The sequence below is a fragment of the Kitasatospora sp. NPDC092286 genome, from assembly GCF_044755565.1.
GTDB lineage: Bacteria > Actinomycetota > Actinomycetes > Streptomycetales > Streptomycetaceae > Kitasatospora.
The window spans coordinates 1-57,671 of sequence record NZ_JBIVRD010000042.1 but is presented as its reverse complement, the minus strand read 5'-3'; the positions used below and the strand labels follow the sequence as shown (position 1 = coordinate 57,671).

Sequence of the window (57,671 nt, the reverse complement as noted above, 5' to 3'; positions counted from 1 at the left end):
GGCCGGCGATTTCCTTGACGACGGTGGCGGTCATGGTGAACACGAACGCGCCCCGGTCCCCGGCGGTGAAGGCGTCGTCAAGTCTGGCCTTGAGATCGGCGTTGGTGAGCCAGGACGTGTACAGCCGGTGGACCTGGTCGCGGCCGTGGAGGTCGCAGTTGATCCCGGGCTCCGCGTAGTGCACGTCTTCGCTGTAGCAGTTGGCCGCGCCGTCGATGTCCTTGTCGTTGACGGCGTCCATCAGCCGTCCGAAGATCTCGGTGCCGGTCATCGGGGGCTCCTCCGGGGAGGGGGCGGGGGTCAGATCCACTGGGCGGTGAGGTCCGCGGCGTCGGCCGCGTGGGCGACCATGATCGAGTAGTGGTCGGCCGCCACGTCGGCGCTCTTCAGACTGTCGGGCCAGCGGTTGTTCAGCCGGACGCCGTCGGTGTACGGGAGGGGCTCGGTGGCCCGGATGGAGAAGACGGGGGTGGTGACCGCGGGGAGCGGGTGGCCCCGGAGCATGCTGTAGTGCCAGCCGAAGGCCGTGAGTGCCGGGGTCGCCAGCGAGATGACGTCCGGCCAGGAGGCCAGCAGGGACTTCGTCCCGCCGTTGAAGACCTCGTCGGAGAGGTCCTCGGGGACGGGGGTGTCGATCAGCACGATCGCCTCCGGCCCGGCGCCGCGGGATTCGAGTTCGGCGGCCACCAGCAGGGAGGCCCAGCCGCCGGAGCAGTACCCGACGAGCACGAACGGGGCGCCGTCGGCGCAGCGCTCCACCGCGGGGGCCATGGCCTTGCCCAGGGCGGCGGGCGACTCGGGCACCGGGTCCGACCCCGCGTAACCGGGGTAGCGGAGCGCGTAGAGGTCGTGCGTGCCGAGGAAGCGTTTGGCGAAGCGCCCGTAGGTGAAGTTGCCGACGAACGGGCCCAGCGAGTCCAGGCAGATGATCTTCTTGCTCTCGATGCCGCGGGAGAGGCGGGCCGGGGGTGGCGGGGGCCCCGCGTCGTCGGCGCCGGTGTACCGGGGGCGCAGCCGGGCGGCGGCGGCCAGGAAGTCGAGCGCCTCGACCGCTCGGCCCGCGTCGACGGTCTGCCGGAAGAGCTCGCCGATGCCGTCGGCCTGCGGTGGCGGGGCGGCCGGCTCGGGCTGCTCGCGCCGGGCGAGGGCCGCGCAGAGGAAGGCGGCGAGGTCGGCCGGGGTGGGGTTCTCGCTGACCACGCCGAGTTCGAGGGTGAGCCCGGTGCTCTGTTCGAGGCTGTTGACCAGCCGGACCGTCATCAGGGAGTCGAAGCCGAGTTCCGGGAAGAGCTGGTGGCTGTCGATCTGCTCGACCGGGAGGTCGGAGATGGCGGAGGCGTGCGTCTTCACCAGGGAGATCATCAGGCCCAGTTGCATGGGCGCGGACGTGGCGGCGGATTCCTGGTTCATGGTCTGCCTTCTATGCGGTCGGGGGCGGTGGCACGGTTGCGTTCAGGTGGCGGGGGGCTCCGGGGGTCAGCCAGTAGGCGTGGTGCTGGAACGGGTAGGTGGGGAGGTCCGCCGGGAGGACGGAGCCGCCGGGGAGCGCCGGGGTCCAGTCGACCGGGGCGCCGGCCGCCCAGAGGGTGGCCAGGGCCAGCAGGAACTCGGCGGGTTCGTCGCCCTCGCGGCGCAGCGTGCCGGTGACGGTGACCGGATCGCCGCGCCCCGTCGCGGAGTGGGCGGCGCGGTAGGCGTGGTAGGTCTCGGTGACGGCCGGGACGAGGATGGGCTGGGGGCCGAGGTCGACGAAGTAGCGGTAGCCCGCGGTCAGCAGGGCGCGGATGCTCTCGTCGAACCGGACCGGCTCGCGCATGTTGGCGTACCAGTAGGCGGCGTCCAGGAGTTGGTGGTCGATCGGCTCGGCGGTGATGGTCGAGTGCAGGGGGACGGTGCCCTTGCGGGGGTGCAGGCCGGCCGCGGCGGCCAGCAGTTCGGGCCGGACGGCCTCGATGGCCGAGGTGTGCACGGCGACGGTGACGAGGAGGCGCTGGGCACCGATCCGTTCGGTCCGGCAGTGGTCGAGGAGTTGCTCCAGGTCGTCGTCGGGGCCCGCGACGACCACCGAGGCGGGGCTGTTGACCGCGGCGACGGACAGCGAGGAGCGCCACGACGCGAGCAGGGCCTCGGTCCGGTCGAGGGACAGCGGGAGCGTCACCATGCCGCCGGTGCCCGCGATCCGGCCGAGCGCCCGGCTGCGCAGGGCGACCAGCGCGGCCGCGTCGTCGAGGGTGAGGGCGCCGGCGGTGTACGCGGCGGCGATCTCGCCCTGGGAGTGCCCGATCACGAGGTCCGGCTCGACGCCGTGGCCGCGCCAGAGTGCCGCCAGCGCGACCATGGTGGCGAACAGCAGTGGCTGGACGATGTCGGGTTGCGCGAGGTCCACCGTGGGCGGGTCGGTGCCGAACAGGTCGCTCAGGCTCCACCCGATGTGCGGGCGCAGGGCCCGGTCGCAGGCCTCGAACTGCTCCCGGAAGACGGCCGAGCTGTGGAACAACTGCCGCCCCCCGGTGGAGGACTGGGCACCCTGGCCGGGGAAGACGAAGACCGTGCCGCCGGGTTTGCGGCCGGCCGTGCCGGTCACCAGGCGCCGGTGCGGGTGGCCCTCGGCGAGTGCGCGCAGGGCGCCGAGGAGCTGGGTGCGGTCCGTGGCGACGACGGCCGCCCGGTGCCGCAGCAGGGCGCGGGTGGTGGCGAGGTCGGTGGCGGCGTCCGCGGGCCGCAGCCCCGGGTGGGCCTCGGCGTAGTCGGCCAGGCGTGCGCCCTGGGCGTGCAGGGCGGCGGTGTTCCTGGCGGAGATCAGCCAGGGTACGGGGCCGTCGTGGTCGTGCGTCCGGGCGGCCGGGGCCCCGGCGGGCGGGGTCTCGACCGGGGGAGCCTCTTCGATGATGAGGTGGGCGTTGGTGCCGCTGATGCCGAAGGAGGACACCGCCGCCCGCGCGGGGTGGCCGCTGTCGGGCCAGGGCCTGGCGGCGGTGACGAGTTCCACGGCGCCGGCGGACCAGTCGATGTAGGCGCTCGGCCGGTCGGCGTGCAGGGTGCGGGGGACGGTCCGCCGCTGGATGGCCAGGACCATCTTGATGACGGAGGCGACCCCGGCGGCGGCCTGGGCGTGGCCGATGTTGGACTTGAGCGAGCCGAGCAGCAGCGGGCGGTCGGGCGGGCGGCCCTGCCCGTAGGTGGCGAGGACGGCCTGCGCCTCGATCGGGTCGCCCAGCTTGGTTCCCGTCCCGTGCGCCTCCAGGACGTCGACCTCCGCGGGGGTCAGCCCGGCGTCCGCCAACGCCCGCCGGATGACCCGCTGTTGGGCCGGTCCGTTGGGGGCGGTGAGGCCGTTGCTGGCGCCGTCCTGGTTGAGGGCGGAGCCCCGGAGCAGGGCGAGCACGGGGTGGCCGTGGCGCCGGGCGTCGGAGAGCCGCTCCAGGACCAGCAGGCCCGCGCCCTCGGCCATGCCCATGCCGTCGGCGGCGTCGGAGAACGCCTTGCAGCGGCCGTCGGCGGCCAGGCCGCGCTGGCGGGAGAAGCCGATGAAGGGGCGCGGGGTGGCCATCACGGTGACGCCGCCGGCGAGGGCGAGGGAGCACTCGCCCTCGCGCAGGGCCTGGCGGGCGAGGTGGATGGCGACCAGCGAGGAGGAGCAGGCGGTGTCGACGGAGAGGGTGGGGCCCTCCAGCCCGAGCAGGTAGGCGATCCGGCCGGAGACGACGCTGACGGCGCTTCCGGTGACGAGGTGTCCTTCGACGCGGCTGTCGCTCCAGGAGCCCTCCCCGTAGTCCTGCCAGGACACCCCGGCGTAGACGCCGGTGTTGCTGCCGCGCAGTGAGGCCGGGTCGATGCGGGCGTGTTCGAGGGACTCCCAGGCCACTTCGAGCAGGATGCGCTGCTGTGGGTCCATGGCGAGGGCCTCGCGCGGGGTGATGCCGAAGAAGCTCCCGTCGAAGTCCTGCGGGCGGGAGAGGAAGCCGCCGTGCCCGGTGGAGGAGGTGCCGGAGTGGTCCGGGTCGGGGGAGAACAGCGTGTCGAGAGGCCAGCCCCGGTTGTCGGGGAACGGGGTGACGGCGTCGCGGCCGTCGACGACCAGCTGCCAGAGGTCGGCCGGTGAGGCGACCCCGCCGGGGAGCCGACAGCCGAAACCGATGACGGCCACCGGGTCGTCGCGGCCCGCCTCGGCGGCGCTCAGACGCTCGCGGAGCCGTTCGATCTCGGCGACGGCGCGTTTGAGGTAGGTGCGGATTTCCTCCTGCTCCGCCATGGTTCGGTCCTTTCCGGTCGCCGGGTGTCGGTGGGCGGCTGCTGGTGCGGTCAGCCGCCGTCGTGCGGGTCGCTCCGGGCGGTGGGCCGCCCGTCCGGTGCCGCCTCGGCCACGGTCAGCACGGGGGCGTCGGTGTGGCGGGCGGTGTCGTAGAGGGAGGTGAGGACGGTGGGCCGGGCGCCTTCGGGCGGCAGCACGACCAGGGTGGCGGCCAGGCCCAGCGAATGGCGGTGCCGGACCAGGGACTCCAGCCCGGTGTGGCCGCGGGTGGGGTCGCCCGGGTCGTGGCCCCGGCTGCCGGACCGCGCGGTGGCGATCAGCAGGAAGGTGTCCAGCGGAAGCTCCCCGGTCAGCCGGTGCAGCAGCTCGGCGGCCGCGTCGGACCCGTCTGGCTTGTCGGCGGCCGGGGCCGGGCGGGCGTCGGCGGCGGCGTGGACGACGGCGGTCAGCGGAGCCTCGGCCGGCACGGCCTCGACGGCCCGCCGCAGCGCTTCGGGGTCGGCGGGGTCGGCGTCCACCGGGTGGAGCTCGACGGGCAGGCCCTCCAGCTGGGACCGGAGCCGCGCGAGGGCGCGGCCGTCCCCGTCCGGCGGCCCGACCAGCCAGAGGTGCCGGGCACCCTGTCCGGCGGCGATGTGCCGGGCCAGCGGTGCGGTGTGGGCGAGCGGGCCGGCGAGCAGGACGCTGCCCTGCCCGCCGTCGGGCGGCGGAATGCGCAGGACGAGCTTGCCGGTGTGCCGGGCCCGGCTCATGTGGTGGAACGCGGCCGCGGCGTCCTGGACGTCGAAGACGTGGACGGTGGGCGGGTGGAGCACCCGGGTGGCGAAGAGCCGTTGGAGGTCGCGCAGGATCCCGGCCAGCCGCTGCGGGCCGGCCGCCTCCCTGAGGTCGAAGGCGAGGTAGGCGACGCCCGGGTGGTCCCGGGCGATGTCGGCCGGGTCGCGCGGGTCGGTCTTGCCCATCTCCACGAACCGGCCGCCCGGGCCGAGCAGGCGCAGGGAGGCGTCGGTGGCCTCGTGGGCCAGGGCGTTGAGGACGACGTCGACGCCCTGCCCGGAGGTGGCGTCCCGGAACTCCCGCTCGAAGTCCGTGGTGCGGGAGGACGCGATGTGGTCGTCGTCCAGGCCCAGCCGCCGCAGCTCCGGCTGCTTGGGCGGGCTCGCCGTGCCGAACACCTCGGCGCCCGCGTGCCGGGCGAGCTGGACGGCGGCGCTGCCGACCCCGCCGGTGGCGCAGTGGACGAGGACGCGTTCGCCGGCCGTCAGCCGGCCGAGGTCGAACAGCCCGTAGGAGGCGGTGGCGAAGGCCGCCGGGACGGCGGCGGCCCGGGCGGCCGGCCAGCCCGGGGGAACGGGGACCAGCAGGTGTTCGTCGGTCACGGCGACGGGGCCGAAGGCGCCGGTCAGCAGGCCCGTCACGTGGTCCCCGGGCTTCAGGACGGTGGCGTCCGGGCCGGTGTCGAGCACGGTGCCGGTGCCCTCGGCGCCCAGCGGTCCCGGGTCGCCGGGGTAGAGCCCGAGGGTGTCCAGGACGTCCCGGAAGTTGACCCCGGCGGCCTGCACGGCCAGCCGGACCTGGCTGCCCACCAGCGGTTCGGCGACCTCGTCGCAGAGGTCCAGGGCGAGGTTCTCCAGCGTCCCCTTGCCGATCAGGGTGAGCCGCCAGGGCGGTGGGCCCGGCAGGGCGAGCCGGACGTGGCCGGCGGGCAGGGGCAGCAGGGCGGCCGGGGCGCTCTCCGGTGCGAGGACGGTGCCCGTCCTGATCGCCAGCTGTGAGCGGGTGGAGCCGAGGGCCGCGGCGACGGCCGTGAGGGAGGCCGGGTCCGCGTCGAGGTCGATCAGGGTGAACCGGCCGGGCCGTTCGGCGGCCGCGGCCAGCACCAGCCGCCGCAGCGCCTCCTGTTCCGGATCCGTCGCCGGGTCGGTGTCACGGGCGGACACCGCGCCCCGGGTGAGCAGGGCCAGCCGGGCGCCCGGCCGGTCCGGTGCGGCGAGCGCGGCCCGGACCAGGGCGAGGGCCTGCTCGGGCGCCTCGTCGGCCGGCACCGCCAGGACGGCCGGTGCGGCCGGTCCGGCGGGTGCGCCGGAGGCCGACAGGGGGATGCCCGGGTGGGCCGCGCGCAGTTCCTCGGTCAGGGCCGAGGGCGCGGCCGTCGGGGTGAGAACGGACCAGGCGGGTGGTGGTCCGGTGACCGGGACGGGTTCCCAGCGGACCTGGAGCAGCGGCGGCCCGGACAGCACGGGGTCTGCCGTGCCGACGGCGCCGGCGGTGGTGCCGAAGGGGCGGGCGCGGGGCGTGGTGGTGGTCATTCCTGGATCCCATCGATGGCGGCGAACAGCTCGGCGTCCTCGGCGGTGTCGGCCCAGTGGGCCGCCGGTTCGGGCTCCGGTTCGGGGACGGGCGGCTCCGGCTCGGCGGCGTCGGGCAGCAGGTCCGCCAGGAGACGGGCGGCGAGCGCCGCGGGTGTCGGATGGTCGAAGACGGCGGTGACCGGCAGGGTCGCCCCGGTGGCCCGGTTGATCCGGTTGCGCAGCTCGACGGCGGTGAGCGAGTCGAAGCCGAGGTCGGCGAAGGCGGCGTCGGGGTCGATGTCGTCCACCGAGGAGTGGCCGAGCACCTGGACGACCTCGCCGCGCACCAGGTCGGTGAGGATCGTCCGGGCCTCCTGCGGCCCGGCCTCGGCGAGCCGGCCGGGGAGCTGCCGCTCGTCGGCCTCGGTGACCGCCGCGGACCGCTCGGACTGCTGCCTGGGCCGGATCAGGTCGCGCAGCAGCGGCGATGTGTCGTTGCCGTGCAGGGCGGCCCCGCTCAGCCGCAGCGGCAGCAGGACGGCCTCGTCGAGGCGCTGGGCCTCGTCGAGCAGCGCGAGGTTGTGTGCGGCGGGCAGTTCGGCGATGCCCAGGTGCTCCAGGCGGCGCAGCGCGGTGGCGTCCAGGTGGCCGGTCATGGCGCTGCGTTCGGCCCACAGGCCCCAGGGCAGCGAGAGCGCGGGGAGGTGCCGGGCACGCCGGTACTCGGCGAAGGCGTCGAGGAAGCAGTTGGCCGCCGCGTAGTGGGCCTGTCCCGGTGTCCCGAAGGTGCCGGCGGCGCCCGAGAAGAGGAGGAAGACGGCCGGGTTCCGGGCCAGCGTGGCCAGATGGAGGTTGAGCGCGCCGTCGGCCTTGGGCCGCAGCACCGCGTCGACCTGACGGTCCGTCAAGGTGGTGACGGTGCTGTCGTCCAGGGTGCCGGCGGCATGGACGACGGCGCTGAGCGGCCGGTCGCCGAGGTGGGTGGCGAGGACGGCGTCCAGGGCGGCGCGGTCGGCGGTGTCGCAGGCGGCGACGGTGCACTGCGCGCCGAGCGCGGCGAGCTCGTCCCGGAGGGTGTCGGCGCCGGGGGCGGCCGCACCGCCCCGGCTGAGCAGCAGCAGGTGCCGGACGCCGTGCTCGGTGACGAGGTGGCGGGCGAGCAGCCGGCCGATGGTACCGGTGCCGCCGGAGATCAGGACGGTGCCGTCCGGGTCGTAGGGGAGTGGCGCGGGCGGCGGGGTGGCGGCCCGGGTGAGCCTGGGCGCGTACAGCAGGCCTTCGCGCAGGGCGAGTTGGGGTTCGATGCCGAGCGGGAGCGCGGCCAGGGCCGGTGCGTCGGGTTGTTCGGGGCCGGGGTCGGCGATGTCGAGGAGGGTGAACTGGCCCGGGTTCTCGCTCTGTGCGGAGCGGACCAGCCCCCAGAGCGCGGCGCCGACCGGGTCGGGGGTCTCGCCGGGAAGCGCCGCGACGGCCCGGTGGGTGAGCAGGACCAGCCGGGTGGTGGCCAGTTTCTCCTGGGCGAGCCAGCTCTGCAGCAGGGCCAGGGTGCGCTGGACGGCGGCGTGCACGGCCGGGGCGAGGTCGTCCGGGCCGGGGGCCGGGTCCTCGGCCGGGGTCAGGGTGTGCAGCACGAGGTCGGGGGCGGGCCGGTCGGGGCCGAGGCTCTCGGCGAGCGCGGCCGGGTCGGCGTACAGCGGCCACGGCCGGTCGCCGTTCGGCGGCTGGGCGGGACCGGTGCCGAGGCCGGCCGGGCGGAGCGGCCGGGCGGGTGCGGGGCCGGGGGCGACGGGCTTCCAGGAGAGGCGGTAGAGGCCCTCGCCGCCGAGCAGGTGACGCGGCGCCTGGGTGCCGGCCGACCGCATGGTGAGGGTCTCGATCCGGGCCACCGGGCGGCCGCCCCCGTCGGTGATGTCGACGGTGACGCTCTGCTGGTCCAGCGGCCGGATGCGGGTGCGCAGGGTGGTCGCGCCGCTGCCGTGGAACTGGACACCGCCCCAGTGGAAGGGCAGTTCGACGGTGGTGGGGCGGCGGATCAGCAGGCCCTGGAGGGCCGCGTCGAGCAGCGCGGGGTGGAGGTCGAAGGCCGGGTCCTGGTGGTCCAGCCCCTCGGGCATCCTGGCCTCGGTGAAGATGTCCTGGCCGCGCCGCCAGATGCCGGTCAGCCCCTGGAAGGCCGGGCCGTAGCCGTAACCGCGCACGCCCGCACCGGCGTAGAACTCGTCGACGTCCACCGGGACGCTGTGCTCGGGCGGCCAGGGGGCGGCCGCCGGGGTGTCGGTCGCCGGGGTGTCGGCCGACGGGGCGGAGGGGGCGGACGGGGAGAGCAGGCCGCGCGCGTGCAGGGCCCACGGCTCCCCGGTGAGGGCGGTGTGCGGGCGCGAACGGATGGTGACGTTCCGCCGGCCCGCCGGGTCGGGGCCGCCGACGGTGAGGTGCAGCTGGGTGCCGTCCTCCTCGCCCAGGTGGAGCGGGGCGAGCAGGGTCAGCTCGGCCAGGTGCGGGCAGCCGGTCTCGCGGCCCGCGCGCAGGGCGAGGTCGACGAACGCGGTGCCGGGCAGCAGGAGGTCTCCGCCGACGGCGTGGTCGCGCAGCCAGGGGTGGGTGCGCGGGCTCGCCCGGCCGGTCAGGACGATGCCGTCGTTCTCGGGGTCGGGCAGGCCGATGTCGAGGATCGGATGGTCGGCGGAGGTCGCGCCCAGGGTGGCGGCCAGCTCCTGCCGGGTGCCGCCGCGGGAGGTGTCGACCCAGTAGCGCTGGCGCTGGAAGGCGTAGGTGGGCAGGGCCGACGGCTCCTCCCCGGGGCGGTGGGGGTTGAGCGCGCCGGTGTCGACGGGGACGCCCTCGACGTGGGCCCTGGCGAGGGCGGCCGTGAAGTGGCGCAGCCCGCCCTCGTCGCGGTGCAGGGTGGGCAGGGCGGCGGCGGGCCGGGCCTCGGCGTCCGCGGTCTCCAGCACGGCGCCGCACAGCAGCGGGTGGACGCTGGGTTCGACGAAGAACCGGTGGCCGTCCTGGAGGAGGGCCCGGGTGGCCAGATCGAACCGGACGGGCTCGCGCAGGTTCCGGAACCAGTAGGCGGCGTCCAGCGTGCTGGTGTCGACGGCGGCTCCGGTCACCGAGGAGTAGAACTCCTGCTCCCCGGCCCTGGGGGCCACCGGGGCCAGCGACTCCAGCAGGGCGGTGCGCAGTTCGTCGACCTGCGGCGAGTGGGCGGCGTAGCTGACCCGGATCCGGCGGGCTCTGACCTGCTCGGCCTTGCACTCCCCGTACAGGGCGTCGAGCGCGGCCGCCGGACCGGCGACCACCACGGCCCGGGGGCTGTTGACGGTGGCGACGGTGAGCGCGGGGTACCGGTCGAGCCGCCGCAGCACCTCCTCGTGGGAGAGCTGGAGGGCGAGCAGACCGTGATCGCCCTCCAGCCTGGTCAGCACCTTGCTGCGCAGCGCGACGACGCGGCAGGCGTCCTCCAGGGAGAGCGCCCCGGCGAAGCAGGCGGCGGCGATCTCGCCCTGGGAGTGGCCGACCACGGCGGCCGGCCGGACCCCGGCCGCGGACCAGAGCCGGGCCAGTGACAGCTGGACGGCGAAGAGCGCGGGCTGGACCACGTCGACGCGGTCCAGCGCCTCGGCACCGGCCCCGGGCCGCAGGACGTCGTCCAGCGACCAGTCGGTGTGCGGGGCCAGGGCGCGGGCGCAGTCGGCGATGCCGGCGGCGAAGACCGGGCTCTCCTCGATCAGCCGGGCCGCCATGCCGGGCCACTGGGAGCCCTGCCCGGCGAAGACGAACGCCGTCCGGCCCTCGGCGGCCCGGCCGGTGATCAGGTCCGGGTCACCGGCTCCGTCGGCCAGCGCGCGCAGCGCCCGCAGGCAGCCGTCCAGGTCGGGTGCGGTGATGGCGGCCCGGTGGGTCAGCTGGGCGCGGGTGGTCGCCAGGGCGTGGCCGACGGCCTCGGCGGAGGGCGGCGGCGAGGCCGTCAGGTGGGCGTACAGGCGCTGTGCCTGGGCGCCCAGGGCGGCTTCGGTGTGCCCGCTGAGGAGCCAGACGGGCGGCGCCACGACGGGCCGTCCGGCGGCCGGTTCGGAGGCGGACCCGGGTGCGGGTTCGGGGGTCTCCGGGACCTCTGCGGCCTTGGGGGCCTCGGGGGCCTGCTCCATGATCACGTGGGCGTTGGTGCCACTCACCCCGAAGGCGGAGACGGCGGCCCGGCGCGGCCGGCCGGTGTCCGGCCAGGGGGTGGTGGCCGAGAGGATCCGGACGGCGCCGGTGCCCCAGTCGACGTGCGGCGTGGGGGTGGCGGCATGCAGGGTCATCGGCATCGTGGCGTGCTGGAGCGCGAGGACGGTCTTGATCAGCCCGGCCACCCCGGCGGCGGCCTGGGTGTGGCCGATGTTGGACTTGAGCGAGCCGAGGTGGACCGGCCGGTCGGCGGCGCGGTCGCGGCCGTAGGTGGCCAGCAGGGCCTCGGCCTCGATCGGGTCGCCCAGGGTGGTGCCGGTGCCGTGGGCCTCGATCAGGTCGACGTCGCCGCCGCCCAGCCCGGCCCGGCCCAGCGCCTGGCGGATGACCCGCTGCTGGGACTCGCCGTTGGGGGCGGTCAGGCCGTTGCTCGCGCCGTCCTGGTTGATCGCGCTGGCCCGGATCACCGCGAGCACCGGGTGGCCGTGGCGGCGGGCGTCGGAGAGCCGCTCCAGGACGACCATCCCCGCGCCCTCGGCGAACCCGGTGCCGTCGGCCTCGGCCGCGAAGGACCGGCAGCGGCCGTCGGGGGAGAGCGCCCGCTGCCGGGAGAACTCGATGAACAGGCCCGGGGAGGCGATCACGGTGACCCCGCCGGCCAGTGCCAGGGCGCTGTCGCCCTGGAGCAGCGACTGGCAGGCCAGGTGGACGGCGACCAGGGAGGACGAGCAGGCGGTGTCGACGGAGACGGCCGGACCCTGCAGCCCGAGGACGTAGGCGACGCGCCCGGAGATGACGCTCAGCGGCTTCCCGGTGGTGAGGTAGCCCTGCATCTCCGTGGGTGCCTCGTGCGAGCGTGCGCCGTAGTCCTGGTAGACCGCCCCGGCGAAGACGCCGGTGCTGCTGCCGCGCAGCGAACCCGGGTCGATCCCGGCCCGCTCCAGCGCCTCCCAGGACGTCTCCAGCAGCAGCCGCTGCTGCGGGTCCATGGAGAGCGCCTCGCGGGGCGAGATGCCGAAGAACTCGGCGTCGAAGTCGGCGGCGGCGTCCAGGAACCCGCCCGTGGTGGCATAGCTCTTGCCGGGCGCGGCGGGGTCGGCGTCGTACAGCTCGGTGAGGTTCCAGCCGCGGTCCTCCGGGAACGGCGAGATGGCGTCGGTGCCGGCCGCCAGCAGGTCCCACAGCTCCTGCGGGGTGTCGGCGCCGCCGGGCAGCCGGCAGGCCATGCCGAGGACGGCGATCGGTTCGTCGGCGGGCCGGGCCGTGGCGGCCGCCCGCGGGCCCTGCTCCGCCGGCTGCTCGGACCGGCCGGCGGCGGCCAGCCGGGTGTGCAGATGGGCGGCCAGGTCGGTGGGGGTCGGATGGCTGAACGCCAGGCCGGTCGGCAGATGGAGGCCGGTCGCGTGGGCCAGCCGGTTGCGCAGCTGGACGGCGGCCAGCGAGTCGAGGCCGAGCTCCTTGAACGGCCGGTTCGGGGCGACCGAGTCGGGCGCGTGGTGGCCGAGGACGGCCGCGGCGGTGGAGCGGACCAGCTCGGCGAGGACCTGCCGCTGCCGGGCGGCCGGCAGCTGCGGGAAGTCGGACGGCAGGCCGGCCGCGGTCCGGGCGGTGCCGCCCGCCCGCTCCTGCTGGTCCTGCCGGGCCTGCTGGACGGGCGGGAGGTCGTTCAGGAAGGGGCTGGGGCGGTCGGCCGCCCGGCCGGACAGGAAGACCGGCCAGTCGAAGCGGGCCAGGACGATCCGGGGTTCGCGGCCGGCGGCCAGCGCGGGCAGCTCGGCGACGGCCCGGTCGCTGTCCAGCGCGAGCAGTCCGTGCTCGGCCGTCCAGTCGCCGCCGCCGGCACCGAGGCCGCCGGGGAAGTAGCCCCAGGAGACGGAGGTGGCGGGCAGGCCGCGGGCGCGGCGCCGGTCGGCGAGGCCGTCGAGGTAGGTGTTGGCCGCGCAGTAGGCGGTGTGGCCGCCCATACCGACGGTGGCGAGGACGGAGGAGTAGAGGACGAAGGCGTCGAGGTCGGCCCCCTCGGTGAGGTCGTGCAGATGGCGGGCGCCCAGCGTCTTGACGGCCAGCACCCGCTCCAGGTGGTCCGGCGTCAGGTTGTCGATGGTGGCCGTCTCCAGCACACCGGCGGTGTGCACCACGCCGGTCAGCGGCTCGTCCGGGGGGACGGCGGCGAGCACGGCGGCGAGCGCGTCCCGGTCGCGGATGTCGCAGGCGGCGAAGGTCACCCGGGCTCCCCGGCCGGTGAGTTCGGCCGCCAGCTCGGCCGCGCCCTCGGCGTCCGCGCCGTGCCGGCTGAGCAGCAGCAGGTGCGGTGCCCCGGCGGCGGCCAGGGTCCGCGCCGCGTGGGCCCCGAGGAAGCCGGTGCCACCGGTGACGAGGACCGTCCCGCGCGGCCGCCAGCCGGGCCCGGGCGGCACGGCGGCCTCCCGCAGACGGCAGGCGTACGTGCCCCGGGCCCGGACCGCGAGCTGGTCCTCGGCACCCGGCAGGGTCAGGGCGGCGCAGGCCCGGCGCAGGCTCTCGGGGTCGGGCTCGGCGGGCAGGTCGAGCAGCCCGGCCCAGCGGTCGGGATACTCCTGGGCGGCGGTGCGGCCGAGACCCCAGAGCGCGGCCTGCGCCGGATCGGTGTCGGTGTCGTGCGCGTCGACGCGCACGGCGTCCCGGGTGACGCACCAGAGGGAGGTCTCCCAGTCCAGGTCGTCCAGCGCCTGGAGCAGCGCGGCGGTGTCGGCGAGGGAAGGCTCCGGCTGTCCGTCGCCGTCGGTGTCCGGCCGGTGGGAGAGGAGCGAGACGATGCCGTCCGGTCGCCGGCCGTCGTCGCCGCCGACCAGCCGGGCGGTCCCGGCGCGGTCCGTCCCCGGTGGCACGGCCACCGTGCGGACCTCGGCGCCGAGGGCGGCCAGGGCGGTGGCCAGGGCCTGCGGCCACGGCCCGGTTCCGGTTCCGGCTTCGGTTTCGGGGGTGACCAGCAGCCAGTCGGCCCGGGTGGTCGGCGCGCTGTGCTCGACCAGCGGCGTCCAGGCGGTGGTGAAGCAGAGGCCGGTCAGCCGGGCGCGGCTGCGCCGGGCACTGCGCCAGGCCGCCAGCGCCGGGAGCACCTCGCGGACCGGCGCCTCGTCGGCCAGGCCCAGCGTGGCGGCCACGGCGGCGGTGTCCTGCCGTTCGACGGCCTCCCAGAGCGGGCGCTCGGCCTGGTCCTCCTGACGCCGGGCGCCGTCGCCACCGGGCTGGGGCGAGGCGGACAGCCAGTAGCGGCTGCGCTGGAAGGCGTAGGTGGGCAGCGCGACCGGCCGGGCTCCGCCGAGCACCGGCGCCCAGTCGACGGCCAGGCCGTGGCACCAGGCCCGGGCCAGTGCGAACAGCAGGTCGGCCGGCTCCCCGGTGTCCCGGTGGAGCGAGGGGAGCACGGTGATCTCCCGGGGCGGCTCCTCGCTGTCGGCGGTCTCCTGGATCCCGAGGGTCAGCAGCGGGTGCGGGCTCATCTCGACGAAGGTGTCGTGCCCGGTGGCGAGCAGGGCCCGGACGGTCGGCTCGAAGCGGACCGGGCTGCGCAGGTTGGTGAACCAGTACGCACCGTCCAGCAGCCGCGCCGGGTCCGTGTCGGCGGTGACGGTCGAGTAGAACGGGATCCGGGCCGGCCGCGGGGCGAGGCCGGCCAGGGCCTCGGCCAGCGGCTCGCGCAGGACGTCGACGTCGGCGCAGTGCGAGGCGTAGTTGACGGCGATCCGGGCGGTGCGCACGCCGTCCTTCTCGCACCGGGCGAGCAGCCGCTCCAGTTCGTCCCGCGGCCCGGAGACCACGGTGGCCGAGGGGCCGTTGAACACGGCCACGCCGAGACCGGGGTAGCCGTCCCGCAGCAGGCGCTCGACCTCGGCCGCGGGCAGCCGGAAGGAGGCCATCGCGCCGTCCGTGGCCAGCGTGCCGACCAGACGGCTGCGGGTCACGGTGGCGAGGACGGCGTCCTCCAGGGTGAGGGCCCCGGCGGCCCAGGCGGCGGCGAGTTCGCCCTGGGAGTGCCCGACCACCGCGTCGGGCGTCACCCCGTGCGCGCGCCAGACCTCGGCGAGCCCGGTCATGACGGCGAACAGGGCGGGCTGCACCACGTCGTCCCGGTCCAGCGAGGGTGCCTGCGGCTCCTGGGCCAGCACCGACCGCAGCGACCAGCCGCAGTGCGCGGACAGGGCACGGTCGCAGGCCTCGATGTGCGCGCGGAAGACCGGGGAGGCGGCCAGCAGGCCGCGGGCCATGCCGGGCCACTGGGAGCCCTGCCCGGGGAAGACGAACACCGTCCGGTGGCCCGGGCGGGCCTCGGCCCGGATGGCCGTCCCGGTCTCGGGGTGGTCGGTCGGGGCCGAGCGGGCCAGGGCGTCCAGGCTGTCCAGCAGCGCCTCCCGGGTGTCGCCGACCACGGCCGCGCGGTGGTCCAGCGCGGTCCGGGTGGTGGCCAGCGACCAGCCGACGTCCCGGGGGTCGAGGGCCGGACCGTCCCGCAGGGCCCGGGCCAGCCGCTCCGCCTGGGCCGGCAGTGCCTGCGGGCTCCCGGCGCTGAGCGTCCACGGCACGGCGGGCGCGTCCCAGGCCCGGGCGGGGGGCTCGGCGGCGTGCTCGGCGGGGTGGCCGTCCGGTCGGTCGGTGGAGTCGTCCGGGGCCTCTTCGTCGTCCGGGGCCTCTTCGAGGACGAGGTGGACGTTGGTGCCGCTGATGCCGAAGGAGGAGATGCCGGCCCGGCGGGCGGCCGGCCCGCGCGGCCAGCGGACGCTCCCGGTCAGCAGCCGCAGGCGCGCCGCGTCCCAGTCGATCCGCGTCGAGGGCGCGTCGATGTTCAGGCTGGCGGGCAGCTCCTCGTGCTGGAGCGCGAGCACCATCTTCACCAGGCCCGCGGCTCCGGCGGCCGCCTGGGCGTGGCCGATGTTCGACTTGAGCGAGCCCAGCAGCAGCGGGCGGTCCGCGTCCCGGCCCTCCCCGTAGGCCCGGCCCAGCGCCTGGGCCTCGATCGGGTCCCCGAGCGTGGTGCCGGTGCCGTGGGCCTCGACCACGTCCACCGAGGCGGCGCTCACGCCCGCCTCTGCGAGGGCGCGCCGGATCACCCGTTCCTGCGCCGGTCCGTTGGGGGCGCTGAGGCCGCTGCTCGCGCCGTCCTGGTTGACGGCGCTGCCCCGGATCACGGCCAGCACCGGGTGGCCGTGGCGGCGGGCGTCGGAGAGCCGCTCCAGCAGGACCAGGGCGGCGCCCTCGCTCCACGCCGTCCCGTCGGCCGCGGCGGCGAACGGCTTGCACCGCCCGTCGGGGGCCAGCCCGCGCTGGCGGGAGAACTCCACCCACATGCCCGGCGAGGACAGCACCGCCACACCGCCGGCCAGCGCCAGTCCGCACTCGCCCGCGGCGAGCGACCGGCAGGCCAGGTGCACGGCCGCGAGCGAGGAGGAACAGGCGGTGTCGACGGTCAGGGCCGGCCCGGTCAGGCCGAAGGTGTAGGCCAGCCGGCCGGAGGCGACGCTGGTGGTGGTCCCGGTCAGGGCGTAGCCGCCGGACTCGGCGGGCGCCTGGTGCATCCGCGGGCCGTACTCCTGGGCGGTCGCCCCGATGAACACACCGGTGGCGCTGCCCCGCAGCGAGTCGGCGGGGATGCCGGCGCGCTCCAGGGTCTCCCAGGCGATCTCCAGCAGCAGGCGCTGCTGGGGGTCCATCGCGCGCGCCTCGCGCGGGGAGATGCCGAACAGGTCGGCGTCGAACTGCGCGGCGTCGTAGAGGAAGCAGCCCTGGCGTACGTACGTCTTGCCGGGTGCGTCGGGGTCGGTGGCGAACAGTTCGTCGATGTCCCAGCCCCGGTCGCGGGGGAAGTCGCCGACGGCGTCCCGGCCGGCCTGGAGCAGCGACCACAGCTGCTGCGGGGAGGTGATGCCGCCGGGCAGCCGGCAGCCCAGCGCGACGACCGCGACCGGGTCCTGGCGCAGGTCCGGTGGAGTGGCGAACTCGCCGTCATCGGTGGGGAGTTGTTCGCTCCTGGCGGTGAGGAGCCCGGCCACCTCGGCGGCTGCCGCGCGCGGGGTCGGGTGGTCGTAGGTCAGTGTGTCCGGCAGCGGCCGTCCGACGGCCGCACCGAGGGCGGTGGACAGCTGGACGGCGGTGAGGGAGTTCACCCCGAGGTCCTCGAAGGAGCGGCGCGGGTCGATCCGGTCCTCCGCCTCGTAGCCGAGGAGCGCGGCGGCGTGGCTGAGGAGCAGCTCCAGGACGGTCCGCTCCAGCTCCGGGCCGGAGAGGCCGGCGAGGTCGGAGGGGCCGGAGGGGCCGGAGGGGCCGGCGAGGTCCGGTGACGGCTGCGGTTCGGGCCGCGGCGCTTCGGGCTGCCGCGGTTCGGGGCGCGGTTCGGCCTGCGGCCCGGGGACGGGCTCGGACCGGGTCCCGGGCCCGGTGCCGGCGGCGCCCGCGACCGGTGGCGTCAGCCAGTGGGCCCGGCGCTGGAAGGCGTACGTCGGCAGCGCGGTCCGCCGGGCGGGCAGCTGCTCGAACACCTTCGGCCAGTCCACCGGGACCCCGTGGACGAACAGTTCGGCCAGCGCGCCCGACAGCGCGGCCGGCTCCGGGACGGTGTCGCTGAGCAGCGCCAGCGTGCTCCGGTGCGGCTCGTCCTCCGGGGGCAGGCAGCGCCCCGCCATCGTGGTCAGGGTGGCGTCCGGGCCGAGCTCCACCAGGTGGGCGGCCCCGCCCTCGGCGGCGGTGCGGACCGCGTCGAGGAAGCGCACGGTGCCCCGCAGCTGCTCGACCCAGTAGTCGGCCGTGCACAGCTCCTCGGGGCGCGCCCGGACGCCGGTCAGGGTGGAGATCATCGGCACCTCGGGCGGCCGGTAGGAGACCGACCGGGCGACCTCGGCGAAGTCCGGCAGCACCGCGTCCACCTGGGGGGAGTGGAAGCCCCGGCTCACCCGGAGGATCCGGGTACGGGCGCCGCGCCGCCTGAACTCCGCGGCCACCGCCCGCACACCGTCCGGCTCCCCCGAGACCACCACGGCCCGCGGGCCGTTCACGGCGGCGAGCGAGACCAGCCCGCCCTGCTCCGCCAGCAGGGGGGCGACCTCCTCCTCGGTCGCCTCGATCGCGGCCATCGCCCCCGTCGGGAGGCCGCTCATCAGCTGCCCGCGCCGCGCCACCAGCAGCGCCGCGTCCGGCAGGGACAGCACACCCGCCGTGTGCGCCGCCGCCAGCTCGCCGATCGAGTGGCCGAGCAGGACGTCCGGGCGGATCCCCCACGTGGTCAGCAGCCGGTGGAGCGCGACCTCCAGCGCGAACAGGGCCGGCTGGGTGTAGGCGGTGTCGTCCAGCAGCGCGGCCCCGGCGCTGCCCGCGTCGGCGAACACCACGGACTTCAGCGGGCGCGGGAGGTGGCGGTCCAGGGCCGCGGCCACCTCGTCGAAGGCCGCCGCGAAGACCGGCTGGTGCCGGTGGAGCTCCCGGCCCATGCCGGGCCGCTGGGTGCCCTGTCCGGCGAAGAGGAAGGCGGTGCCCGCCCGGTCGCACACCTCTCCCTGGTGCACGCGGGGGGACGAGGTCCCCTCGGCGAGGTGCGACAGCCCTTCGCGGAGCGCGTCGCGGTCCCCGGCGACCACGCCCGCCCGCCGGCCGAACCGCGTCCGGGTGGTCGCCAGCGAGTACGCCAGGTCGAGTGGCTCGGGCGGCCCATCGTTCGAGCCGTCGGGCCCGTTCGAGCCGTCGGGCCCGGGGTCGGCCCGGTCCGTGGTGCCGGTCCCGTCCGTGACCCGGGCCGCCGAGGTGAGCCGGCCGAGCAGGGCGCGGGCCTGTGCCTGCAGCGCCTCCCGGGTGCGCCCCGAGACCACATGGACGTGCTCGTCGTGGATCCACTCCGCCCGGGGCTCCGGCTCCGCCGTCCTGGGGGCCTCGGCGAGCACCACATGGCAGTTGGTGCCGCCCAGCCCGAAGGAGTTGACCGCCGCGACCAGCGGCGCGTCCCGTCGTGACCAGTCCTCGAAGGCGAGCGGCACCCGCAGGTTCAGCTCGTCCAGCCGGATCCGCCGGGACGGCGCACGGTAGTTCGGCTGGGGGACGATCGCGTGATGCCAGACGGAGAGCGCGGCCTTGATGAAGCCCGCGATCCCGGCGGCGGCCTCCAGGTGCCCGATGGCCGCCTTGACCGAGCCGACCACCACCGGGTGCCCGCTGTCGTGGGCCGCACCCAGCGTGCCGCCGACGGACCGCGCCTCCACCGAGTCGCCGGCCGGCGTCCCGGTCGCGTGGAGTTCGACGAACTGCACCGCGTTCAGGGTGCCCGCCCGGTCGTTCACCCGGCGCAGCAGCTCCTGCTGCGCCACGACGCTGGGGTGCGTCAGACCCGGCCCGCCGCCGTCGTTGTTGACGCCGCTGCCCCGGATGACGCAGTAGATCCGGTCCCCGGCCGCCAGCGCGGCGGTCAGGGGCTTGAGCAGGACGACGCCCGCGCCCTCGCCGGGCACGAAGCCGTTGGCGGCCTCGTCCAGCGGGCGGCACCGGCCGTCGGGCGACAGGGCTCCGAAGGACCCGGCCCCCGCGGCCCCGTCCTGGTCGAGCAGCAGATTGACGCCGCCCACCAGGGCCGCTTCCGACTCGCCGCGCAGAATGGACTCGCAGGCCAGGTGGAGGGCGACCAGGGAGGAGGACTGCCCGGTGTCCACCGTCATGCTGGGGCCGCCCAGCCGGAGCGCGTAGGACACCCGATTGGCGATCATGCTGCGTTGCAGCCCGGCGAACGTGTGCAGGCTGTAACGGTCCTGGCCGTGACGTCGGGTGAGCACGGCATAGTCGTCGCGCATGGCACCGAAAAAGACCCCGGTGTCGAGTTCACTCAGGGCGGCCGGCAGGATTCCGGCGTCCTCGACGCTTTCCCAGGCCACTTCGAGGGCCAGGCGCTGCTGCGGGTCGAGTGCGGCCGCCTCTTTCGGGGAGATGCCGAAGAAATCGGCGTCGAATTCCTCGGGGTTGGCGATGAACCCGCCCGAGGACGGTCGGTCGGAAAATTCTGCGAAGGAATTCTTGGGTGGTCCGGAAATTGCGCTGGTGCCGCCGGTCAGAAGAGACCAGTAGGATCGGATGTCAGGTGCGGAAGGAAAGCGGCAGCTCATTCCCACGACCGCTATGCTTGCGTCCACGAATTCGTCCTTCTCTCCCTGCGGCCCGGTTCCCGGGGAACCGGCCCGGGCGGGTGCCGTCCTGTTGCCCCGGTCGGGCCGGAGCGCGCGGTTGGGCGCGCGGACAGCCGGCGCGGCCCGGGCCGACCCGCACCGGCTCCCGCCGGGATCCGGTCGTCCGTCTCTTCCGGCCGGCTGTCGGGTCATCCGGTTTCGGTTCTCCGGCGGGGCGGACAGGGCCCGCCCCGCCTCAGGCGTGGTGCGGTGCGCGCTACTCGGCGATCGCCGTGCTGTAGCTCCAGCGGAACACCGGCAGCAGCTGACCGTCCACGTACTCGGTTCCGCCGCTGCGCTCGAAATGGTGGTGCTGCCCGCAGCGGGTGACGACCACCTGGGCCCCGCCCGTGGCCGGGTCGACGTCCGAAGGGTCGGTGGGCAGGCTGTCGGGCCGGCCTTCCAGAACGACCGACCGCTCGGCTCCTGCTGAATCGGTCACAAAAATTCGCGTTGACATACCGTAGCCATCCTCCGGTGAGGAGCGCCGGTGCACTGCTACGCAGGGTGATGATTTCCGGGTTTTCGGAGGACATCCGATGGGGGCCTCCTCCGTCTGCGAACACGCACGGTGAGAGCCTTCCGGTCCGCATGCGAAAGCCATTCCAGTGTGCCTGGAGTGCATCGAGGGAATATCCAGTTGGATTCAGTAGACCATGCCCGAATCGGGCATGCAACAATTCCCGGACGAGGCGGTTGGTGGAAAATTACACGACCGTACGGACCGGTTCGGCCGCATCGTCCGGGGCCTGGATATCGCCGCTCGCACGGGAATCCGCGGGGTGCCGCGCGGGCGCGGCCGCGGGCGGATCCACGGATGGCACACTCCGGTAGCGCTCCGTGTGGGCGCGTGTGTAGATGGTGACGGGCCGCCATGCCGCGGTGGCCTGCTGAACCACGAACTCCACAGCCTTGGAAGGGCGCTTCCCTCATGCGTACTGCTCACCGCGTACTCGCCGTCTCCGCGCTCGCGCTCCCGCTCGTCATCGGCGGGGCGACGGTCGCCTCCGCGACCGAGTCCGTCCACGTCCCGAACGCCAACTTCACCCAGGGGGCGTTCGCCGTCGGCCCGAACGGCAGCGCCATCCACTTCACCGATGTCGACTTCGGCCCGAACGGTGCCACGTTCTTCGAGGGCACCCTGGTGATCGGTCCGACGGGCGTGGCGGGCAACTTCACCGAGACCGGCATCGGCGGCTGACCGGTCCCGCTCCACGACCGCCCCGGGCCGACGGTCCGGGGCGGTCGTGCGTCGTCAGGGCGCCCTCAGGCCTCAGGCCCTCGGCGGTCCCGAGCGGACGCGGGCGCGGACGAGGTCGGCCGGGCCGCGGAACCAGCCGAGCTTCTCCACCCACCAGGTCAGCCCGGCCGCCCGGTACGGGGCGACGACGGCGGCGTCGGCCGCCGGCTCCAGCCCGGCGGTCTGCCCCTCCATGACGACCTCGAACGGCCGCCGGTCGCCGTTCGTCCGGTCGCTGTCCGTCGGGTCGCTGTCCGTCGGGTCGCCGTCCGGCCGGTCGCCGTTCCGGTGGGCGCGGACGTACCCGACGACGGCCTCCAGGTCCGCCGGAGGCATCATCTCGGTGTGGCCGACCCCGGCCCGGGTGGGGAAGACGCCGTCCCAGCGAGCGGCCCGGCGCATCGGGCGCCGTGCGGGCCAGGTCCCGGCGATCCACACCGGGATCCGCGGGCGCTGCGGGCTGACCGGCTGGAACGCCTGGTCCGCGACGGTGAACCAGCGGCCCTGGAACGTGAAGGGCCGGCCGGTCCACAGTCCGTCCAGGACCTGGAGGGCCTCGTCGAGCCGGTCGGCGCGCACCCGCGGATCCGGGTCCTCGCCCAGTGCCTCGAACTCCCGCGCGGAGGAGCCGAGACCGGCACCGAAGACCAGGCGGCCGCCGCTGAGCAGATCGAGGGCCACCGTCGCGCGCGCGACCTCGGCCGGGCGCTTCAGGGCGAGCACGCTGACCATGACGCCGAGGCGCAGCCGCGCCGTGTCGGCGGCGACCGCGGCCAGGGTGGTCCAGGCGTCGGTCACGTGCTCGCCGGGGTGTTCCGCGACCTGCCCGTCCCAGAGGAAGAACCCGTCCCAGCCGGACTGTTCGGCCAGTACCGCCAGTTCGCGCAGCAGCCGGGGATCCGCGTACTCGCGCCGGTTGGGGAGTCCGACCGCGTACCGCAGGGGCGGCTGAGGGGTGGCGTCCATCGGGTGCCGCCTTCCTGGCGTCGGCGGGCGCTTCGGTGGGCGCTTCGACAGGTGTGCCGCCCTGCCCCCGCCGGAGGGGGTGACCCGGCGGTGTTCCGGGGCCGTACGGCCCCGCTCACCCGGGGTGGTCCACGCCCTCATGATGTCCGGCGTCCGACGGCGGGGCAACAGGGGCCGCGCGCCTCGTCGCGCACGGTGACGCGGCGTTCGAAGCGGTCGGTCCGACGTGCCGATGGCCGGACCCGCCGCTACGGTCGGATGGCGGGGTGCCTCCGCCGTAACCGGCTCCGGTGCCCTCGCTCAGGCGCCGCCTCCCACGACGCGGCGCACGTCCGGACGCGAGCGGCCGGCGCCCCCTGGCGGGCGTACGGCGCGAACCGGTGGCTGGCGCCTCGGAACGCCTCCGGCCCCGCCGCGGGCCGTCGAACCCGCCGGGTGCGCGACCACCGTCCCGGGCGCCGGCCGAACCCCCGAGGTCCCGAGGAGTGGCGATGTCCGACAGCGGCTCGGCCCCGTCCCGGCTTCACCCGAACGGCCCGCCCGGCCTCGGCCCGCCCGGCGGTGAAGTCCTGGTGATCGGCGGCGGGTTCACCGGCCTGGCCGCCGCGCACGAACTCGCCCTGGCCGGCGTGGCCTGCCGGGTGCTGGAGAGCGAGCCCTTCGTCGGCGGCCTGGCCGGGTCGTTCGAGGTCGAGGGGGCCAGACTGGAACGCTTCTACCACCACTGGTTCTCCTCCGATCTGGAGATCCGGCGGCTCTGTGCCGAACTCGGCTGCGCCGAACTGCTGGAGCAGCACCGGACCCGGACCGGGGTGTACTACGCCAACACCGTGTACCGGCTGTCCAGCCCCTGGGACGTGCTGCGCTTCGCCCCGCTGCCGCTGCCCGACCGGGTCCGGCTGGGCTGGTCGGCGGTACGGGCCGGGCGGGTGCGGCACTGGCGGGAGCTGGAGGCGCTCACGGCCCGCGAGTGGCTGCTGGCGCTGAGCGGTCCGCGCGTCTACGAGACGGTCTGGAAACCGCTGCTGGAGGGCAAGTTCGGCCAGTACGCGCCGGAGGTCGGCGCCACCTGGATGTGGACCAAGCTCCATCTTCGCGGCGGCAGCCGGTCGCGTTCCGGCCGGGAGGTCCTCTACTACCTGCGCGGCGGCTGCGCCGCCCTGCTGGACGCCTGGGTCGCGCGCCTCACCGGCCTCGGTGTCCGGATCTCCACCGGCACACCGGTGCGGGAGGTGCTGACCGACGAGTCCGGCGTCCGCGGAGTCCGCACCGAGAGCGAAGTCCTGCCCGCCCGGCGGGTGCTGGCCACCACGGCGCCGGACCTGCTGGCCGGACTCCTCGCCCCGGGCGCCACCCCGGGCCGGGCGGCGGCCCACCCTTCGGTGCCCGCCGTCCGCCGGCAGCTGTCCGCGATCCCGTACCTGGCCAATCTCTGTCTGGTGCTGGAGAACGACCGGGCGCTGTCGGACACTTACTGGCTCAATGTCACCGACCCCTCGTTCCCCTACGTCGGCGTCATCGAGCACACCAACCTGGAGGCCTCCGACGCCTACGCCGGGCGCCACCTGGTCTACCTCTCCGCCTACCTGCCGACCGGCGCGGAGCTGTACCGGATGGACGACGAGGCCGTGTTCCGCGCCAGCCTGCCGCATCTGACCCGGATGTTCCCGGACTTCCACGAGGGGTGGGTACGGCGCCACCACGTCTGGCGCGCCGATCACGCCCAGCCGGTCATCACCCCGCACTACTCCGAGCGCGTCCCCGCGATGGAGACCGAGCTGCCCGGGCTCTACCTGGCCGGCATGGCCCAGGTCTTCCCGCAGGACCGGGGCACCAACTACGCGGTGCGGCAGGGCCGGCACGCCGGCCGGCTGATCGCCGACCGGATCCGCACCGCCCGGCCCGCCACCCACCACCCAGCCACCGAAGCGCAGTTGACCGATCTCACGGGCACCGCGGGCCCGCGACCCGTACCGCAGGAGGGAACCGAATGAGCGCACTGATCAGTGCCGAGGAGTGCGAGCGGATGCCCATCACGCGGGTGCACGAGCTCTACCGGCGCCATGTCAGCCGCGGGCAGGTGACGCTGCTCGGGGCGTTCGGCTTCGGCCGCGACACCGTGGACAGCGCCTCGGGCTGCTGGATCACCCTGAGCGACGGCCGGCGCGTCCTGGACTTCACCGGCGGCATCGGCGTGCTGAACCACGGCCACAACCACCCCAGGATCCTGGCCGCCCGCCGCCGCTTCCAGGAACGGCGGCGCATGGAGGTGCACAAGAACTACCTCTCGCCCTATGTGGCCGCGCTCGGCCACAACCTGGCCCAACTGCTGCCCGGGGACCTGGACATCAGCTACTTCCCGAACTCGGGCGCGGAGGCCGTCGAGGGCGCCCTCAAGATGGCGTACAAGTACCACCGGGGGCACCGCGGCACCGTTCTGCACAGCGACATCGCCTTCCACGGCAAACTGCTCGGGGCCGGCAGCCTGACCGCCTCGCCCGAGGTGCACTTCGCCTTCCCCCGGATCCCCGGCACGGACCGCTTCGCCTACGACGACCTGGCCTCGTTGCGGCTGGCCCTGGAGCGGCACACCACCCCCGAGGGGACGAGCGACGTCTACGCGCTCGTCCTGGAGCCGTTCAGCGCCTCCAGCCTGCGCGAGTGCTCCGAGGAGTTCCTGCGCGAGGCGCGGCGGCTCTGCACCGAGCACGACATCGTCCTGATCTTCGACGAGGTCTACACCGCCTGGGGCCGGACCGGCTCGCTGTTCCACTTCATGCGCCACCGCGGCCTCGTCCCCGACGTGGTGACCACCTCCAAGTCCTTCGGCGGCGGCAAGGCCTCCATCTCCGGCTATGTGGCCCGGGAACCGGTGTTCCGCCGGGCCTACGACGCACTGCCCGACGCCACCCTGCACAGCACCACCTACTACGGCTTCGGGGAGGAGACCGCGACCGCGCTGGAGGCCGTGGCGATCGCCGTCGAGGACGACTACCCGGGCCGGGCCCGCCGCATCGGCGAGCGGCTGCGCGGGGGCCTCACCGCCCTCGCCCGCGCACACCCCCGGGCCGTCGCCGAGGTCCGGGGGAGCGGCGCCCTGCACGGTGTGGTGCTGCGGCCCGGCCCGAGCTCCCTCGACCACCTGCTGCGGCTGCTGCCGTCCGCGTTCGCCCGCGATCCGCAGGCCCAGGCCAAGCTGGCGACCGCCGCCGTGGTCGCCGCGCTCTACCGCGACCACGGCGTGCTCACCTACTACGGCTCCAGCCGGGACCTGCCGCTGATCGCCGCGCCCCCGCTGATCGCCGGGGACGCCGAGATCGACCGCTTCCTCGACGGGCTGGACGCCGTCCTGGCGAAGGGGATGCCCCGGCTGCTGGCCGGCCTGGTCCGGGAGAAGGTCGCCTCGTGAACGGCCTGGTGAGGCGGCTGATGACCGCCTTCGCGGCCGCCTTCGGGGCCGGCTTCGTGACGGGTCTCGTGAGCCGTCTGATGGGTCGCCCGGTGAACCGTCCGGTGGTTCGTCGCCCACCGCGGCCTTCCGCGGACGGTGACCGCCGCTGGGAGCGGCGGGTGCGGGGCGGCGGCCTCCCGCCGATCTGGGCGGCCCGCTACGCCGTCCTGGCCGAACCGTCCCGGCAGGCCGCGGCGGTGAGGCACACCGCCGCGACGCTGGCCGCGCTCCCCGGGCCGTACCGGACGGTGTTCGCCGCCCTGCTGCGGGTGTTCCCGGCGGCCGTCGCCCTCGCCGCCCTGCCGGCGATCCCGGGCCGCAGCCGGGACCGGGCCCGGCTGCGGCGCGCCGCCGACCGGCTCGCCGCGGTGCCGGGCTGCGCCGAACTGCTCAGGGTGAGCAGCGTGCTGGCCCTGCACGGAGCCCTGGACGGCGCTCTTGACGGCGGCCTGGTCGGCGGCCCGGTCGGACCGGGCGCCGCCGGGTCGCCGACCGCCGGTACGGCCTCCACCGGTGCGGCGGGCCCGGCCGGAGGCCCCCGATGACGGCCGCCGTGCCCGCCACCCACTGCGACGCGCTGGTGATCGGCTCGGGCGCCGGAGGCAGCGCCGCCGCGCTGGAGCTGGCCGGGGCCGGCCGGGAGGTCCTGGTGCTGGAGGAGGGCCCGCGCGTCGCACCGGAGCGGATCGCGCGGGCGTCCCCGGCGGAGAACCTGCGCCTGCTCTACCGCCAGGGCGGACTCGTGCTCATCCACGGCAGGCCCACCATCCCGTTCGGGGAGGGCCGTTGCGTCGGCGGCACCACCGTGGTCAACGGGGGGCTCTTCTGGCGGCCCCCCGACCGCCTGCTCGACCGCTGGGCGGCGGCCGGGGTCGACGGCTACCGGGCGCACCACCTCGCGCCCCAACTCGCCGACATGGAACGGCGCCTGGGCGTGACCGACCAGCCGCCCGGCGCGGGCAACCGTGACTCGCTGCTGCTGGCCCGGGCCGCCGACCGGCTCGGCTGGCACTGGGCCCCGGCCCGCCGGGTGGTGCGCGGCTGCGCGCACGCCAACCGGTGTGTCACCGGCTGTCCCACCGGAGCCAAACAGAGCATGCTGGTCAGCTACCTCCCCGCCGCGGAACGGCTCGCGGCGGTCGTCCAGCCGGACACCAGGGTCGTCCGGCTCGAACACGACGGCGCCCGGGTGACCGCCGTGCACGCCGTGCGGGACGGCCGGCGCCTGCGCTTCCTCCCCCGGACGGTGTTCCTGGCCGCCGGCCCGGTCGGCAGCGCGCTGCTGCTGCGCCGCAGCGGTATCGGTGGCCGGGGCCCGGGCCGGAGCATCGCCTTCCACGTCAACCTCCGGACGGTGGCCCGGTTCCGCGAGCCGGTCCTGGCCGTCGAGGGCACCATCTTCACCGCGCAGCTGCAGGAGTTCGCCGACCGGGGAGTCCTGGTGATGCCCGGGAACCTCACCCCGGGCTCGCTCGCGGCGGCGCTGGCCGCCCACCCGACGGGAACCGTGGACCGGATGCTGGCCCAGCTCGACCGGGTCGCGGTCTACACCACCCAGGTGCGCGTGCGGGCCGCGGCCCGGCTGACCGCCGTCCCCGGCCTCGGCGCCGTCCTGCGCCACCGGCTGGCCGACGAGGACGTCGGTCTGCTGCGGTTCGCGTTCCGCCGGACGGCCGAACTCCTGCTGGCGGCCGGCGCGGTCGAGCTCCTGCCACCCGCGCCCGTCACCCTCACCGGCGCCGGGCCGGCGGCCGACTTCGCCCGCCGGAGCCGGCCCGAGACCTGGGACCTGCTCTCCGTGCACGCCATGGCGTCCTGCCCGATGGGGCCGCCCGCCACGGGAGGGGTGTGCGACGCCGGCGGCCGGCCGTACGGCTTCACCAACCTGCGGCTCTGTGACGCGAGCGTGCTGCCCGGCGCGACCGGTGTCAGCCCGCAGGAGACCGTCATGGGCTTCGCCCACCTGATCGCCGCCCGCTATCTGGAGGGCCCCGCCGTGGGGTGACGGCGGCCTGGGGCGGTCGCGGCCGGTCCGGTCAGTGCCGGTTCTGCACCTGGGGGTCGGTGAATCCGACGGCGAACACCGTGCGCAGGGAGGTGATGGTGGTCGCGGTCCGGTCGGTGCAGACGCCGGTGTCGTCCGCGCCCGCCGTGAAGTGCGGGTGGCCCTTGGGGCGGCAGATGCCTTCGGTGAGGCCCCACAGTTCGTCGACCCGGGTGGTGCCCAGCACGGGCCAGTAGCTCAGGGCCTGGGGCGAACCGGCGCCCCAGTTGCCGGTCCGGGCGTCGCCCGAGCCACAGGTGGTGACGGGGCGGGTGTCGCCGGTCCAGGTGTGGGAGAAGACGGCCGGCTTGGTCCCGCACCCCTTGGAGAAGGCGAAGTTGAGCGCGCCCTGGTCGTCGGTCCAGGTCATGCCGCCCTGGAGGCCGCGGTAGCCGTCGGCGGTGAAGGCGTCCTGGACGACCGTCCGGCCGCCGGACGTCTTCAGCAGCCCCGGCCCGGTCGCCGCACTGGCCGGGTTGAGCTGGTAGCGGACCACCCGGGCACCGGAGGCCTGGCCGTACCACTCGCCGGTGACCAGCTTGAAGGTGGAGCCGCCGCCGGTCTTGTCGAGGGAGAGCCAGGAGAAGCAGAGGGACTGCGCGTCGATCGGCCCGGTGGCGGCGCACGAGGGCGCGGCCTTGGCCTGGAAGTAGCGGTGGACCTCCGGCAGGACGTACGGGTAGCCGCAGGCGCTGGACTTCCCGTTGCTGATGCCGACCGTCGAGACGTCGGACCCGTAGGTGTCCACCTTGGCCAGCTTGTTGATGTCGAAGACGCGGATGCCGTGGGCGGTGTCGGTGACGTAGATGTAGTTGGCGTACCACGCGATGCCGCCGCCGTGGCCCTTGACGAAGGTGAAGTCGGAGGCGGTGGCCGAGGTGCTGGTCGGCTCCGCCAGCAGGACGTGGCGGTACTTGCGGGTGGTGCGGTCGATGAAGGTGAGCTTCAGCAGGTTGTCGGTCTTGCAGCCGGCGGAGGTCTCGTCGCCGTACGCCTTGTAGTGCCAGCTGACGGCGGCGACGCTCTGCCCCTGGATGGCCCCGTCGCCGCCGTCGGCCGTGCCGGTGGTGCTGAGGCCCTGCGGGTACCAGTGCTCGGTGGTGTCGTCCGCGTACGCGCTCGACCAGCACCAGGCGGTCTTCTTCGCCACGTCGGCCGGCGGCAGGCCGGCGGTCTCGGTGCCCGCGCACGCCCCCATCTGCCGGAGGTTCAGCCAACCGTCCGTCCGGCCGGCCGAGTTGGTGGTGAAGTTCGTGCTGATGACGTCGCCCAGGCCGACGGGCTTCCCGAGGTGGTTCTTGAGGAGGCTGTCGGTGGCGGCGGCGTAGCTGGTGTCCGTCAGCTGGAACTGGCCGGCGGTCGGGGACAGCGGGTTCACCACGGGTGCGGCGGCCGGGGCGGTCGGCTCGTCCGCCGCCGCGGCGGACGGCGCCGGGCCCGCCAGGGCGGTCATCCAGACGGCGGCCAGGGCGGCGAGGGTGGACTTCCACCGTAATGTGCGGGACTGTCCCATGCGTCTCTCCTCGGTGCTTGGTGCAGGGTTGGACTGGGCAGATGATCGCAACAGGGTATGACATGTTCAGGATTGCTCCCAGGGGTCGCGGCGCACTCGCCCGGCCGTCCTCGGTGGCGAACCGCGGCGCCGGCCCGCCGGGCGGACCGTGATCTTGACGAGTTGTTAACACCCGGTCGCCGTGGGTAGCTTGTGCACTTCGCCGCCCGGGGGAAGTGGCGTCGGCGTGGCCCGGCGCGACCGCGGTGGCCGAGGAGCTTGTCCGGAAGGCGTGTGCCGTGGACCTGACCGAACTCGCCGAGCAGCTCGACGGCCGCGCCGCCGTGGCGGTGCGCCCGCACCTGTTCCGCGCCGCCGACGACGAGGCCCGCTGGGTCTGCTGGCTGTACGGCTACCGGATAGCGGAGGTCCGGCGCGCCGGACCCGACACCGAGCTGCTGGCCGTCGCCGACCCCGACCCGGGCGCCCGTGCCCGCGGCGCCTGGATGCGCCGGCCCGACCTGGACCCCGGCGGCGATCCGCCGGTGCCGTGGACCCGGGTGACCGCGGCCCGGCCGAACGGGGCCGGGGCGCCCCCGGTGTGGACGCCGCCGGGCTGGCCGCCCGGCCACGCCCCGGTCCGCCCGGCGCCCGGCCGGATGCCCGGGCCCACCCCCGGCCAGGCCGGCGCCGGCCCCGAGCCGTCGCTGCTGCTGCTCCTCGCCGCCCTCTTCGGGGTGCTCGCGGCGCTGTTCGCCGCCACCCGCCCCGCCGGCGCCGTCCTCCTGCTGTTCTTCGCGGCCGGGAGCCTGGCCGCCTACCCGTTCGCGCGGCACCGCCGGGAGCGCCTGGTGCGGCGGGCGGTGGCGGAGTGGCCGCCGGGGGAGCGCGCCGGATAGCCGGCCGGTCCGACTTCACCGCCGGCCCCGGTGGCCGCCGGCCTGACGCCTTGCCAAGCCCCTGGGTGCCGTGTGCTGCTGGCGGACGCCGCGATGCTCTACAGTGCTGTAGAACTAAGGGTCGGCGGGGCCGCCGGCCGCGGTCCGGCGTGGGCGCGGGCGGCCGGGGAGGGCGGTGGGGGGCCGCCCGCCGCGCGGAGGCGGGCCGGGGGGAACCGTGGCCGGCCGGTGAACAGCGAACGGGGAAGACACCATGGACAGGCCGCTTCGACTGCCGCAGCAGGACCGGGCCGACTTCGAGACCGCCCTGAGCCGGGCGCTGGAACTCCCGCAGGTCCGCGCCGCCCTCCAGCAGTCCGGCGACGGCGCGCACGGCGCCGAGCGGCTGCGGCGGCAGGCGCGTGAACACGCCGAGTACGTCCTCGCGGCGGCGTCCCCGGAGTACGAGCGGTACGCGGCCCTGCGGGCGGACGCCGACGCGCTGGCCCGCCTGCCCGTGGACGCCCCGGGGCGCGAGCGGCTGTCCGGCTGGCTCGGGGTGCTGGCGCTCATCGTGCCGATCGTCGCGGGCAGCGCCGCCGCCGTCTTCCTCCTCCTCGGCTACGGGCTCCGGCTCACGGACTCCCTGGAGGTGCTCGGCGAGGCGCTGAGCGGCGCCGGGTGGATCGCCGCCGCCGTCGCGCCGGCCAGTGCGCTGGCCGGTGGGCTGGGGCTGCTGAGGGCGGCCGCCCGGCCGCGCCCGGCCGAGAGCCCCGGCGGTGCCGGTGTGGTGGACGGCGGCCTGGAGGAGGCCAGGAGCGCCTGGCGGGCCGCGCTCACCGAGCGCGGCCTGGTGCCCTTCCTCGTCGCCCGGGCCGGAGCCGGGGACGGCGGCGGCGAGGCGGTGTCGGGCTTCCGCCCGCGCTACACCAGCCCGGACTTCGAGACCGACGTGTAGGCCGCGCTGTCCGGATCGCGGTGGGCGCGCGGCGGGGGTGCTGACGCTTCGGCAGGTGACTCCGCGCCACGGCGGGTTTGCCGGCCCTTTACACTTCGATGGGCGCCGAATTCCGGTCCGTACCCGCTCGTTCCGGTCCGTTCCGTCCTGCGGTGTCCCGCCAAGAACCGAACACGAAGGAGAGCACCCGATGGTGTTCAAACGGCTCCTCGGCGCCCTCGGCGTCGGCGGCCCCAGGGTCGACACGGTCCTGTCCACCCCGACCGTCCGCCCCGGCGGTCAGGTCCTCGGCCGGGTCGAGCTGGTCGGCGGCGGCCGTGACGCCGACATCGCCGGTATCACGCTGCACCTGGTGGCGCGGGTCGAGGTCGAGCACGACGACCAGGAGGGCACGGCCCCGGCCCCGTTCGCGACCGCGGTCGTGGCCGGCCCGCTGACGCTGCGGGCCGAGGAGCGGCGATCGGTCGAGTTCTCCCTGCCGGTGCCCTACGAGGCCCCCGTCACCGCCATCGCGGGGCAGCCGCTGCACGGCATGACGGTGGGCGTGCTCACCGAGGTCGACGTCGACGGCGGCCGCGACAAGAGCGACGCCGACGCGCTCACCATCGAGCCGCTGCCGCTCCAGCAGCAGGTGCTGGACGCGTTCACCGCCGCCGGGTTCCGGTTCAGGCGGGCCGACCTGGAGTCCGGGTACATCCGCGGCACCGGTCAGACCCTGCCGTTCTACCAGGAGATCGAGTTCGCCGCGGCCCCGCAGTACGCGCACGCCTGCAGCGAGGTCGAACTCACCTTCCTCAGCACGCCGTTCCAGACCGAGGTGGTCCTGGAGGTCGACCGGCGGTCCGGCGGCTTCGGCCACGGCGGCGATGTGATCAACCGTCATGTGCTGGACGAGACGGCCGCCCGGAAGGACCTCGCCGCCACCGTCGACGAGTGGATGCGCCAGGCGCTCCAGCACCACACCGCCCACGACGGCTCCCACCACGACGGCTCCCACCACCAGGACGGCGACCACCGGAGCGGCCCCGGCATGGGCGCCCTGGTCGGCGGAGCCGTCGCCGGTGCCGCGGTGGGCTTCGTCGGCGGCATGATCGTCGACGAGGTGGTGGACGAGGTCGTCGACGAGTTCTTCGACGACGAGGACTGACCCCCGCCCACGGCTCGGTGCGCGCCCGGTGCCCGGCCCGCGACCTCCCGGCGGGCCGGGCACCTCGGGGCCGGGCAGCTCAGGACGATCGCCGGCGCAGCCCCCAGGGGAGGGCGAACCACAGGACGGCGAACAGCACGGTGGTCGCGCCGGCGATCACGGCGGCCGCGGTGCGGTTGAGCACGACGTCCATCAGCAGCAGCACGGCCGCGTTGAGTGCCAGGGCGAGGAAGGCCAGCCCGATCTCGGTGAACCGGGCGGACAGCTCGACGATGCGGCGTTTGGCGCCGCGGTGGAACAGCGCCCGGTGCAGGGCGACGGGCGTGGACAGCACGGCGGCGGACACCACGGTGAGCAGGAACGTGGCGACGTAGAGGGTCTGCTGGGTGTTGTCCAGCGTGCCGAAGCGCTCGGTGAAGGCCATGCCGAGCAGGAACGCGAACAGGATCTGCACACCGGTCTGGACCACCCGCAGCTCCTGCAGGAGCTCGACGAGGTTGCGGTCGGCCCGCTGCTCCGGTGTCTCCGGGCGTGTCCACGCGGGCTCCGGCTCCGGCGGTGTGGGGGGTGTCGGCGGCGTCTGCATGCCCTTACTGTCCACCGGGCCGTCGGCCGCCCGACCGCGCCGCGCCGCCCGCCACCGCCGCCCGCCACCGCCGCTCCCAGCCGCGCCCCACCGGCGCACCCGCCGGCCGTGCCCCGCTGCCCGACGGGTGCGCCGACCGCCGGGTGGGGGCCACAGTGGTAGGGGAGACGGAGCGCGATTGGTGGCGAGCCGGGACATGGGACTCACCGGTCACAGGCTGTTGGCACTGATGGTGCTGTTCGCGGTGCTGACGGTGCTCGGCACGCTGTGGGTCTGGCCGAAGCTGGCGGTCCGCAGCTGGCCGGCGATGTTCCTGCGGCTCGGCACCATCGCGCTGACCCAGACCGTGCTGCTCTGCACGCTCGGTCTGGTGGGCAACGACTATTTCGTGTTCTACAGCAGCTGGTCGGACCTGCTGGGCCACAACCGGGGCCAGGGCGTGATCCAGGGCGGCCCGGTGACGCCGGGCATGAGGGAACCGGGTACGAGGACACCGGGCGCGGGGGCGCCGGCGCCCGGTGTGCAGGTGCTCGGCACGGCCGAGGTCACCGGCGCCGGGGGATTCGGCTCCGACCCGGCCCGGGCCGGCCGGCTCGACCGGGTGCACATCCCCGGCCCGGCCACCGGCCTGTCCACCGACGGCTACGTCTACCTGCCGCCGCAGTACTTCCAGCCGTCCTTCCAGGACCGGAGATTTCCTGCCGTGATCGTCATGACGGGGTTCCCCGGAGAGGCCGAGAACCTGGTCACCAAGCTGAGGTACCCGGCCACCGAGCTGAAACTGCTCAGGAACGGGACGATGCGGCCCACCGTCCTGGTGCTGATGCGGCCCTCCCCGTCGATGCCCCGGGACAGCGAGTGCGAGGACATCCCGAACGGCCCGCAGGCGCAGACGTACTTCACCGCCGACGTGCCGCAGGACCTCAGGGCCTCGTACCGGGTGCTGCCCGGGCCGGGCGGCCTAGGGGTGATGGGCGACTCCACCGGCGGCTACTGCGCGGTCAAGCTCGGCATGGAGCATCCGCAGGTCTTCTCCGCCGCGGTCTCGCTGTCCGGCTACCTCAAGGCGGCGGAGGACATCACCACGGGTGATCTCTTCGGCGGCAGTCAGCAGCGCCGCGACCAGGCCGACCTCGACTGGCGGCTCGCCCACCTGCCCGCCCCCGCGCTGGCGGTGCTGCTCGCCGACAGCAAGGAGGACGGCCGGACCTACGCCGACTCCCGGGCCTTCGCCGCCGCCGCGCATGCCCCGATGACCGTCACCCAGGCCACCGTCGACTCCGGCGGCCACAACTTCACCACCTGGATCCGGCTGCTCCCGCCCTCCCTCGGCTGGCTGAGCACCCACCTCGCCGACCCCGCCTGACGGCCGGCGGACGGGGCCGGCGAGTGGTCACACCGCCGGGGTGGCGACGGCCGGGGCCGCGCCCGCCCGGGCGGTGAGGGCCCGGCCGTAGCGGCGGAGCAGCAGGACCGCGGTGGTGGCGAGGCCGATGAGGAGGCCGAACCAGAGGCCGAGGGTGTCGCCGCCGAGCGGGTAGGCGAGGAGCCAGGCGGCGGGCAGACCGACGAGCCAGTAGCCGACGAGGGTGATGCGGAAGCCGCTCCCGGTGTCGTCGAGGCCGCGCAGCAGCCCGACGCCGATGTTCTGGGCGCAGTCGAAGAACTGCAGCACGGCGACGACGGCGAGCAGTCCGGTGGCGATCTCCAGGCCCTGCCGGTCGGCCGCCGAGCCGGGGTCGAAGTAGGGCCGCAGCACGAGGTCCGGCAGGGTCAGGTAGACCGTGCCGACCACCGCCATCACCACCGCGCCGCAGGCGAGCGCGGTGTTGCGGATGCGGCGCGCGGCGGCGTACGCGCCGAGCGCGAGTTCCCGGCTGACGTTGATGGACGCGGCGTGCGAGAGGCCGACGGCGACCTGGAAGACGATGTAGATCAGCTGGTTGACGGCGGTGTGCGCGGCGAGCGCGGCCGCGCCGAAGCTGCCGGCCAGCAGCGCGGTGACGGAGAAGAAGCCGGCCTCGGAGCCGTAGGTCGCGGCGATCGGCGTGCCGAGGCCCAGCAGCCGTCGCACGGTCGCCGCGTCGGCCCGCCAGAAGTCCAGGCCGAGCAGCGGGGCGAGCTGCGGGTCGCGGCGGGCGGACCCGTACAGGGCGAGGAAGGAGAGCAGGTGGACACAGCTGGTGGCGACGCCGATGCCGGTGAGGCCGAGTGTCGGCATGCCCCAGGTGCCGTGGATGAACGCCCAGTTGAGCGCCGCGTTGACGGCGACCGAGACGACGGTGATCCGCAGCAGGGCCTGCGGGCGGCGCATGCCGACGGTGAACTGGCGGATCGCCTGGAACCAGAGGCAGGGGAGCAGCCCGGGGGCGAGCGCGAGGAGCATGCCCTGGGCGCGGTCGGCGACGGTGGCGTCCTGGCCGAGGAGGGTGGCGGCCTGGCCGATCAGGACCATCAGGGCGGCTCCGGCGACGCCGGCGAGGGTGGCGACGGCCATCGCCGCGCGGACCAGGCCGCGGACCTCGTCGCCCGGCCCGGCAGCGGTCGCGGCCTCGGTACCGGCCTCGGCAGTGGTCGCGGCCTCGGTACCGGCCTCGGCAGTGGTCGCGGCCTCGGTACCGGCCTCGGTACCGGCCTCGGCAGTGGTCGCGGTGTCGGCACCGGCCTCGGCGTCGGGATTCCCGGTGGACCGTTCGGCCCGGGCGGCGGCCGCCGCGACCTGGTTGCCGACGGAGGTGACCAGACCGACCCCCATGGTGCGGAGCTGGTTGAAGATGACCAGGGCGAGGCCGCCGGCCGCGAGCGCCTCGGTGCCCAGCACGCCCATCATGATGGTGTCGGTGGTGGTGAGGGCGACCTGGGCGAGCTGGGTCAGCGCGAGCGGGACGGCGAGCGCGGCGAGCGCCCGGCCGTCGCGGACCAGCGTGGTCAACTGCTGCATGGTGGTGGTCACGTGTTCCTGCTGTCAGGGCCTGCGGAGCTTGGTCAGGACCTCGTCGATCTCGGCCTCGACGGCGTGGTCGACGAGTTTGCGGGCGTTCATCCAGTCGTCGTCGAAGACGGTGTCCAGGTACTTCTCGCCGCCGTCGTTGACGAATGCGACCATAACGGCGTCCGGCGGGAGGGCGGGCAGCCGGGTCAGGGCCTCGTGGACGACGCCGCCGGCGGAGCCGCCGATCAGCAGCCCGGTGCGGCGGGCGACGACGCGGGCGGTGGCGAAGGCCTCGACGTCGCCGACCTTCACCCCTTCGTCGATGAGGTCGAAGTCGACCAGCAGGCCGATGGTGGCGCCCTCGGGGGTGCCGGTGCCGGACTGGTAGTAGTCGTGGGCGGGCGGCCCGAAGGCGATGGAGCCCTTGGGCTCGACGCCGATGACGGTGAGGCCGGGGACGGCCTTCTTCAGCTCCCGGGCGGTGCCGCAGAGCCCGCCGCCGGTGCCGACGGCGCCGATCAGGACGTCCACCCGGTTGTCGAGGGCCTGGGCGATCTCGCGGCCCACGGCGTAGTAGCCGACCGCGTTGCCGGGGTTGTTGTGCTGCTCGGTGAAGAAGGTGTTGTCCTTCCCCCGGGCGAGCTCCTCGGCGAACTCCTCGCGGGCGGCGGTGTTGAGCTCCTCGCCGCCGTCCTCGGCGACGTAGACCAGCTCGGTGCCCATGGCCCGCATGCCGCGGAGCTTGTCGACGGCGGCGTGGTTGTCGACGACGGCGGTGAAGCGGTAGCCGCGTTCGGCGGCGACGACCGCGAGGCCCAGGCCGGTGTTGCCGGAGGTGGACTCGACGACGTGGCCGCCGGGGCGCAGGTCGCCGCGCTCCTCGGCGTCGAGGATCATCTGACGGGCCATCCGGATCTTCGCGCTGCCGGTGGGGTTGTACATCTCCAGCTTGAGCAGCAGCCGGGCGCCGTGGTCGGCGCGGGCCAGCTCGAACAGCGGGGTGTATCCGATGAGGTCGGAGATCCGGCTGACCACCGGGGGTCGGTGGAGGGCGTCGGTCATGGCAGGGGCTCCTCGGGGCAGAGCGGTGGGGGCGGGTCGGCCGGGTCAGACGGCCGGGCGCTGGTCGAGCCGCCAGCGCAGCCGGCCGCCCCGGCCGTGCAGGACGACCTTGGGCGGGAGCGGCAGGTCGTGGAACGGGGACTCGTTGGAGTCCATCTGGTAGCCGGCGGTGTTGGGGTAGACGAGCAGGTCGCCGATCCGGGGCCGGCGGGGGAAGGCGATCTTGCGCCAGCTGAGCAGATCGGAGTCCAGGCAGCTGGCGCCGCCGACGCAGGCCCGGTAGGGCCCGTCGTCGGCGGTGGGCGGCCCGGTCGGTCCGGCCGGGCTTTCGCCGTCGGCCGGTTCGGCCGGCAGCAGCGCCGGGTCGGGCAGGTACTCGCTGTTGAACCACTGCTCGGACAGGCTCAGGCTGGTGCCGTCCACGGTGACGATGCCGTACCCGGCACGGTCCTTGACGCCCTGGACGCGGAACACCGAGGAGCCGGCCCGGTCCAGCAGGGCGCGGCCGGGCTCCAGCAGGAGCGCCACCCCGGCCTCGCGCAGCCGCTCGGCCAGGGTGGCGCCGGCCCCGCCCGGGCGGGCGGCGAGGACGGCGCGCAGCGCGTCGGCGCCGGCGACGGGGGAGTGGTACGGGTAGAAGTCACCGGGCGTGAAGGACCTGTCGGCGTGGTAGTGGCCGGGGCCCTGTTCGGCGAGGAAGGCGGCCCAGTGCCCGGCGGCGGTGTAGTCCACGGCGAAGCCGCCGCCGATGCTGATCCGGTCGGCCCGCAGACCGAGGGCGCGGGCCCGGCGGCAGAGGTCGACCAGCTCGCCCGCGAGGTCGGCACGCGGCCGCACCTCGTACCCGGAGAGGTGGAAGCTGAAGCCCTCCATCCTGAGCCGGTCCCCGGCCGCCGCGCAGCGCAGCAGGGCCGCGTCCAGCTGTTCGCCGTCCAGGCCGAAGCGGCTGCGGGGCTGGGCCGGCGGGTGGCGGCGCAGCAGGACGCGGACCGGCCGGGGCGCGTCGAGCTCCAGGACGCGCTCCAGTTCGTCGGGCGAGTCGACGGCGATCAGCGAGCCCTGCAGGGCGGCCGTGCGCAGCAGCCGGTCGGCCTTGGCCGGCCCGGTGACCACGAGGTCCTCGCCGCGGACGCCGTGGCCGAGGGCTTCGCGCAGTTCGCCGTGGCTGGCCACGTCCACCCCCGCGCCGGTGCCGGCGCAGCGCTCGGCGAACACGGCGGCCTTGTTGGCCTTCTTCGCGTAGTACACCCGCCCCTCCACCCCGGCCTCGGCGAGGGCGGCGCGGAAGGCGGCGAGGTTGGCGTCGAAGCGCTCGGGCAGCAGGTAGTGGAACGGTCCGCCGAAGGCGTACGAGAGGTCGTGCAGCAGGCCGTCGCGGTGGATGCGGCCGGCGAGCGGGTCGGGGTGGGGCGGGAGGGTCAGCGCCACAGGGCGACCTCGGTGCCGAGGCCCTGTGCGGCGGCGAGCTGGGCGAAGCGGTGGCCGAGGGCGATGTCGGTGACGACCAGTCCGCTGTTGTAGGCGAAGATCCGCTGCCCGGGCGCGGTCCGGCCGGGGGCGGCTCCGGAGAGGACGGCCGGCAGTTCGGCGTCGACGGCGGGCAGCGCGCCGTCGGCGTCCGCCAGGTCGGTGCCGGTGACCCGCATCTGGGCCTCGCTGGTGGCGATCACCCGGTCGGCCCGGTGGAGGGTGGAGGGGGCCAGTCCGTGGCCGACCAGGATGCCGAGCGCGCCGGGCCTGAGCCAGTCGGCCTCGACGGCCGCGGCGGTGTGACCGCCGGCGGTGGCCACGATCAGGTCGGCCTCGCCCGCGGCCCGGCGCAGGTCGGTGACCAACTCCGGTTCCCGGCCCGGGAAGTACCGGGTGAGCCGGGCGCGGACGGCGGCGATGCCGTCCGGGTGGGTGCCGGCGAGGAGCAGGCGCTCCAGCTTCGGCAGGGCGGTGAGCAGGAAGGGCAGGGCGAGGCGCCCCTGGGTGCCGGTGCCGATGACCAGCGCGGTGCGGGCGTCGGGGGAGGCGCACTCGCGGGCCAGCAGGGCGGAGACGGCCGGGGTGCGCAGCGAGCCGATCCGGCCGCAGTCCATCATCGCCACCGGCAGGCCGGTGACGTCGTCGTAGAGGGTGAGCGTCGTGTAGTAGTGCTGCCGGTCGCGGCTCTCGTGCAGGCCGTGCTTGTACGAGGTCTTGACCGCCACGACCTCGCGCACGCCGTCGCGGCCGAGCATGGCGTAGGAGACGGAGTGGCCGTCGGCGGGTTTGACGGTGAGTTTGCGCGGGTTGTCGGAGCGGCCGGCGGCGAGGGTGCGGTAGGCCTGCTCGACGGTGTCGAGGACGTCGGAGAGGCCGATGTCGATGCCGGCGAGGTCGCTGGTGCTCAGTACGCGCAGGGTGGTGTCGTCCCGGTGGTCCACGGGGGGTCCCTTCGATGGCGGAGGCGGGGCGGAGGGTTCAGACGGCCCAGGCGGTGACGGCGGCCTGGCCGTAGCCGTGTTCGTCGTGCTCGGCGAGCGGCCGGGTGGGGCGGCCCTCGACCCGGACCGAGGCGCGCTTGAGCCACCGGTCGGTGCCGTCGTAGCGGGCCCGGAAGGGGACCCTGCCGTGGACGACGATGTCGTTGTCGACGACCAGCACGTCACCGGGTTCGAGGCGCACCGCGACCGAGACCCGGGCCAGTTCCTCCGCCAGCCGCCCGTACGCGGCCCGCCAGGGCCGGTCGGCGGTGTCGAGCGGGGTGTAGGCGGGGTCGAAGCGCAGGGTCAGGCCCTCGGGGGAGTCGAAGAGGGTGGGCACCGGCGCGGGGCGGCCGGCGAACCGCTGGGCCCCGCTGTAGGCGTCGTCGGGCAGGATCGGCGCCACGGGCCGCTTCAGCCGGTCGAGGTCCGCCTCGGCGAGTGCGGTCCGGCGGACGCTGGCCGCGGTGGTGGCGACGCGGTCGTGGTTGCGCAGGCAGCACAGCAGCAGCAGGTGGGCGCGGCCGGGGTGGAAGGCGTCCTCGGTGTGCGGGGTGAGCAGGACGCTGCTGGAGGCGCCGGTCTGCTCGTTCTCGTGCCCGGGCGAGGGGAGGATGTCGTGCACGAACCGGCCGTCCTGCTGGCCGTCCCAGGCGATCGGGGTGCCCATCAGCGTGGAGACGAGCAGCAGGACGACGTCCCAGACCGCGCCGGCGCCGCCGACGGTGGACCAGTGACCGGGCGTCGGGCCCAGCCGGTCGTCGTCGACCCGTAGACCGCGCAGGACGAAGAGGCCGTCGTCGGTGTCCACCGGGCGCAGCGCGTGGCGGAGTCCGGCGCCGAGCCGGGCGCCGGCCGTGGGGAGTGCGGCGAGCAGGCCGGGGCTGGTGGCGGAGCCGTGGCGGGTCAGCAGTTCGGCCGCGGCGGCGGTGAGTTCGTCGACGTGGGCGGCGTCGAGTGGGCGTACCGGGGCGGGGGTGGTGGACACGGGGGCACCTTCCATGGCGCGGGCAGGCGGCGGGGCGGGGCCGGCTCGGGTACGGCGCGGGGCATGGCTCGGGCAGGGCGGGGAGCGTGGCTCGGGTACGGCTCGGTGCGGCCCGGGGGCGGCGGGAGCCGGGGACTCGGCCCGGCGCGGCGACGGCGGCCGGGCGACGACCGAAACGTAGCAACCGATCTTAGGTAAGGCAATCCTTACTTGAAACTCTGGCGCAGTTCCGCAGGGCCTGATCGGGCGAGGGGGTGCACGAAGGGCCCCTTGGGTGCTGCGGCTTCGCGCGGTGGGGTGAGTTGACCTGCCGTCGGCGCGGGGGTTGCCCTTGCGTCAATTGTTCGATGCCGGGTTGCGCGATGGGCAGTTTTTAGGATAGGCAACCCTAAGAAAATCCTGCTTGACCCGGAAACGAGGAACAACGACGTGAGCGTCACCAGACGAGAGCTGCTGTGGGCCACCGCCGGTATCGGCGCGGCCGGGGCGCTCGCCGCCTGCGCCGGCAGCAAGGGCGGGTCCGGGTCCGCGGCGGGTGTGGCGTCCGGCTCCGCGAACGAGCAGCCCCGCACCGGCGGCACCCTGAAGGTCGGTGCGCTCGGCCGTGCCTCCGCGATCACCCGCGACCCGCACGGCACCCAGGCCAACGAGAGCGACTACCTGATCATCAGTCTGCTCTATGACACCCTGACCGTCCCCGGCGACAAGACCAACACCGCCGCCCGGCTGGCCGCCTCCTGGAAGCCGTCCGAGGACCTCAGGACCTGGCGCTTCACCCTCGCCGACGGCGCCACGTTCCACGACGGCACCCCGGTCACCGCCGAGGACGTCGTCTGGTCGCTCAAGCGCCTGCGCGCCACCCCCTCCGGCAAGAGCCGCCTGCCCGGCATCCAGCCCGAGGGCATCCGGGCCGAGGACGCCCGGACCGTCGTCCTGGTCTCCGACTACGCCAACGCCGACCTGCCGCTGCTCACCCGGCTGACCACCTTCGTCCTGAAGAAGGACACCAAGGACGACGCGCTCGCCGGCGCCCCCGGCACCGGACCGTTCACCCTCGACTGGTACCGAGACGGCAACGCCCGCCTGGTGCGCAACGACAACTGGTACGGCGGCAAGGTCCTGCTCGACGCCGTCGAGGTACGGATCTTCGAGAGCCCGCAGGCGATGGCCAACGCCCTGCTCGCCGGCCAGATCGACGTCGCGTCCAACGTCGGCGCCGTCGCGGCCCGCACCGCCGAGACCCGCAAGGACATCCAGATCCTGCGCCGGCCCAACGACATGGCGATGCCCATCGTGATGCGCGCCGCCGACGGGCCGTTCGCCGACGCGAAGGTCCGCGAGGCCCTGCGGCTCTCGGTGGACCGCGACGCCATGGTCAAGCAGGTGCTCTCCGGCTACGGCACCGTCGGCAACGACATCCTGGGCACCGGCGACCCGGCCTACGCCAAGGACATCCCCCAGCGCAAGCGGGACCTCGACCGGGCCAGGCAGCTGCTCGCCGAGGCCGGCTTCGACACCACCAGGACGTACGACCTCATCACCACCGAGGACATCGCCGGCCTCGCCGAGTCCGCGACGCTCTTCGCCACCCAGGTCCGCGAGGCCGGGGTGAGGATCAACGTGGTCAAGCAGGACTCCAAGGTCTTCTGGGACGCCACCTGGCTCAAGGCCCCCCTCTACACGAGCTACTGGGGCACCAACGACTCGGTCGTCTTCTTCGCCTCGAAGACGATGCTCTCCGACGCCGGCCAGAACGAGGCCGGCTGGCAGGAGCCCTCCTTCGACGAGGCCTACCGCACCGCCATGGCCACCGCCGACGAGGCCGCCCGGACCACGCTGCTGCACCAGCTCCAGGAGATCGAGTACGCCAGGTCCGGCTACCTGCTCTGGGGCATGGCGGACGGCATCGACCTGGCCGGCTCCGCCGTGCGCGACCTGCCCAGGCTCCCCGGCTACGGACGCGTCCAGCTCGAGAAGACCTGGCTGGCCCGTTGACCCCGGCCCCGACCGCCGGGGGCGCCGCCGCGCCCCCGGCACCGCCCCGGGCCGCCGGGCCGCTGCCCGGGCTGGGCCGGGCCGCCTGGCTCGCCGCCCGGCGGCTCGCCATGCTCACGGTGCTGCTGGCCGCGGTCTTCGCCGCGATCGAACTCCTGCCGGGGGACGCGGCCAACGCCACCTCCGAACGCGGTGAGACCGCCGCCGACATGGCCGCCCGCCGCGCCGCCCTGGGCCTCGACCGGCCGGTCGTCGAACGGTTCTGGGACTGGATGACCGGCCTGCCCGCCGGCGACCTCGGCACCACCGCCCACGGACAGCCCGTCACCTCCGTCCTGGCCGGCCCGTTCCCCAACACCCTGCTGCTCGGCACCCTCGCCCTGACCGCCAGCATCCTCGGCGCCCTCGCCCTCGGCAGCTGGGCCGCCCTGCGCCCCGGCGGCCGGACCGACCGGACCATCGCCGTCCTCTCGACGGCCGCCTTCGCGCTGCCCGAGTTCGTCCTCTCCGTCGCCCTGCTGCTGGTCTTCTCGCTCTGGACGGGCTGGCTGCCCGCCGTCACCCTCACCGGCGCCGACGGCACGCCCGCCTCCTGGGACATGCTGCTGCTGCCCGCGCTGGCCCTGGCCGTCCCGCAGATCGGCTGGAACACCAGGATCGTCCGGGGCGCCCTCGCCGACCAGGCCGCCCTGCCCCACGTCCGGGCGGCCGTCCTCGACGGCCTGCCGCGCCACCGGATCCTCACCCACCACATGCTGCCCGGCGCCCTGCCCGCCATCGCGGTGAGCACCGCGACCTCCGCCGGGATGCTGCTCGGCGGCGCGGTCGTCGTCGAGACGCTCTTCAACTACCCCGGCATCGGCGCCGTCCTGTCCGGTGCCATCGCCGACCGTGACACCCCCCTCGTCGCCGGAGTCGTCGCGGCGACCGGAGCCGCCATCAGCATCCTGCTGCTGCTCGCCGACCTCGTCCGCGAGCGCGTCCTGCGAGAGCGCCCATGACCGTCGAGACCTCGTCACCCCTCCGGCCCCGTCGGATCCGTCGGGCCCCGAAGACCGTGCGGGCCCCCGGGGCCCCGCCGGCCCCGAAGCGCCGCGGCCGGCGCTCGCACGCCCTGGTCAGGGCGCTGCCCGCCCTGCTGCTGACCGCCCTGGCGCTCACCGGCCCGCTGTGGGCCCCGCACCGCGTCGACGAGCCGGTGACCGCCCCCTATGCCGCCCCCGACGGCGCCGCCGCGCTCGGCGGCGACCAGCTCGGCCGGGACGTCCTCAGCCGGCTGCTGCACGGCGGCGCGCCGCTGATCGCCACCGCGCTCGCCGTCGCCGTCCTGGTCACCGGCGCCGCCACGGTGATCGGCATCCTGGCCGTCCTGCGCCCCCGGCTCGGCCGGTGGGTGGAGCGCGCCGCCGACCTCGCCATCCTGCTGCCCGCCGTCCTCGGCATCATGCTCATCGGCCTCGCCTGGCCGGCCGGCGGGCGCCTTCCCGTCGCCGCCGCGGCCACCGTCCTCGGCATCCCCTACGCGGTGCGGGTGGTGGCCGCCGCGGCCGCGCCCGTCGCCGCCAGCGGCTATGTCGAGGCGGCCGCCGTCGGGGGCGAACGCCTCTGGTACCTGATGGTCCGCGAGGTGCTGCCCAACCTGCGCGCGACCGTCCTCGCCCTGTTCGGCCTGCGCTTCGTCGAGGGCGTCTACGTGGTCTCGGTCGCCGCCTTCCTCCAGCTCGGCCCCCAGCCACCCGAAGCCGACTGGGCGCTGATGATCCGTGAGAACGCCCCCGGCATCATGCTCAACCCCTGGGCCGTCGGCGCCCCCTGCCTCGCCATCGGCCTGCTCGCCGTCAGCGTCAACCTCGCGGCCGACGCCCTCGCCCCCGCCCGGACCACCCCGGAGACCGCCCTGTGACCGCGACCGACCCCACGGACCGGGTCACCGCCCGGGTCGCCGCACTGTCCATCGCCCTCGACGACGGCACCCCGCTGCTCGCCCCCACCAGCCTCACCCTCGGCCCCGGCCGCGTCCACGCCGTCACCGGGCCCTCCGGCGCCGGCAAGACCACCCTGCTCCGGGCCCTGGCCGGCGCTCTGCCACCCGGCGCCGCCCCGCCCGGCGGCACGCTCACCGTCCTCGGCCACGACATCCTCGCCCTCCCGGCCGAGGAGTTGCGCCGGCTGCGCCGCCACCGCCTCGCCTACCTCGGGCAGGACCCGGGCTCCGGGCTCAACCCCCGGATGCGCGTGGCCCGTCTGATCACCGAGACCGCCGTCGACCGCAGCGCCGAGGCGCTGCGCGAACTGCTCACCCAGGTCCGGCTGCCCACCAACCAGCAGCTCGAACGCCGCCGCCCCACCGCCCTCTCCGGCGGACAGCAGCGCCGCGTCGCCCTCGCCCGCGCGCTCGCCCGCCGACCCGAACTCCTGCTCCTGGACGAGCCCACCGCGGGCCTCGACCCGGCCCTGCGCGACGAGATCGCCGACCTGCTGCGCGAACTCGCCCGCCGCCACGGCATCGCGGTCGCCCTCTCCAGCCACGACGCCGCCTTCGTGGCCCGCTGCGCCGACGAGGTCCTCGTCCTCCGTCCGGCGGGCCGGGCCCCCGTGCTGTCGGTCGTCGGCGGGACCGTCAAGCCTGGCCCTGGGGCCGCGGTTCCGGTCGGCGCGGTTCCGGTCGGCGCGGGTTCGAACGGTGCAGGCCCGGACCGTGGTCTCGGCGCCCACCGGATCGACGCCCATGTCGGCGACGGCCGCGGGCGCCGCCGGATCCTGGCCGGCCTCGACCTTCACCTCGCGCCGGGTACCTGCACCGGCATCACCGGGCCCTCCGGCGCCGGGAAGACCACCCTGGTCCGCGTCCTCGCCGGCCTGCACCCGCCCACCGCGGGCACCCTCACCCTCGACCGCGCCCCGCTGTCCGGCTCCCACCACACCCGCACCCGCGACCAGCGCCGCCGGATCCAGCTGGTGCCGCAGAACCCGCTCGGCGCCCTCAACCCGGCCCGCACCGTCGGCGCCACCCTCACCCGCCCGCTGCGTCTGCACCACGCCACCCCGCACGAGCAGTGTGCGGACCGGGTCGCCGAACTCCTCGCCGCCGTCGACCTCCCCGCCGAGCTGGCCGCCCGTCACCCGCACGAGCTCTCCGGCGGCCAGCGCCAGCGCGTCGCGATCGCCCGCGCCCTCGCCGCCGAGCCCGACGTCCTGCTCTGCGACGAGGTCACCTCCGCCCTCGACGAGGCCACCGCGGAGGGCATCATGGCCCTCCTCGGCCGCCTGCGTGCCGACCGCGGCCTCACCCTCGCGCTGATCAGCCACGACCTGCCCCTCGTCCGGCGGCACGCCGACGCCGTGGTCATGCTGGGCGACGGGCGGCCCGAACCGGTCGGCGCCGGCCGGTGAGCCCGGCCCGCCCCGGGCCGGCGGGCCCGGCACTCAGCCGGTGGCGGCGGCGGGCGCGGCGGTCCTGGCCGGCCGGTGGCCGGCGGCGAGGGGGAGCGGGGCGCCGCTGCGGGCGGTGAACTCCAGCCGCTCCAGCAGCTCCGACGGTGGGACCGCGACGACCCGGCAGGCCGCGTGGCCGCGGCAGTGGCGGGTGACCGAGCCGTGCAGCAGACGGTCGAGCCGGCCGTGGCCGCCGGTGCCGACCACGAGCAGGTCGTCCGGGCCGGTGACGGCCGCCACCAGGGCCGGGCCCGCGTCGCCCCGGACCACCAGCGGGCGGATCACCAGGTCGGCCGGGTAGCCGCCGAAGGTCTGCTCGAAGGCGGTGTCCAGGCGCCTGCGGGCCGGGTGTTCCAGCTCGGAGAGCGGCCGCAGACCGCCGCCGTCGGCCGGCGTCCAGGCGGCGACCGGGACGAGGGCGGCCCCGCGCCTGGCCGCCTCGCCGACCGCGCGGTACAGGGCTGCGAGGCTGCTCAGCGACCCGTTCAGTCCGACGATCACTCGGGTGGGGTCGGCCATGGCCGCTCGCCTCCGTCTCGATGGTCCGGTATGTCCGGTGCTTCCGGTGACTCCAGTGAACCCGGGGCCGGGCGCGCGGGCGCCGCCGCTGACGGCACCATGACGCCGGGCACCGGGTTCTTGACGGGCCGTTGACAGGGGTTCGGCGTGGACGCGGGCCCGGCGTGTCCGGCCCGGGTGCGAACCGGGCCGGCAGGTCGATGGCCTTGATGCCGAGGGGCGGCAGGACCGGCGCCGTCCTTGAGGGCACCCCGGTGGGCGGGCTCCGGGCCGGGCGGCTCCCCGGGGACCGCGCCGGGTGGACTCAGACCGGGTGGGCGGCGCGGCGCGTGGCGGCCGGTGCGGGCGTGGAGGGCGTGGGGCGCTCGTCGGCGACGGGCGCGGCGTACGGCAGCGGCACCGGTTTCGGGGCGGCGGCGGCCAGTTGGGGGTCGACGGTCAGGATGGTGACGCCCAGCGGTTCGGCGAGGGCGCGCAGGGCGGGCTCGGCGAGCGCGATCCAGGGCTGGTCGGGACCGAGGACGGCGGTGAGCCGTTGCTCGGTGGTGAAGGCGACGGCGGTGCGATCACCGAGCGGCGTGCGGAAGAGCCGGGCGGTGTGGCCGAGCCGACCCGGCCGGACGGGGACCAGGAGCCGTCCGGCCGGGCCGGGTCGGGAGGGTTCGGGATCGTCGGGGAGCTGGCGGTACATGGCGGCCTCCGGTCGGAAGGGGCGGTCTGGGCGAGATACTGCGGGCGGGCCGCGGCGGGCGGGCTCCGCCCGCCACCGTGGATCGCACGACGACCGTATGCCCGCCCGGCCGGGGGCCGCGCCAGGCCCTGACACGTTCTTGATCCCCACGGACCGGGCCCTGACGGGGCGCTGACACCGGAGAGCATCGCGCACCACCCGCTCGGGCCGGTCCGGGCCGGGAAAGCCGCCGCCGTGTCAGGAATCCGTCAAGGACGGCCGCCGGCGCGTAGGTCACGCGTCAAGGCCGGGTGCGGTTGGTGTGCGCAGGGTCTCCACTGGAACCGCGGGTCCGGGACCGGGTCCGCGCCCCCGTGGAAGGAACCGTTCGCCATGAGTGACACCCAGGTCGTCGTCGCCGTCGAGAAGCCGCAGCTCCGGACCGTGCGGGAGACCGTCCCGCCGCGCCGCCGGATGCCGGTGGCCGCCTTCGCCGGGCGGTCGGAGGAGCCGGACGAGCCGGCCGAGCCGAGCCCGGCCCCGGCCTGGTCCGAGGCCGACCGGCGCCGGACCAGGGCGGCACACTGCCGGATCGCGATGCGGTACGAGGACTGACCGCGTCCTTCCCGTCCCCGCCGTGTGGGGCGGCCGGTGCCGTCCGGTTCCGCGACCGCCCCTTCCGTTCCCAGCAGGAGCACCCGCCATGCCGCAGCTTTCCGCCCGCCCGACCGCCGTTCCGGCCACTGTTTCGACCCCGGCTTCGACCCCGACCGCCGCCTCCGCCCTGGTGCCCGTACCCGCTCCCGTACCCGTCGCCTCCCGACCGGACGGCCCCGGCCTCCCCGGCGGCTCCACCGGTCTGCTCGGCGGCCCCTGGCCGGCCTCGGCACGGGACGGCTCCGACGGGGAAGTGCTGGTCGGCGGCGTCGGCCTCGCGGAGGCCGCCGAACGCTTCGGCACCCCGCTGTACGTGCTGGACGAGGGCGAGGTACGGGCCCGCGCCCGGGCCTACCGGCGGGCCCTGCCGCACGCCGACGTGCTCTACGCCGCCAAGGCGTTCCTCTGCAGCGCGATGGCCGACTGGGTGGCCGAGGAGGGCCTCGGCCTGGACGTCTGCTCGTCGGGTGAACTGTGGCTGGCCACCGCGGCCGGGTTCCCGGCGCAGCGGATCGTGCTGCACGGCAACGCCAAGTCCCCGGAGGAGCTGCGGCTGGCCCGCCGGATGCGGGTCGGCCGGATCGTCATCGACGGCCCGGCGGAGATCGCGCGGCTGGCGGCCCTGGTCGCCGGGGACACGCCCCAGCGGGTGCTGGTCCGGGTCGTGCCGGGCATCGCGGCCGGGCACCACGCGGCGGTCCGTACGGGCGTCGGCGGCCAGAAGTTCGGCTTCCCGGTCGACGGCGGCGACGCGGCCGACGCGATCGCCCGCGTGCTGGCCCAGCCCGGGCTCGAACTCGCCGGCCTCCACTGTCACCTGGGCTCCCAGATCACCGAGGTCGAGCCGTACCTCACCGCCGTGGACGCCCTGGTGCGGCTGCTGGCCGAGGTCCGTGAGCGGCACGGTGTCGAGCTGCCCGAGCTGGACCTCGGCGGCGGCCACGGCATCCGTTACCTGCCGGAGGACCGCGAACTCGACCTGGCGGACTTCGCGGCCCGGGTGACCGACCGGCTCTCCGCCCGCTGCGCCCGGGCCGGTCTCGCCGTGCCGCGCCTGGTGGTCGAGCCGGGCCGGGCCGTCGCCGGCCCGGCGGCGGTCGCCGTCTACCGGGTGCTCTCGGTGAAGCACACAGCCGACGGCCGGTACTTCGCCGCCGTCGACGGCGGGATGAGCGACAATCCGCGGCCCGCCCTGTACGGCGCGCCGTACACCGTCCGGCTGGTCGGGTGCCGCTCCGCCGCCGAGCCGACCCGGATGGACGTGGTCGGCCGGCACTGCGAGGCCGGTGACGTACTGGTCCGCGACGCCGGGCTCCCCGCCGACCTGCGGGCCGGCGACCTGCTGGCCGTCCCGGCCGCCGGCGCCTACCAGCTCTCCATGGCCTCCGGCTACAACCTGGTCGGCCGCCCGGCCGTGGCCGCCGTCCGTGACGGCCGGGCCAGGCTGCTCATCCGCCGGGAGACGGTGGAGGACTTCCGGGCCCGTGAGGTCGGCCGCTGACCGGCGCGCGGGCCCGGCCGGATCCGTCGCTCCCGCCGGGCTACCCCCGGAACGCCGCCGGCCGCTCCGGGGACGCCTCGGCCAGGGCCTTGGTGACGCCCCCGACGTCGGCACGCAGGCCGTAGACGGGCGTGTCGGGCTGCTGGCGCCAGGACTCGTCGATGCCGCCCGCGTCCACGGTGTCGAAGCCGAGCTCGTCGATCAGCGCGCGGACCACCCGCTTGGCGGCCTCGTCGTCGCCGGCCACCGGCAGCGCGATGCGTTCCGGGTCGCCCTGGGGGCGGGGCCGGTCGAGGATGTCCTGGGCGTAGGTGCCGTTGAAGGCCTTGACGACGGCGTGGCCGATCTGCCGCTCCGTCCAGCGGCTCTCGGTCAGGCCCTCCTCGATGGCGGCGATCCGGCCGTCGCGCTGCTGCGGGTAGTAGTTGCCGGTGTCGATCACGGCGACGTGCTCCGCGGCCTCGTCGAACAGCCCGGACGGCAGGTCGGGCACGTTCTTCAGGGGCACGGTGACCACCACGACCTGGGCGCCGCGCGCCGCCTCGGCCGCGGTGACCGCCGTCGCGCCGGTCTCCTCGACGAGCGCGGCCAGGGTCTGCGGCCCGCGCGAGTTGGCCACCGAGACCTCGTGCCCGAGGGCGCTCAGCCGCCGGGTGAGGTTGCCACCGATGTTGCCCGCGCCGATGATGCCGATCTTCATGGGACGTCCTCCGGGAGATGGGTGTGATCCGGTCTCGCCTCAGGCCCAACCACACGGGCGGCCCGTCCATTTCCGCCCGGCACGATTCGTTCGGGAGCCCGTCGGTGAGCCCGGGCCGCCGCGCCGGGGCGGCGGCCGGCACTCCCACCCGGCGTCCGCGGCCGGCCACCGTGGACCGATCCACCCACACCGCAACCGACTTCCCTTGAACCGGTGGAATCCGGCCGGGTGATCCGGAACGATGGCGCGATGGACCACGATCTCGGCCGCCTGGGCCACCGGGAGTTCGAGCACCTCGTCCAGGCGCTCGCGAAGCAGGTGCTCGGGCCCGGGGTCAGGGTGTTCGGCGACGGGAAGGACGGCGGCCGGGACGCCGCGTTCCATGGCCCGGTGGCGTACACGTCCCACGGCGGCGCCTGGGACGGTTACGGGGTCGTGCAGGCCAAGTACCGCGGGCGTTCGGGCGGCAGGCCCTCGGACGCGGCGTGGCTGGAGGGCGAGATCCGCAAGGAGCTCCGCGACTGGACGGCGCCCGGGTCCGCACGGGGCGCGCTCCCGGAGTACCTCCTGTTCGCCACGAACGTCCTCCTCTCGGGGGTGCCCGGCAGCGGCGGCATCGACCGCATCGACCGCTTCGTCGGAACGGAGGCCGCGCGGAGGGGCATCCGGCTGACCGGCTGGGCGGTCTGGCACCACGACGAGATCTGCCGTTTCCTCGACATGTATCCCGGAATCCGCCAGAGCTTGGGCGGATTCGTCGTCCCGGGTGATGTCCTCGCCCATCATCTGATGGATCGACAGAAAGTCGACAGGGAATCAGATTTGACTGAGCTGATGCGGGCTCAGGTGGCTGCGGGACTGGTGGCCGACCGATGGGTGCAGCTGGGGCAGGCCGGAGCCGGGCCCGACCGGGGCAAGATCGGCCTGGGCCCGGTGGCGGTCGATCTGCGGGCAGACCGGGTGGGCATCGTCGACGGCGACCGGACCGTCCTGGCCGCCGGGCATGTGATCGGGCGGGGCGACGCGCCCCTGCGGCCCTCCGTGCGGACCACCGGGGAGGCGCGGCATGTCCTGCTGGTCGGCGGCCCCGGCCAGGGCAAGAGCACGCTGGGCCAGTTGATCTGCCAGGCCTATCGGGTCGCGCTCCTGGACGGGGACGACGACCTGCTGCCGGCGCCGGCCTGCGAAGTGCTGCAGTCCCTGCGCCAGGACCTCGCACGGATCGGCCTCCCCGTGCCGCGTACCCGCCGCTGGCCGTTGCGGATCGCTCTGCGCGACTACGCGGAGGCCCTGCTGCGCGATGCGCGTCTCGGTCTGCTGGAGTTCCTGGTACGGCAGTTGAAGCAGCACTCACCGGATGTTACGGAGGCGGTACTCGTTCGTTCGCTGCGCGCCGTGCCCTGGATCCTGGTTCTCGACGGTCTCGACGAGGTGGCGCCGCGGCGGACGCGCGAGACCGTTATGGACCGCGTCCTCGAATTCCTCGTCATGGCCTGCTCCTTGGACGCGGACCTCCTGGTGGTGGGAACCACGCGGCCGCAGGGGTACAACGGTGAGTTCCACCAGGGCGACTTCGAGACCCTTGAACTACGGGAACTCACGAGAGAGGAGTCGCTGCACTACGCGGGCGGACTCGCCCGGGTGCGTCACCACGATGATCCCGACATGTACGACACTGTGGTGAAGCGCATCGAGTCAGCCGCGAGCGATCAGGACACCGTGCGGCTCATGCGGTCGCCGCTCCAGGTGACGATCATGTCCTTGCTGGTCGAGAAACGCGCCAGGATGCCCCAGAACCGCTACGAGCTCTTCGACGCCTACTACCAGACCATCTACGACCGGGAGGCCGGGAAACCCGGGCCGACCGGTCGATTGCTCGCCGAGAACAGACTTCATGTGGATTGGCTGCACCAACACGTCGGTCTGGTCCTGCAGTCAAGGGTGGCGGTCACGGAGCCCGGGGAGTCGCTGACGCTGCCGGAGGCGGAGCTGCAAGTCCGTGTTCGGCGGCGACTCCTGGAGGAGACCTGCGATCCCGACCGGTCGCGGTCGCTGGCGACGGAGCTGATCGAGGCGGCCACCGATCGGCTCGTCCTGCTGGTCGCCCCCCAGCCCGGTGTCGTCGGCTTCGAGGTCACGAGCCTTCAGGAGTACTGTGCTGCCCGCGCGCTCCTCTTCGGTCCGGACGCGGAGATCGTCCCACGTCTCGGCGATCTCGCCACGGACCAAACCTGGCGCGACGCTTGGCTGTTGGCCGTAGCGGGTCTCTTCACCCACCGGCAGCACCTGCGTGCCGACCTCATCACCGCCCTGCGTGAGCTGGACGCGCGCGACCAGGTGACCATGGCCCTGCGTCCGGGAGCCTGCCTCGCACTGGACCTCCTCGACGAGGACCTTGCCCGCCAGCACCCCCGTCACCACAATCTGCTGGCGCAACACGCAGCCGAACTCATCGGCGGCCCAGCCGGCTTCACGTCCTCCTTCAGGAACGTGTCGCGCAGCCTGGCGAAGGCCGCGGCCCGCAGCGAGCAGGCTCGGCTCTACCTGGAGAACGCCGCCAGGATCGCACTCGTCGGGCGGGGCGTCCACACGATCTTCGCCTTCCGTACTGTCGCCCTGTGGGCGCACCTGACCGGCCCACTGCGGCCGGTGGCGCGGAGTCTGCTGTCGGAAGCGGTCCTGAGGATGGCCCCTGAGCAACTGGCGGCGGCCAGGACCCTCGTCGCGCGGGAACTGCCATGGCTGTCCCTGCCGGGGCTCTCCGGGTACACCCCGTCCGGTGCCGATGGCCGCACCAGCCTCGCCGCCTTTCTGGTGGATGCCCCGTCGTCTGCCGCGCGGGGCGATGCCGAAGCCGGGAAGATCCGTGAGTGGATCACCAACTGGCTGGCGGGGGAGTGGTTGTCCGTCGAGGTCGTCGACGGCGTTCCTGTGCCGCTCGTCTGCGACGAGTACGGCCTGGGGCTGGAGTACTACGGGGACTGGCGGTGGCTTCCCGACGTACAGCAGGCCTGTGTCGATGCCGCCGCCGCGCTGTCGGAGGCGGGGTGGAGCGTGGTGGCGGCGTTTCACGAGGTCCTGGAGATGACCTTCTCGTTCGAGGTCGCCCTGGAGCCCGTTGTTGACGGCATCAGCTGAGCGCGTCCGAGTTCCTGCTCTCCCCGCGCTCCTCGTACATCACCGCCCAGGACTTCGTGGTGGACGGTGGCCTGGTGACGGCCGTCCCGGCAGCCTGACCGGCGACCGGCCCGACCGCCGGGGCCGTGGGGTGCAGCCTGGTCCTGACAGGGCCAGGCTGCACCGGCGGCCGGCGGGGACAATCGTCGTATGAGTACCGCGATCAGCCTGAGCGAGTTCCTCCGGACACGCCGCGCCCGGCTCCGGCCCGAGGACGTCGCCCTGCCGGACTTCGGCGGCCGCCGCCGGGTGGCCGGACTGCGCCGGGAGGAGCTCGCCCAGCTCGCCGGGGTGAGCGTCGACTACTACACCCGGCTGGAACAGGGCCGGGTGGGCAACCCGTCGGACGCCGTGCTCGACGCGCTGGCCCGCGCGCTGCTCCTCGAACCGGACGAGGCCCGCCATCTGCACCGGCTCGCCCGCCCCCGGCCCGCCCGCCGGGCGGGCCGTACGCCGTCCGCCCCGCAGCGGGTCCGGCCGATGCTGGCGCGGCTGCTGGCCGAGCTGTCCGACGTGCCGGCCATGGTGATGGGCCGCCGGATGGACGTCCTGGCGTGGAACCAGGCCGCCGTCTCCCTGTTCGGGGACTACGGCGCGCTCGCCCCGGCCGAGCGGAACATCCCCCGGATCACCTTCCTGGACCCGGCCTCGCGGGAGCTGTACGCGGACTGGACGGCCTGCGCCCGCGAGAACGTCGCCTTCCTCCACCTGGAGGCCGGCCGCCGCCCCGACGACCCCCGGCTGGCCGAGCTGATCGGCGAACTGTCCATGCGCAGCGCGGACTTCCGCCGCTGGTGGGCGGAGCATCCGGTGCAGGACAAGACCTCGGGCCGCAAGCGCTTCCGGCACCCGCTGGTCGGCGAGCTGGACCTGGTCTACGACACGCTGCGCCCGGCCGACGACCCGGACCAGGCCCTGATCACCTACGCCGCCGAGCCGGGAACCCCGTCCGACGACGCTCTGCGGCTGCTCCTCGCCTGGGCCGCCGCACCGGAGGTCCCGGGCCCGGTGAGCGGGACGGGGGCCGATCCGCGCCGACGCTGACCGGCTGCCCGGCTGCCCGGCTGCCCGGCTGCCCGGCTGCCCGGCCGCCCGGGCGGCCAGGGCGTGGCGGGTCGGCGTCGGCGGGTCAGCGCGCGGAGCCGGAGCGCTCCGCGCTGCGGAGGAGGACGGGGAGGGCGGCGGCCAGGTTGCCGTGCTGGTCGGCGAAGGGGAGCCGGAGGTGGTGGCGGAAGCCGTCGACGGCCGAGAAGGCGGGGCCGGGGACGATCAGGACGCCTGCGCGGCGGGCGAGTTGGGCGGTGGCCTCGGCGTCGGCTCCGGGGAGTTCGACCCAGAGGGCGGAGCCCCCGGCGGGGTGTTCCCAGCGCCAGTGCGGTGCCTCGGCGGTGAGCAGCCGCTCGGTCGCGGCGAGGCGTTCGCGCAGTTGGGCGCGGCGCCGGGCGCGGGCCTCGGGCAGCCCTTGGAGCAGCCGGACGGCGAGCAACTGCTCCACCACCGGGCAGGAGAGGTCGACGGACTTCCGGATCTCGGCCAGGCGGTGGATGACGGTGGTGGAGGCGCGGATCCAGCCGAGCCGGAGGCCGCCCCAGAACAGCTTCGAGAGGGTGCCGATGGTCGCGGTGGCGGCGGTCGGCAACTGGGCGGCGAGCGGGACCGGTGCGCTGTCGTCGCGCAGGGACAGCTCCGCGTAGGCGTTGTCCTCGACGGTGTAGAGGCCGTGTTCGGCGAGGACGGTGGCCCAGGCCCGGCGGGTCCGCGCGCTCATGCCGAGGCCGGTGGGGTTGTGGACGGACGGCTGCAGGTAGACCAGGCGCGGGCGGATGTGGCCGGCCAGCCGGGCCAGGGCGGCGGGGCCGTCGCCCTGCGGGCCGGGCGCGCCGTGCGGGGGCAGCGGGACCAGGCGGGCGCCCCGGGCGCGCAGCGCTTCGAGGGCGCCGCGGTAGGTCGGGTCCTCGACGACCACGGTGTCGCCGGGCTCGACCAGCCCCTGGGTGATCAGCCAGAGGGCCTGCTGGGATCCGGCGGTGACCAGGATCTGCTCCGGTGAGGTCGGCAGGCCGGCCGCGCGGTGGTACTCGGCGAGCTGTTCGCGCAACTGCGGCAGCCCGTAGGGGAGGTAGCCGTCGTCGGCGAGCGCGGCGGTGAGGTCGCGGCCGGACAGCGCGTCCAGGGCGTCCGCGACGGCGGGCAGGCCGTCCAGCGCGCCGCTGGAGAGGTCGAGGGTGCCGTCCCGGCTGCCGAAGCTGGCGAGCCGCCCCTCGCTGGCGGGCTCGCCGACCGCCCCGGAGGCGCGCAGCCGGGAGCCGCTGCCGTGCCGGCTCTCCAGCCGCCCCTCGGCCTCCAGCAGTCCGTACGCGGCGGTGACCGTGGAGCGGCTGACGCCCAGCGCGGTGGCGAGGGCGCGCTGGGAGGGCAGTACGGTGCCGGGCCCGACGTCGCCGCGCTCGGCCAGCTCGCGCAGGGCGTCCGCCAGCAGTCGCGGCAGCGCGTCCGAACCGCCGCCGGCCCAGCCGGTGAGCAGGCGCGACAGGCGGGTGGGGGGAATCCGGTCCATGCCACCCATCATGCCCCGCAGCTGCGGCGGAGCCGGGCCGGGCCGGGCGCTGCGGGGCCGGGCCGGACACCGTCCGACGGCGCAGGCCACTTGGCCCCAAGTGGTCTTTGCCGCCCTCCGGGCCCGGCCCGATGATCGGGGCATCGTCCGTTCAAAGGAGCAGGGACATGGCGACCGTCGTGCTGGTCGGGACACTGGACACCAAGGGCGCGGAGTACGCGTGGCTCGCCGGGCGGTTGCGCGAGGCCGGCTGCGAGGTGGTGGTCGTCGACGCCGGTGTGCTGCCGCCGCCGGCCGGTACGCCCGCCGGTGACATCGGCGCAGAGGCCGTCGCCCGGGCGGCCGGGCACGACCTGGCGGCGCTGCGCGCCGGCGGTGACCGCGGTGCGGCGGTGGCGGCGATGGCCGAGGGCGTCGAGCGGGTCGTCGGCGACCTGCACCGGGAGGGCCGGCTGCACGCGGTGCTGGCGGTGGCCGGCAGCGGGGGCTCGTTCATCGCGGCCCGGGCGATGCGGGCACTGCCCGTCGGTGTGCCCAAGCTGCTGGTCTCCACCATGGCGGGCGGGGACGTCGCGCCCTACGTGGGCAGCAGTGACATCACCATGATGTACAGCGTGGTGGACGTCGCGGGCATCAACTCGGTCTCTTCCCTGATCCTCGGGAACGCGGTGGCGGCGGTCGCGGGCATGGCCGCCCACCACGAGCGGGGCCTTGCCGACCCACAGTCGCAGGGGCGCCGGCTGGTCGGCGCCAGCATGTTCGGGGTGACCACGCCCGCGGTCGACGCCGCCCGCGCGCGGCTGGACGAACTCGGTTGTGCGCCACGAGGCGCTGATGGATCTCGCGGGATGAGAGGCCCGCCGCTGGTCCTCGCAGGGACCGGTTGAAGCTGGAGGCAGGCTGACCCCCGGGTTGGGGGTGAGGCCGGAAGCAGCCTCGACAACGTAGGGGCGGACCGACACCACCAGACGGTTCGTGCCCGCAAGCGAAGACGGAATGGGTGTAAGGAAACTGAACCAGTGGTTGACGTCCCGTGAGTCGTCAGCGGCCTGCCGAACCTGGTGGATGGGCCGCTTTGCAGTGCTGGGGAGTGCTCTATCCGATGGCCTCTCCTCTCCTCTCGCCTCTATCCCATGGGCGTTGGGAGGCCCGGACCAAGACTGCGATGTGCGGTCCGTGGCGATGCTGCCGGGGTATAGCTGGGCACCGAAGCCGTCACAGAGATCCTCAGTGAACGTGGGAAGCGATCTGGCATCGCCCTTCCCGTCCGGCCTCCAGCCGGGCGGCGGGCAGGCGCGACGCCCGCTGATGGCGCCAGATCGTGGCGGAGTCGCCGTAGTACTCGGAGGCCGGGAAAGCCGGTCACATGGGGAAGGGCGACAGCGTGATGGCAGCAGGGCTGCTGTCGGGGAGGACCGTTGTTGAACAACGACGCGCCGTCGACACCTTGGCCGAGCATTTTCGCGGCCGAGCGGCGGGTACTCGATCATCAGCTCAAGCTGCACCGATGGGCAAGGAATGAACCGGTCCGCCGGTTCGACGATGTATTCAACTTGATCTGCGACCGGGCCACGCTGTTGGTGGCCTGGGAGCGGGTGTCCGGCAACCGGGGTGCCAGGACAGCAGGCGTGGACGCGGTCACCCGCTACTACGTCGAGGAGCGTCAGGGAGTGGTCCCGTTCTTGGAGGACCTGCGGTCCTCGCTCAGGGACGGGTCGTTCACCGCGTTGCCGGTCAAGCAGGCGGTGATTCCCAAGAAGAACGGCAAGGTCCGTTATCTGGGGATCCCGACCCTGCGCGACCGGGTCGCGCAGATGGCCCTCAAGCTGGTCCTGGAGCCGATCTTCGAGGCCGATTTCTACCCGTCTTCGTACGGGTATCGGCCTGGTCGACGGGCCCAGGACGCCATCGCCGAGATCCACCACTTCACCCGCAAGCCGTCGACCTACGACTGGGTCATCGAGGGCGACATCAAGGCTTGCTTCGACAACGTCGACCATCACGTCCTGATGGACCTGGTGGCCGAGCGCGTCAAGGACCGCAAGGTCCTGCGGCTGGTCAGCGCGTTTCTGCGGGCCGGCGTTGTCGAGCTGCACGGTGGACTCGCGGAGACCCTCACGGGCACTCCGCAAGGAGGAGTCGCCTCTCCTCTGCTGGCCAACATCTATCTCTCCGTCCTGGACCGGCACTTCTCGCGGATCTGGGACACCGAGATGAGCCCCGGAGCACGCCGGCAGGCCCGGCGACGCAAGGGGCTGCCGAACTTCCGGCTGGTGCGATACGCCGACGACTGTGCGCCACGAACACTGAGGGAGGTTCCGGTGTAGAGACGGAAACTTCCGACGTGATGCTGCACTGGTGATGGAGGTAGGCCCTCCGG

Annotated in this window: 37 protein-coding genes (1 of these 37 running past the window's edge); 19 read left to right on the top strand and 18 right to left on the bottom strand. The window is 75.0% G+C overall.

Annotated elements, in window-relative coordinates; genetic code table 11:
- From ACIQIB_RS31945 to ACIQIB_RS31920, 6 genes are all read right to left on the bottom strand, one after another.
- Positions 1 to 271, bottom strand: the 5' portion of a protein-coding gene (locus ACIQIB_RS31945) for a nuclear transport factor 2 family protein (RefSeq protein ID WP_363605150.1). Its footprint begins 146 nt before the window's first position; the window shows 271 of its 417 coding nt (coding positions 1-271); its start codon is at positions 269 to 271; its stop codon lies off the left edge, out of view.
- A gap of 29 nt (positions 272 to 300) precedes the next feature.
- Entirely contained in the window at positions 301 to 1,410 is a 1,110-nt protein-coding gene (locus ACIQIB_RS31940; protein WP_400762231.1) for an alpha/beta fold hydrolase, read from the bottom strand.
- 10 nt (positions 1,411 to 1,420) lie between these two features.
- Positions 1,421 to 4,252, bottom strand: coding sequence for a type I polyketide synthase (locus ACIQIB_RS31935; RefSeq protein ID WP_400762229.1), 2,832 nt, complete (start codon positions 4,250 to 4,252; stop codon positions 1,421 to 1,423).
- A gap of 50 nt (positions 4,253 to 4,302) precedes the next feature.
- Entirely contained in the window at positions 4,303 to 6,561 is a 2,259-nt protein-coding gene (locus ACIQIB_RS31930) for a zinc-binding dehydrogenase (RefSeq protein WP_400762227.1), read from the bottom strand.
- Positions 6,558 to 19,853, bottom strand: coding sequence for a type I polyketide synthase (locus ACIQIB_RS31925; RefSeq protein ID WP_400762225.1), 13,296 nt, complete (start codon positions 19,851 to 19,853; stop codon positions 6,558 to 6,560). The genes ACIQIB_RS31930 and ACIQIB_RS31925 overlap by 4 nt, the downstream gene beginning before the upstream one ends.
- 250 nt (positions 19,854 to 20,103) lie before the next feature.
- Complete coding sequence (locus ACIQIB_RS31920; RefSeq protein WP_363605143.1) at positions 20,104 to 20,328, bottom strand: DUF5988 family protein; 225 nt, start codon at positions 20,326 to 20,328, stop codon at positions 20,104 to 20,106.
- A 489-nt stretch (positions 20,329 to 20,817) separates the two neighbouring features.
- Here ACIQIB_RS31920 and ACIQIB_RS31915 point away from each other — a divergent pair, with 489 nt between their 5' ends.
- Positions 20,818 to 21,087 carry a hypothetical protein gene (locus ACIQIB_RS31915; RefSeq protein WP_363605141.1) on the top strand — a complete coding sequence of 90 codons (270 nt, stop codon included), beginning with the start codon at positions 20,818 to 20,820 and terminating at the stop codon, positions 21,085 to 21,087.
- Between the two features lie 72 nt (positions 21,088 to 21,159).
- Here the strand turns inward: ACIQIB_RS31915 and ACIQIB_RS31910 are convergent, their stop codons facing one another.
- Positions 21,160 to 22,092: an LLM class flavin-dependent oxidoreductase gene (locus ACIQIB_RS31910; RefSeq protein ID WP_400762223.1), complete on the bottom strand. Its 933-nt coding sequence runs from the start codon at positions 22,090 to 22,092 to the stop codon at positions 21,160 to 21,162.
- 491 nt (positions 22,093 to 22,583) lie between these two features.
- Between ACIQIB_RS31910 and ACIQIB_RS31905 the strand changes: the two genes are divergently transcribed.
- Genes ACIQIB_RS31905 through ACIQIB_RS31890 form a run of 4 tightly spaced genes read left to right on the top strand, consistent with a single transcriptional unit; the run spans position 22,584 to position 27,548 of the window.
- Positions 22,584 to 24,086, top strand: coding sequence for an NAD(P)/FAD-dependent oxidoreductase (locus tag ACIQIB_RS31905; protein ID WP_400762221.1), 1,503 nt, complete (start codon positions 22,584 to 22,586; stop codon positions 24,084 to 24,086).
- Entirely contained in the window at positions 24,083 to 25,501 is a 1,419-nt protein-coding gene (locus tag ACIQIB_RS31900; RefSeq protein ID WP_363605137.1) for an aminotransferase class III-fold pyridoxal phosphate-dependent enzyme, read from the top strand. Before ACIQIB_RS31905 ends, ACIQIB_RS31900 begins: the two co-directional genes overlap by 4 nt.
- Positions 25,498 to 26,088 (top strand): hypothetical protein, encoded by a 591-nt coding sequence (locus ACIQIB_RS31895; RefSeq protein ID WP_400762219.1) that lies wholly within the window; start codon positions 25,498 to 25,500, stop codon positions 26,086 to 26,088. Before ACIQIB_RS31900 ends, ACIQIB_RS31895 begins: the two co-directional genes overlap by 4 nt.
- The gene (locus ACIQIB_RS31890; RefSeq protein WP_400762217.1) at positions 26,085 to 27,548 is read left to right on the top strand and encodes a GMC family oxidoreductase N-terminal domain-containing protein; all 1,464 of its coding nucleotides are present in this window, start codon (positions 26,085 to 26,087) and stop codon (positions 27,546 to 27,548) included. Before ACIQIB_RS31895 ends, ACIQIB_RS31890 begins: the two co-directional genes overlap by 4 nt.
- A 31-nt stretch (positions 27,549 to 27,579) precedes the next feature.
- Here ACIQIB_RS31890 and ACIQIB_RS31885 read toward each other — a convergent pair whose 3' ends face one another.
- Positions 27,580 to 29,100, bottom strand: coding sequence for a hypothetical protein (locus tag ACIQIB_RS31885; RefSeq protein WP_400762216.1), 1,521 nt, complete (start codon positions 29,098 to 29,100; stop codon positions 27,580 to 27,582).
- A gap of 278 nt (positions 29,101 to 29,378) precedes the next feature.
- On the opposite strand from ACIQIB_RS31885, the gene ACIQIB_RS31880 reads away from it, so the two are divergent.
- The 3 genes from ACIQIB_RS31880 to ACIQIB_RS31870 all read left to right on the top strand — a co-directional run bounded on the left by ACIQIB_RS31880 (position 29,379) and on the right by ACIQIB_RS31870 (position 32,062).
- The gene (locus tag ACIQIB_RS31880) at positions 29,379 to 29,978 is read left to right on the top strand and encodes a hypothetical protein (RefSeq protein WP_400650684.1); all 600 of its coding nucleotides are present in this window, start codon (positions 29,379 to 29,381) and stop codon (positions 29,976 to 29,978) included.
- A 253-nt stretch (positions 29,979 to 30,231) separates the two neighbouring features.
- Positions 30,232 to 30,915 (top strand): hypothetical protein, encoded by a 684-nt coding sequence (locus tag ACIQIB_RS31875; protein ID WP_363605132.1) that lies wholly within the window; start codon positions 30,232 to 30,234, stop codon positions 30,913 to 30,915.
- A gap of 190 nt (positions 30,916 to 31,105) precedes the next feature.
- Positions 31,106 to 32,062, top strand: coding sequence for a sporulation protein (locus tag ACIQIB_RS31870; protein ID WP_400762214.1), 957 nt, complete (start codon positions 31,106 to 31,108; stop codon positions 32,060 to 32,062).
- A gap of 79 nt (positions 32,063 to 32,141) precedes the next feature.
- On the opposite strand, the gene ACIQIB_RS31865 is transcribed toward ACIQIB_RS31870, so the two are convergent.
- A complete protein-coding gene (locus ACIQIB_RS31865; RefSeq protein ID WP_363605130.1) occupies positions 32,142 to 32,648 on the bottom strand; it encodes a DUF6328 family protein in 507 nt (168 codons plus the stop codon).
- A 181-nt stretch (positions 32,649 to 32,829) separates the two neighbouring features.
- Between ACIQIB_RS31865 and ACIQIB_RS31860 the strand changes: the two genes are divergently transcribed.
- Positions 32,830 to 34,014, top strand: a complete 1,185-nt coding sequence (locus tag ACIQIB_RS31860; protein ID WP_400762212.1) for an alpha/beta hydrolase — start codon at positions 32,830 to 32,832, stop codon at positions 34,012 to 34,014.
- A 27-nt stretch (positions 34,015 to 34,041) separates the two neighbouring features.
- Here ACIQIB_RS31860 and ACIQIB_RS31855 read toward each other — a convergent pair whose 3' ends face one another.
- The 5 genes from ACIQIB_RS31855 to ACIQIB_RS31835 are packed head-to-tail and all read right to left on the bottom strand — an operon-like array spanning position 34,042 to position 40,080.
- Positions 34,042 to 35,589, bottom strand: a complete 1,548-nt coding sequence (locus ACIQIB_RS31855) for an MATE family efflux transporter (protein WP_400762248.1) — start codon at positions 35,587 to 35,589, stop codon at positions 34,042 to 34,044.
- Positions 35,590 to 35,613: 24 nt separating this feature from the next.
- The gene (locus ACIQIB_RS31850) at positions 35,614 to 36,642 is read right to left on the bottom strand and encodes a cysteine synthase family protein (RefSeq protein ID WP_400650674.1); all 1,029 of its coding nucleotides are present in this window, start codon (positions 36,640 to 36,642) and stop codon (positions 35,614 to 35,616) included.
- A 45-nt stretch (positions 36,643 to 36,687) separates the two neighbouring features.
- Positions 36,688 to 38,070: a Y4yA family PLP-dependent enzyme gene (locus tag ACIQIB_RS31845; protein WP_400650672.1), complete on the bottom strand. Its 1,383-nt coding sequence runs from the start codon at positions 38,068 to 38,070 to the stop codon at positions 36,688 to 36,690.
- Entirely contained in the window at positions 38,061 to 39,053 is a 993-nt protein-coding gene (locus ACIQIB_RS31840) for an ornithine cyclodeaminase family protein (RefSeq protein ID WP_363605126.1), read from the bottom strand. The genes ACIQIB_RS31845 and ACIQIB_RS31840 overlap by 10 nt, the downstream gene beginning before the upstream one ends.
- 37 nt (positions 39,054 to 39,090) lie before the next feature.
- Entirely contained in the window at positions 39,091 to 40,080 is a 990-nt protein-coding gene (locus ACIQIB_RS31835; protein ID WP_400762211.1) for a TauD/TfdA family dioxygenase, read from the bottom strand.
- 429 nt (positions 40,081 to 40,509) lie between these two features.
- On the opposite strand from ACIQIB_RS31835, the gene ACIQIB_RS31830 reads away from it, so the two are divergent.
- The 4 genes from ACIQIB_RS31830 to ACIQIB_RS31815 are packed head-to-tail and all read left to right on the top strand — an operon-like array spanning position 40,510 to position 45,468.
- The gene (locus ACIQIB_RS31830) at positions 40,510 to 42,075 is read left to right on the top strand and encodes an ABC transporter substrate-binding protein (protein ID WP_400762209.1); all 1,566 of its coding nucleotides are present in this window, start codon (positions 40,510 to 40,512) and stop codon (positions 42,073 to 42,075) included.
- A complete protein-coding gene (locus ACIQIB_RS31825) occupies positions 42,060 to 43,076 on the top strand; it encodes an ABC transporter permease (RefSeq protein ID WP_400762246.1) in 1,017 nt (338 codons plus the stop codon). Before ACIQIB_RS31830 ends, ACIQIB_RS31825 begins: the two co-directional genes overlap by 16 nt.
- Positions 43,073 to 43,978, top strand: a complete 906-nt coding sequence (locus tag ACIQIB_RS31820) for an ABC transporter permease subunit (RefSeq protein WP_363605123.1) — start codon at positions 43,073 to 43,075, stop codon at positions 43,976 to 43,978. Before ACIQIB_RS31825 ends, ACIQIB_RS31820 begins: the two co-directional genes overlap by 4 nt.
- Positions 43,975 to 45,468, top strand: coding sequence for an ABC transporter ATP-binding protein (locus ACIQIB_RS31815; protein WP_400762208.1), 1,494 nt, complete (start codon positions 43,975 to 43,977; stop codon positions 45,466 to 45,468). Before ACIQIB_RS31820 ends, ACIQIB_RS31815 begins: the two co-directional genes overlap by 4 nt.
- A 33-nt stretch (positions 45,469 to 45,501) precedes the next feature.
- Here the strand turns inward: ACIQIB_RS31815 and ACIQIB_RS31810 are convergent, their stop codons facing one another.
- Positions 45,502 to 46,029, bottom strand: coding sequence for a universal stress protein (locus ACIQIB_RS31810; protein ID WP_400762206.1), 528 nt, complete (start codon positions 46,027 to 46,029; stop codon positions 45,502 to 45,504).
- A 304-nt stretch (positions 46,030 to 46,333) separates the two neighbouring features.
- Positions 46,334 to 46,720 (bottom strand): SAV_915 family protein, encoded by a 387-nt coding sequence (locus tag ACIQIB_RS31805; RefSeq protein ID WP_363605120.1) that lies wholly within the window; start codon positions 46,718 to 46,720, stop codon positions 46,334 to 46,336.
- 372 nt (positions 46,721 to 47,092) lie between these two features.
- Between ACIQIB_RS31805 and ACIQIB_RS31800 the strand changes: the two genes are divergently transcribed.
- Together ACIQIB_RS31800 and lysA are read left to right on the top strand one after the other, a co-directional pair.
- Positions 47,093 to 47,314 (top strand): hypothetical protein, encoded by a 222-nt coding sequence (locus tag ACIQIB_RS31800; protein ID WP_363605119.1) that lies wholly within the window; start codon positions 47,093 to 47,095, stop codon positions 47,312 to 47,314.
- An 88-nt stretch (positions 47,315 to 47,402) separates the two neighbouring features.
- On the top strand, positions 47,403 to 48,857 hold the full coding sequence (gene lysA / locus ACIQIB_RS31795; protein WP_400762204.1) for a diaminopimelate decarboxylase: 1,455 nt from the start codon (positions 47,403 to 47,405) through the stop codon (positions 48,855 to 48,857).
- 40 nt (positions 48,858 to 48,897) lie between these two features.
- Here lysA and ACIQIB_RS31790 read toward each other — a convergent pair whose 3' ends face one another.
- On the bottom strand, positions 48,898 to 49,557 hold the full coding sequence (locus ACIQIB_RS31790; protein WP_363605117.1) for an NAD(P)-binding domain-containing protein: 660 nt from the start codon (positions 49,555 to 49,557) through the stop codon (positions 48,898 to 48,900).
- 249 nt (positions 49,558 to 49,806) lie between these two features.
- Here ACIQIB_RS31790 and ACIQIB_RS31785 point away from each other — a divergent pair, with 249 nt between their 5' ends.
- Positions 49,807 to 52,695 carry an NACHT domain-containing protein gene (locus ACIQIB_RS31785; protein WP_400762202.1) on the top strand — a complete coding sequence of 963 codons (2,889 nt, stop codon included), beginning with the start codon at positions 49,807 to 49,809 and terminating at the stop codon, positions 52,693 to 52,695.
- A 189-nt stretch (positions 52,696 to 52,884) separates the two neighbouring features.
- Complete coding sequence (locus tag ACIQIB_RS31780) at positions 52,885 to 53,778, top strand: helix-turn-helix domain-containing protein (RefSeq protein WP_400762200.1); 894 nt, start codon at positions 52,885 to 52,887, stop codon at positions 53,776 to 53,778.
- A gap of 85 nt (positions 53,779 to 53,863) precedes the next feature.
- On the opposite strand, the gene ACIQIB_RS31775 is transcribed toward ACIQIB_RS31780, so the two are convergent.
- The gene (locus ACIQIB_RS31775) at positions 53,864 to 55,291 is read right to left on the bottom strand and encodes a PLP-dependent aminotransferase family protein (protein ID WP_400762199.1); all 1,428 of its coding nucleotides are present in this window, start codon (positions 55,289 to 55,291) and stop codon (positions 53,864 to 53,866) included.
- Positions 55,292 to 55,458: 167 nt separating this feature from the next.
- Here ACIQIB_RS31775 and ACIQIB_RS31770 point away from each other — a divergent pair, with 167 nt between their 5' ends.
- Both ACIQIB_RS31770 and ACIQIB_RS31765 read left to right on the top strand, forming a co-directional pair.
- Positions 55,459 to 56,178 carry a Tm-1-like ATP-binding domain-containing protein gene (locus tag ACIQIB_RS31770; RefSeq protein ID WP_400762197.1) on the top strand — a complete coding sequence of 240 codons (720 nt, stop codon included), beginning with the start codon at positions 55,459 to 55,461 and terminating at the stop codon, positions 56,176 to 56,178.
- A gap of 534 nt (positions 56,179 to 56,712) precedes the next feature.
- Positions 56,713 to 57,618 (top strand): reverse transcriptase domain-containing protein, encoded by a 906-nt coding sequence (locus ACIQIB_RS31765; RefSeq protein ID WP_400762195.1) that lies wholly within the window; start codon positions 56,713 to 56,715, stop codon positions 57,616 to 57,618.
- The last annotated feature ends 53 nt before the right edge of the window (positions 57,619 to 57,671 follow it).

Coding starts and splice junctions, on each gene's coding strand:
- ACIQIB_RS31940 (WP_400762231.1), bottom strand. CDS start 1,410: ATGAACCAGGAATCCGCCGCCACGTCCGCGCCCATGCAACTGGGCCTG.
- ACIQIB_RS31935 (WP_400762229.1), bottom strand. CDS start 4,252: ATGGCGGAGCAGGAGGAAATCCGCACCTACCTCAAACGCGCCGTCGCC.
- ACIQIB_RS31930 (WP_400762227.1), bottom strand. CDS start 6,561: ATGACCACCACCACGCCCCGCGCCCGCCCCTTCGGCACCACCGCCGGC.
- ACIQIB_RS31915 (WP_363605141.1), top strand. CDS start 20,818: ATGCGTACTGCTCACCGCGTACTCGCCGTCTCCGCGCTCGCGCTCCCG.
- ACIQIB_RS31910 (WP_400762223.1), bottom strand. CDS start 22,092: ATGGACGCCACCCCTCAGCCGCCCCTGCGGTACGCGGTCGGACTCCCC.
- ACIQIB_RS31905 (WP_400762221.1), top strand. CDS start 22,584: ATGTCCGACAGCGGCTCGGCCCCGTCCCGGCTTCACCCGAACGGCCCG.
- ACIQIB_RS31900 (WP_363605137.1), top strand. CDS start 24,083: ATGAGCGCACTGATCAGTGCCGAGGAGTGCGAGCGGATGCCCATCACG.
- ACIQIB_RS31890 (WP_400762217.1), top strand. CDS start 26,085: ATGACGGCCGCCGTGCCCGCCACCCACTGCGACGCGCTGGTGATCGGC.
- ACIQIB_RS31885 (WP_400762216.1), bottom strand. CDS start 29,100: ATGGGACAGTCCCGCACATTACGGTGGAAGTCCACCCTCGCCGCCCTG.
- ACIQIB_RS31875 (WP_363605132.1), top strand. CDS start 30,232: ATGGACAGGCCGCTTCGACTGCCGCAGCAGGACCGGGCCGACTTCGAG.
- ACIQIB_RS31870 (WP_400762214.1), top strand. CDS start 31,106: ATGGTGTTCAAACGGCTCCTCGGCGCCCTCGGCGTCGGCGGCCCCAGG.
- ACIQIB_RS31865 (WP_363605130.1), bottom strand. CDS start 32,648: ATGCAGACGCCGCCGACACCCCCCACACCGCCGGAGCCGGAGCCCGCG.
- ACIQIB_RS31855 (WP_400762248.1), bottom strand. CDS start 35,589: ATGCAGCAGTTGACCACGCTGGTCCGCGACGGCCGGGCGCTCGCCGCG.
- ACIQIB_RS31850 (WP_400650674.1), bottom strand. CDS start 36,642: ATGACCGACGCCCTCCACCGACCCCCGGTGGTCAGCCGGATCTCCGAC.
- ACIQIB_RS31820 (WP_363605123.1), top strand. CDS start 43,073: ATGACCGTCGAGACCTCGTCACCCCTCCGGCCCCGTCGGATCCGTCGG.
- ACIQIB_RS31810 (WP_400762206.1), bottom strand. CDS start 46,029: ATGGCCGACCCCACCCGAGTGATCGTCGGACTGAACGGGTCGCTGAGC.
- ACIQIB_RS31805 (WP_363605120.1), bottom strand. CDS start 46,720: ATGTACCGCCAGCTCCCCGACGATCCCGAACCCTCCCGACCCGGCCCG.
- ACIQIB_RS31800 (WP_363605119.1), top strand. CDS start 47,093: ATGAGTGACACCCAGGTCGTCGTCGCCGTCGAGAAGCCGCAGCTCCGG.
- lysA (WP_400762204.1), top strand. CDS start 47,403: ATGCCGCAGCTTTCCGCCCGCCCGACCGCCGTTCCGGCCACTGTTTCG.
- ACIQIB_RS31790 (WP_363605117.1), bottom strand. CDS start 49,557: ATGAAGATCGGCATCATCGGCGCGGGCAACATCGGTGGCAACCTCACC.
- ACIQIB_RS31785 (WP_400762202.1), top strand. CDS start 49,807: ATGGACCACGATCTCGGCCGCCTGGGCCACCGGGAGTTCGAGCACCTC.
- ACIQIB_RS31780 (WP_400762200.1), top strand. CDS start 52,885: ATGAGTACCGCGATCAGCCTGAGCGAGTTCCTCCGGACACGCCGCGCC.
- ACIQIB_RS31775 (WP_400762199.1), bottom strand. CDS start 55,291: ATGGACCGGATTCCCCCCACCCGCCTGTCGCGCCTGCTCACCGGCTGG.
- ACIQIB_RS31770 (WP_400762197.1), top strand. CDS start 55,459: ATGGCGACCGTCGTGCTGGTCGGGACACTGGACACCAAGGGCGCGGAG.